General features: G+C 40.2%; 59 protein-coding genes and 1 riboswitch (1 of these 60 running past the window's edge). Of the genes, 48 read left to right on the top strand and 11 right to left on the bottom strand.

The window, feature by feature from the left end; genetic code table 11:
* The first annotated feature begins 102 nt into the window (after positions 1 to 102).
* The 3 genes from BW986_RS11210 (at position 103) to clpP (ending at position 2,038) form a co-directional block, all read left to right on the top strand.
* On the top strand, positions 103 to 402 hold the full coding sequence (locus tag BW986_RS11210; protein ID WP_076367871.1) for a hypothetical protein: 300 nt from the start codon (positions 103 to 105) through the stop codon (positions 400 to 402).
* Positions 403 to 716: 314 nt separating this feature from the next.
* The gene (locus BW986_RS11205) at positions 717 to 1,424 is read left to right on the top strand and encodes a sigma-70 family RNA polymerase sigma factor (protein WP_076367869.1); all 708 of its coding nucleotides are present in this window, start codon (positions 717 to 719) and stop codon (positions 1,422 to 1,424) included.
* Positions 1,425 to 1,453: 29 nt separating this feature from the next.
* The gene (clpP, locus tag BW986_RS11200) at positions 1,454 to 2,038 is read left to right on the top strand and encodes an ATP-dependent Clp endopeptidase proteolytic subunit ClpP (RefSeq protein ID WP_076367867.1); all 585 of its coding nucleotides are present in this window, start codon (positions 1,454 to 1,456) and stop codon (positions 2,036 to 2,038) included.
* A gap of 200 nt (positions 2,039 to 2,238) precedes the next feature.
* On the opposite strand, the gene BW986_RS11195 is transcribed toward clpP, so the two are convergent.
* The gene (locus BW986_RS11195) at positions 2,239 to 3,132 is read right to left on the bottom strand and encodes a TauD/TfdA dioxygenase family protein (RefSeq protein WP_076367865.1); all 894 of its coding nucleotides are present in this window, start codon (positions 3,130 to 3,132) and stop codon (positions 2,239 to 2,241) included.
* A gap of 30 nt (positions 3,133 to 3,162) precedes the next feature.
* Positions 3,163 to 4,152 (bottom strand): aliphatic sulfonate ABC transporter substrate-binding protein, encoded by a 990-nt coding sequence (locus BW986_RS11190; RefSeq protein ID WP_076367863.1) that lies wholly within the window; start codon positions 4,150 to 4,152, stop codon positions 3,163 to 3,165.
* Between the two features lie 382 nt (positions 4,153 to 4,534).
* Here BW986_RS11190 and BW986_RS11185 point away from each other — a divergent pair, with 382 nt between their 5' ends.
* Positions 4,535 to 5,302, top strand: a complete 768-nt coding sequence (locus tag BW986_RS11185; RefSeq protein WP_081395575.1) for an ABC transporter ATP-binding protein — start codon at positions 4,535 to 4,537, stop codon at positions 5,300 to 5,302.
* A gap of 30 nt (positions 5,303 to 5,332) precedes the next feature.
* Positions 5,333 to 6,157, top strand: coding sequence for an ABC transporter permease (locus BW986_RS11180; RefSeq protein WP_076367859.1), 825 nt, complete (start codon positions 5,333 to 5,335; stop codon positions 6,155 to 6,157).
* Between the two features lie 61 nt (positions 6,158 to 6,218).
* On the opposite strand, the gene BW986_RS11175 is transcribed toward BW986_RS11180, so the two are convergent.
* Positions 6,219 to 7,445 (bottom strand): MFS domain-containing histidine kinase, encoded by a 1,227-nt coding sequence (locus BW986_RS11175; RefSeq protein WP_076367857.1) that lies wholly within the window; start codon positions 7,443 to 7,445, stop codon positions 6,219 to 6,221.
* Between the two features lie 519 nt (positions 7,446 to 7,964).
* Between BW986_RS11175 and BW986_RS11170 the strand changes: the two genes are divergently transcribed.
* The 8 genes from BW986_RS11170 (at position 7,965) to BW986_RS11140 (ending at position 16,065) form a co-directional block, all read left to right on the top strand.
* Entirely contained in the window at positions 7,965 to 8,825 is an 861-nt protein-coding gene (locus BW986_RS11170) for a glycerophosphodiester phosphodiesterase (RefSeq protein WP_260320835.1), read from the top strand.
* A gap of 148 nt (positions 8,826 to 8,973) precedes the next feature.
* Entirely contained in the window at positions 8,974 to 10,113 is a 1,140-nt protein-coding gene (locus tag BW986_RS11165) for a zinc-dependent alcohol dehydrogenase (protein WP_076367853.1), read from the top strand.
* A 337-nt stretch (positions 10,114 to 10,450) separates the two neighbouring features.
* Entirely contained in the window at positions 10,451 to 10,903 is a 453-nt protein-coding gene (locus tag BW986_RS11160) for a hypothetical protein (protein ID WP_076367851.1), read from the top strand.
* Positions 10,904 to 11,135: 232 nt separating this feature from the next.
* The gene (locus BW986_RS11155) at positions 11,136 to 11,669 is read left to right on the top strand and encodes a histidine phosphatase family protein (protein WP_076367849.1); all 534 of its coding nucleotides are present in this window, start codon (positions 11,136 to 11,138) and stop codon (positions 11,667 to 11,669) included.
* A gap of 169 nt (positions 11,670 to 11,838) precedes the next feature.
* Positions 11,839 to 12,627: an HAD family hydrolase gene (locus tag BW986_RS11150; RefSeq protein ID WP_076367847.1), complete on the top strand. Its 789-nt coding sequence runs from the start codon at positions 11,839 to 11,841 to the stop codon at positions 12,625 to 12,627.
* A gap of 115 nt (positions 12,628 to 12,742) precedes the next feature.
* Positions 12,743 to 12,857: riboswitch (TPP riboswitch) on the top strand.
* 135 nt (positions 12,858 to 12,992) lie between these two features.
* Positions 12,993 to 14,774: a phosphomethylpyrimidine synthase ThiC gene (gene thiC / locus BW986_RS11145; RefSeq protein ID WP_076367845.1), complete on the top strand. Its 1,782-nt coding sequence runs from the start codon at positions 12,993 to 12,995 to the stop codon at positions 14,772 to 14,774.
* A gap of 22 nt (positions 14,775 to 14,796) precedes the next feature.
* Complete coding sequence (locus tag BW986_RS30185; protein WP_179086054.1) at positions 14,797 to 14,967, top strand: hypothetical protein; 171 nt, start codon at positions 14,797 to 14,799, stop codon at positions 14,965 to 14,967.
* Positions 14,968 to 15,432: 465 nt separating this feature from the next.
* Positions 15,433 to 16,065, top strand: coding sequence for a spore coat protein (locus BW986_RS11140; RefSeq protein ID WP_076367844.1), 633 nt, complete (start codon positions 15,433 to 15,435; stop codon positions 16,063 to 16,065).
* 58 nt (positions 16,066 to 16,123) lie between these two features.
* On the opposite strand, the gene BW986_RS11135 is transcribed toward BW986_RS11140, so the two are convergent.
* From BW986_RS11135 to BW986_RS11125, 3 genes are all read right to left on the bottom strand, one after another.
* Positions 16,124 to 16,489, bottom strand: coding sequence for a carboxymuconolactone decarboxylase family protein (locus BW986_RS11135; protein ID WP_076367842.1), 366 nt, complete (start codon positions 16,487 to 16,489; stop codon positions 16,124 to 16,126).
* 113 nt (positions 16,490 to 16,602) lie between these two features.
* Positions 16,603 to 17,385: a cytochrome c oxidase assembly protein gene (locus tag BW986_RS11130; RefSeq protein WP_076367840.1), complete on the bottom strand. Its 783-nt coding sequence runs from the start codon at positions 17,383 to 17,385 to the stop codon at positions 16,603 to 16,605.
* Positions 17,375 to 17,893 (bottom strand): DUF2243 domain-containing protein, encoded by a 519-nt coding sequence (locus tag BW986_RS11125; RefSeq protein WP_076367837.1) that lies wholly within the window; start codon positions 17,891 to 17,893, stop codon positions 17,375 to 17,377. Before BW986_RS11125 ends, BW986_RS11130 begins: the two co-directional genes overlap by 11 nt.
* Before the next feature lie 290 nt (positions 17,894 to 18,183).
* Between BW986_RS11125 and BW986_RS11120 the strand changes: the two genes are divergently transcribed.
* From BW986_RS11120 to BW986_RS30670, 7 genes are all read left to right on the top strand, one after another.
* A complete protein-coding gene (locus tag BW986_RS11120) occupies positions 18,184 to 19,029 on the top strand; it encodes a manganese catalase (protein ID WP_076367835.1) in 846 nt (281 codons plus the stop codon).
* A gap of 249 nt (positions 19,030 to 19,278) precedes the next feature.
* Entirely contained in the window at positions 19,279 to 19,416 is a 138-nt protein-coding gene (locus BW986_RS31105; protein WP_311316546.1) for a hypothetical protein, read from the top strand.
* 87 nt (positions 19,417 to 19,503) lie between these two features.
* Positions 19,504 to 20,271 (top strand): arylamine N-acetyltransferase family protein, encoded by a 768-nt coding sequence (locus BW986_RS11115; RefSeq protein WP_076367833.1) that lies wholly within the window; start codon positions 19,504 to 19,506, stop codon positions 20,269 to 20,271.
* 152 nt (positions 20,272 to 20,423) lie between these two features.
* Entirely contained in the window at positions 20,424 to 21,041 is a 618-nt protein-coding gene (locus BW986_RS11110) for a hypothetical protein (RefSeq protein WP_142244569.1), read from the top strand.
* A 370-nt stretch (positions 21,042 to 21,411) separates the two neighbouring features.
* Positions 21,412 to 21,555 (top strand): anti-repressor SinI family protein, encoded by a 144-nt coding sequence (locus tag BW986_RS29570; protein WP_142244568.1) that lies wholly within the window; start codon positions 21,412 to 21,414, stop codon positions 21,553 to 21,555.
* A gap of 217 nt (positions 21,556 to 21,772) precedes the next feature.
* A complete protein-coding gene (locus BW986_RS11105) occupies positions 21,773 to 22,336 on the top strand; it encodes a YdhK family protein (RefSeq protein ID WP_076367829.1) in 564 nt (187 codons plus the stop codon).
* 395 nt (positions 22,337 to 22,731) lie between these two features.
* Positions 22,732 to 22,983 carry a hypothetical protein gene (locus BW986_RS30670; protein WP_260320823.1) on the top strand — a complete coding sequence of 84 codons (252 nt, stop codon included), beginning with the start codon at positions 22,732 to 22,734 and terminating at the stop codon, positions 22,981 to 22,983.
* Between the two features lie 665 nt (positions 22,984 to 23,648).
* Here the strand turns inward: BW986_RS30670 and BW986_RS11095 are convergent.
* Entirely contained in the window at positions 23,649 to 24,485 is an 837-nt protein-coding gene (locus tag BW986_RS11095) for an RMD1 family protein (RefSeq protein WP_076367827.1), read from the bottom strand.
* 490 nt (positions 24,486 to 24,975) lie between these two features.
* On the opposite strand from BW986_RS11095, the gene BW986_RS11090 reads away from it, so the two are divergent.
* The 6 genes from BW986_RS11090 to BW986_RS11065 all read left to right on the top strand — a co-directional run bounded on the left by BW986_RS11090 (position 24,976) and on the right by BW986_RS11065 (position 30,221).
* Entirely contained in the window at positions 24,976 to 26,160 is a 1,185-nt protein-coding gene (locus tag BW986_RS11090) for a glycosyltransferase family 4 protein (RefSeq protein WP_076367825.1), read from the top strand.
* 20 nt (positions 26,161 to 26,180) lie between these two features.
* A complete protein-coding gene (locus BW986_RS11085) occupies positions 26,181 to 26,504 on the top strand; it encodes a hypothetical protein (protein WP_076367823.1) in 324 nt (107 codons plus the stop codon).
* Positions 26,505 to 26,541: 37 nt separating this feature from the next.
* Entirely contained in the window at positions 26,542 to 28,332 is a 1,791-nt protein-coding gene (locus tag BW986_RS11080; RefSeq protein WP_076367821.1) for a glycosyltransferase family protein, read from the top strand.
* A gap of 330 nt (positions 28,333 to 28,662) precedes the next feature.
* On the top strand, positions 28,663 to 29,148 hold the full coding sequence (locus tag BW986_RS11075) for a PaaI family thioesterase (protein ID WP_076367819.1): 486 nt from the start codon (positions 28,663 to 28,665) through the stop codon (positions 29,146 to 29,148).
* 201 nt (positions 29,149 to 29,349) lie between these two features.
* Positions 29,350 to 29,805, top strand: coding sequence for a LytTR family DNA-binding domain-containing protein (locus BW986_RS11070; RefSeq protein WP_076367817.1), 456 nt, complete (start codon positions 29,350 to 29,352; stop codon positions 29,803 to 29,805).
* Complete coding sequence (locus BW986_RS11065; RefSeq protein ID WP_260320822.1) at positions 29,802 to 30,221, top strand: DUF3021 domain-containing protein; 420 nt, start codon at positions 29,802 to 29,804, stop codon at positions 30,219 to 30,221. The genes BW986_RS11070 and BW986_RS11065 overlap by 4 nt, the downstream gene beginning before the upstream one ends.
* Positions 30,222 to 30,356: 135 nt before the next feature.
* On the opposite strand, the gene BW986_RS30180 is transcribed toward BW986_RS11065, so the two are convergent.
* Both BW986_RS30180 and BW986_RS11060 read right to left on the bottom strand, forming a co-directional pair.
* Positions 30,357 to 30,497 (bottom strand): hypothetical protein, encoded by a 141-nt coding sequence (locus BW986_RS30180; RefSeq protein ID WP_179086053.1) that lies wholly within the window; start codon positions 30,495 to 30,497, stop codon positions 30,357 to 30,359.
* 95 nt (positions 30,498 to 30,592) lie between these two features.
* Positions 30,593 to 32,662: a Na+/H+ antiporter gene (locus BW986_RS11060; protein WP_076367813.1), complete on the bottom strand. Its 2,070-nt coding sequence runs from the start codon at positions 32,660 to 32,662 to the stop codon at positions 30,593 to 30,595.
* A 351-nt stretch (positions 32,663 to 33,013) separates the two neighbouring features.
* Here BW986_RS11060 and BW986_RS11055 point away from each other — a divergent pair, with 351 nt between their 5' ends.
* The 9 genes from BW986_RS11055 (at position 33,014) to BW986_RS11015 (ending at position 41,336) form a co-directional block, all read left to right on the top strand.
* The gene (locus BW986_RS11055) at positions 33,014 to 34,606 is read left to right on the top strand and encodes a spore germination protein (RefSeq protein ID WP_076367811.1); all 1,593 of its coding nucleotides are present in this window, start codon (positions 33,014 to 33,016) and stop codon (positions 34,604 to 34,606) included.
* Positions 34,603 to 35,847, top strand: coding sequence for a Ger(x)C family spore germination protein (locus tag BW986_RS11050; RefSeq protein ID WP_260320821.1), 1,245 nt, complete (start codon positions 34,603 to 34,605; stop codon positions 35,845 to 35,847). Before BW986_RS11055 ends, BW986_RS11050 begins: the two co-directional genes overlap by 4 nt.
* On the top strand, positions 35,844 to 36,065 hold the full coding sequence (locus tag BW986_RS11045) for a hypothetical protein (RefSeq protein WP_076367809.1): 222 nt from the start codon (positions 35,844 to 35,846) through the stop codon (positions 36,063 to 36,065). The genes BW986_RS11050 and BW986_RS11045 overlap by 4 nt, the downstream gene beginning before the upstream one ends.
* Before the next feature lie 63 nt (positions 36,066 to 36,128).
* On the top strand, positions 36,129 to 37,238 hold the full coding sequence (locus tag BW986_RS11040; protein WP_076367807.1) for a GerAB/ArcD/ProY family transporter: 1,110 nt from the start codon (positions 36,129 to 36,131) through the stop codon (positions 37,236 to 37,238).
* 100 nt (positions 37,239 to 37,338) lie between these two features.
* Positions 37,339 to 38,445, top strand: a complete 1,107-nt coding sequence (locus BW986_RS11035; RefSeq protein ID WP_076367805.1) for a GerAB/ArcD/ProY family transporter — start codon at positions 37,339 to 37,341, stop codon at positions 38,443 to 38,445.
* Between the two features lie 270 nt (positions 38,446 to 38,715).
* Positions 38,716 to 39,489, top strand: coding sequence for an extracellular solute-binding protein (locus tag BW986_RS11030; RefSeq protein WP_076367803.1), 774 nt, complete (start codon positions 38,716 to 38,718; stop codon positions 39,487 to 39,489).
* A gap of 21 nt (positions 39,490 to 39,510) precedes the next feature.
* Entirely contained in the window at positions 39,511 to 39,981 is a 471-nt protein-coding gene (locus BW986_RS11025) for a COG4315 family predicted lipoprotein (RefSeq protein ID WP_076367801.1), read from the top strand.
* A gap of 77 nt (positions 39,982 to 40,058) precedes the next feature.
* Positions 40,059 to 40,613, top strand: a complete 555-nt coding sequence (locus BW986_RS11020) for an RNA polymerase sigma factor (protein WP_076368029.1) — start codon at positions 40,059 to 40,061, stop codon at positions 40,611 to 40,613.
* Positions 40,614 to 41,336 (top strand): anti-sigma factor, encoded by a 723-nt coding sequence (locus tag BW986_RS11015; protein WP_076367799.1) that lies wholly within the window; start codon positions 40,614 to 40,616, stop codon positions 41,334 to 41,336.
* 427 nt (positions 41,337 to 41,763) lie between these two features.
* On the opposite strand, the gene BW986_RS11010 is transcribed toward BW986_RS11015, so the two are convergent.
* The gene (locus BW986_RS11010) at positions 41,764 to 43,137 is read right to left on the bottom strand and encodes a sigma-54 interaction domain-containing protein (RefSeq protein WP_076367797.1); all 1,374 of its coding nucleotides are present in this window, start codon (positions 43,135 to 43,137) and stop codon (positions 41,764 to 41,766) included.
* 293 nt (positions 43,138 to 43,430) lie between these two features.
* Between BW986_RS11010 and BW986_RS11005 the strand changes: the two genes are divergently transcribed.
* From BW986_RS11005 to BW986_RS10965, 9 genes are all read left to right on the top strand, one after another.
* Positions 43,431 to 44,450, top strand: a complete 1,020-nt coding sequence (locus BW986_RS11005) for an NAD(P)/FAD-dependent oxidoreductase (protein WP_076367795.1) — start codon at positions 43,431 to 43,433, stop codon at positions 44,448 to 44,450.
* Between the two features lie 27 nt (positions 44,451 to 44,477).
* Positions 44,478 to 44,726 carry a ferredoxin gene (locus BW986_RS11000; protein WP_076367793.1) on the top strand — a complete coding sequence of 83 codons (249 nt, stop codon included), beginning with the start codon at positions 44,478 to 44,480 and terminating at the stop codon, positions 44,724 to 44,726.
* Positions 44,727 to 44,818: 92 nt separating this feature from the next.
* Entirely contained in the window at positions 44,819 to 45,901 is a 1,083-nt protein-coding gene (locus BW986_RS10995; RefSeq protein ID WP_063235396.1) for an aromatic ring-hydroxylating oxygenase subunit alpha, read from the top strand.
* On the top strand, positions 45,894 to 47,345 hold the full coding sequence (locus tag BW986_RS10990; protein WP_076367791.1) for an aldehyde dehydrogenase family protein: 1,452 nt from the start codon (positions 45,894 to 45,896) through the stop codon (positions 47,343 to 47,345). Before BW986_RS10995 ends, BW986_RS10990 begins: the two co-directional genes overlap by 8 nt.
* 18 nt (positions 47,346 to 47,363) lie before the next feature.
* Positions 47,364 to 48,446 carry a tartrate dehydrogenase gene (locus BW986_RS10985; protein ID WP_076367789.1) on the top strand — a complete coding sequence of 361 codons (1,083 nt, stop codon included), beginning with the start codon at positions 47,364 to 47,366 and terminating at the stop codon, positions 48,444 to 48,446.
* Between the two features lie 217 nt (positions 48,447 to 48,663).
* On the top strand, positions 48,664 to 50,424 hold the full coding sequence (locus BW986_RS10980; protein WP_260320820.1) for a CocE/NonD family hydrolase: 1,761 nt from the start codon (positions 48,664 to 48,666) through the stop codon (positions 50,422 to 50,424).
* Between the two features lie 554 nt (positions 50,425 to 50,978).
* Complete coding sequence (locus BW986_RS10975; protein WP_076367787.1) at positions 50,979 to 51,167, top strand: DUF3311 domain-containing protein; 189 nt, start codon at positions 50,979 to 50,981, stop codon at positions 51,165 to 51,167.
* Positions 51,164 to 52,648 carry a sodium:solute symporter family protein gene (locus tag BW986_RS10970; protein WP_076367785.1) on the top strand — a complete coding sequence of 495 codons (1,485 nt, stop codon included), beginning with the start codon at positions 51,164 to 51,166 and terminating at the stop codon, positions 52,646 to 52,648. Before BW986_RS10975 ends, BW986_RS10970 begins: the two co-directional genes overlap by 4 nt.
* 190 nt (positions 52,649 to 52,838) lie before the next feature.
* The gene (locus BW986_RS10965) at positions 52,839 to 53,534 is read left to right on the top strand and encodes a YjjG family noncanonical pyrimidine nucleotidase (protein ID WP_076367783.1); all 696 of its coding nucleotides are present in this window, start codon (positions 52,839 to 52,841) and stop codon (positions 53,532 to 53,534) included.
* An 83-nt stretch (positions 53,535 to 53,617) separates the two neighbouring features.
* Here the strand turns inward: BW986_RS10965 and BW986_RS10960 are convergent, their stop codons facing one another.
* Complete coding sequence (locus BW986_RS10960) at positions 53,618 to 54,916, bottom strand: MFS transporter (RefSeq protein WP_076367781.1); 1,299 nt, start codon at positions 54,914 to 54,916, stop codon at positions 53,618 to 53,620.
* A gap of 450 nt (positions 54,917 to 55,366) precedes the next feature.
* Here BW986_RS10960 and BW986_RS10955 point away from each other — a divergent pair, with 450 nt between their 5' ends.
* From BW986_RS10955 to BW986_RS10945, 4 genes are all read left to right on the top strand, one after another.
* A complete protein-coding gene (locus BW986_RS10955) occupies positions 55,367 to 55,546 on the top strand; it encodes an IDEAL domain-containing protein (RefSeq protein ID WP_034315231.1) in 180 nt (59 codons plus the stop codon).
* 283 nt (positions 55,547 to 55,829) lie between these two features.
* Positions 55,830 to 55,958, top strand: coding sequence for a hypothetical protein (locus BW986_RS30660; protein ID WP_260287369.1), 129 nt, complete (start codon positions 55,830 to 55,832; stop codon positions 55,956 to 55,958).
* Positions 55,959 to 56,131: 173 nt separating this feature from the next.
* Positions 56,132 to 56,452: an antibiotic biosynthesis monooxygenase gene (locus BW986_RS10950; protein ID WP_076367779.1), complete on the top strand. Its 321-nt coding sequence runs from the start codon at positions 56,132 to 56,134 to the stop codon at positions 56,450 to 56,452.
* A 973-nt stretch (positions 56,453 to 57,425) separates the two neighbouring features.
* Positions 57,426 to 57,671: the beginning of a CoA-acylating methylmalonate-semialdehyde dehydrogenase gene (locus tag BW986_RS10945; RefSeq protein WP_076367777.1), read on the top strand. The gene runs 1,224 nt beyond the window's last position; 246 of the gene's 1,470 nt are visible here — the first part of the coding sequence; the start codon lies at positions 57,426 to 57,428; its stop codon lies beyond the right edge, outside the window.

Here is a 57,671-nt window from a genome sequence, read left to right as displayed (position 1 = left end):
AACTGATGTTTTGATGGATATTTAATAGATGAATTAATTCATTCTGAATTTATTATGCTTTAACACGATTGGGGAAGCCACCATGAAGAGAGGTTTAGTTATATGAAAAGGTTACTGCCTTTAGTTTCAAGGTTGTTTACTATGGCAATTATGGTTGCGTTTTTTTACTGTATGTTCATGTTCGCAGACCTGGAGAATGAAAAGAGAGACAGCGGGAGTCATAACGAGCGATCAGTTAATATTGAAGAGATGAGCGATCAAGAAGAGAAGCCAGCAGGTTCTTTGGTGAACTATTGTAAAGATAGCGCTAATGAGAGTCTCTCCTCCAGTTGGTTTGGTATTGAAGAAAACGTTATGGAACCTAGCGAATACACGGTTGAATGCATTGAACACTTGGAATAGCAGCAGAGTTCCTATGAATCACCCGGAAAATTGAAGTTCAGGTTTCACAAAGATACATCCGGGAAGTAAGTGTTTATAAGGGCTTTGCTGAAATGATTGGTGAGAATCGGGTACACAGAGGGGGGCATATTTGTTGCATATAGAACGTTGACACTAGCCTGTTTGGATCTTAACCAAACAGGTTTTTAGTATGAAAGGAAATCCAAAGGAAAAAATGGAATAGAATATAATGAAGAACGAAAATTTTCCACCCCCATATCTTTTTCTCTTTCTGAAACGTTTATAGGATAGAGGGTGTTGAAGGAGTGAGAAAAATGATAAATAAGTTAAGGGAAGATATTTCTGAAGAAAAGGATAACGGTGCGATTTTGTGTGAAGTCTATCCTGAATTGCTTCGGTTTTGCCGATTCCTGACCCAAAATAATTGGGATGGGGATGATTTGGCACAGGAAACGATATTGAAGGCAATGCAGGGCTATGGGAAGAAAACGGAATTAACAACGGCTTTATTGAAGACGATAGCCCGACATTCCTGGATTGATACGATACGAAAAAGAAAAAATGAATCCTTAGACAATCTGTTGGATACCGAACAACAGGGATCAGTTGGGGAAAATGCCTTTGAAACGGTTGAATATATAATAAAGTCACTTACCCCGAAACAAGCTGTTGTGTTCCTATTAAAGGAAGGATTCCTCTATCGGTCAAAAGAAATCTCAGATTATTTGAACACCACGGAGACCGCAGTAAAGGCCATCCTGAATCGTGTGAAAAAGCGTTTTGACAATGACGTCGAAGAGCGTAAGTTGACTTGCGTGGAAGATTGGCAAGATGAGGAGGAACAGCGGCTCATGACCCTGATGACACAAGCTTTAAAAGCCCAGAATCCTGATATCCTCATTAGAAGCATCCCATCTTTCAAATCCCTGAACAGTGAATCAATGATTCCTAAACTGATGAATCGTTCGATTCTTTCCAAATCAAGCTTCACTCCTTCAAACACACTCTCAATGGCCGCATAGCCAAATTATGTTAGGAGGAAGAAGAAGATATGACAACAATTCCATATGTAATTGAGCAATCAGGCAAGGGTGAGCGCTCGTACGATATTTATTCCAGACTTCTAAAAGACCGTATCATCATGATTGGGGAAGAGATCACCGATCATTTAGCTAACAGTGTGGTTGCCCAATTGTTATTCTTGGCAGCAGATGCACCTGATAAGGAAATTACCATCTTCATAAACAGTCCGGGGGGATCGACCAGTGCCGGTTTCGCCATTTATGATACAATGCAATATATTAAGCCTGATATCCGGACTGTATGTACGGGGATGGCTGCATCATTCGGTGCCATGCTTTTATTGGCGGGTACGAAAGGGAAACGGTGCGCTTTGCCAAATAGTGAAATCATGCTTCATCAACCGCTTGGTGGGGCGAGGGGGCAAGCCACGGAAATTGAAATTTCTGCCCGAAGGATTTTGAAACTAAAGGATCATATCAATCAAATCATCTCGGAAAGGACTGGGCAGCCTATCGAAAAGGTGGCGAAAGACACAGATCGTGATTACTTCTTAAGCGCAATTGAGGCGAAGGATTACGGTATAATCGATGAAATAATCGTTCAGGATAATTAATCCTGATAAAAAAGCCTCGAGTAAGCTCAAAAATATGCTGGATGAAAACGAAAAGAAACTGTCGATATCTATATCGGCAGTTTCTTTTTTACCTTTGACATTTACTGCAAAAAGGCAAGGAGGTTTGAGTGTTACCATTCAACAGTCATTTGCTTATGGGGCAGTCAAGTAATGGATTTCTTACACTTGATACATGAGTTTTATTTTTTTATGATTAGTCTGCTTGACTCGTTCTCGTTGTTTACCGGAACGTCTTTTCCTACTGTGACCCTGCGAACGACGCGGTGCTGGTCCCCGTAATCGGCAATAGCGTAATGCTGCGTGGCTAGGTTATCCCAAATGACCACGTCCCCTTCACTCCATTGCCAACGCACGGTATTTTCTAAGCGCGTGATGTATGAATCGAAGATACTTAATAATCTTTCAGATTCACTTGTTGTATATCCTTCCACTCTTCCAGCAAAGCCACCTAATAACAAATGCCTTTTTCCGGTTTCTGTGTGCACGTGAACGACTGGGTGCCTTGTTTTATAAATGGTCGATTCGAATATATCACGATATTTCTTTTTAACCTCATCATCAATGTTTTCGGCTGGTTTGAATTGTGCATAATCATACTCATTTGTATGGATCGCCCATAGCCCATCCGCTAATATCTTCAATCCATCCGGCAGGTCCTCATATGCTTTATTCGTATTTGCCCAGACTGTATCGCCCCCCACATCAGGGATGGTTACACCTCTTAAAACAGAGTATTTGGGGACTTCTGGAACAAAAGTGACATCAGTATGCCAATGGTTTGCTTTAGCACCCCGTTCGGAATCAAGTTCGAAAATATAGTTAGTATTGTCTTTGACCGGTACTGTAGGATGCGCATAAGGTTCACCCAATAGTTTGGCAAATGCCTCTTGGCTGGCATCGTCCAAATGGTTTTGACCTTTGAAGAATACGACTTTATGATCGTTTAACGCTTGTTTGATTTCACTGAAAATAGATAAATCCAAGTCTCCGCTTAATTGGACTCCTTGAATTTCCGCTCCAATCCTTCCTGCTACGGGTACCACTTTTAATTGTTGTGTTTTAGTTTCCGTCATAATCAATCTCCTCCTGTAAGGTATGTTTTTTTATTTTTTAAAGGCTTCATCAATGTATTCATTGTGGATCTGGTTTTTAAAATTAAATGATTTCTTGATATAACCCACACTAGCTAATGTATCGATTGATTCTTGTTGTGCCTTGATGGCATCATCGGTAAAGTAGATATTTGGTTCTTCAGCCGTTATTATTTTCTTGACTGTGCTCACAGGCAATTTAGTTTCTTTAGAATAAATTTCAGAGGCTTCATCTGGATTTTCAATTTGCCAATCGGCAGCTTTTTTATAAACCTTTAAATAGGCCTCGACAATTTCAGGATGTGCTTTTGCAAATTCGTTACGTGCAATGATTGCACCAGGAGCTAATATTTTTTCCTTTACTTTAAGTGCGACTGCATTCCCTTTTTCAATATTATTAAGGTAATAAGGGTTCCATATCGCCCAGGCGTCCAATTGTTTGGTTTCAAAAGCGGATTGAGCATCATCCGGTTGTAAATTGATGAGTTTAATATCATCGATCGTTAAACCATGTGCTTTCAATGCTTTGATTAAATACACATGACCTGTTGTCCCGGAGGCAACACCGACCGTTTTTCCCTTTAAGTCTTCAATCTTCTTAATGTCTCCTTCTGGCTGAGCCAGGATCCGGACAGATGACTCACCTCGACCCGTTTGTGCAATCACTTCAAATGGCAGATTCTTATCAATTCCGGCAATCAGTGCACCATCCCCTAAAAAAGATAGGTCAACCCGATTGGAAGCGAGGGATTCCAAAAGCGGGGGACCACTCGGGAATTCACTCCACTCGATTTGGGCATCCAGTTTAGAAAACTCTTCGTCGAACAATCCCTTTTCCTTTGCTATGACCAATGGCCCCATCTTACCATTTAAGGCAATATGAACTTTAAGTGGATCACTTTTCCCGGAAGCCTTGCCGGCATCGGAATTGCAGCCTGCCAATACAGCAATGCTAAAGATGGCAAGCAATAATGCGGTTAACTTGTTACGGTATTCCTTCATGAATTCCCTCCTTTTTTTAATTACACTTACCACATCTGGATGGTCAGAATAATGACAAAAAGAGATTCAACGAAGAGTATGCCGGGGTTACTCTTCATTGAATCTCCGGTAGTCCAGTTGATTCACATGACCTTTATTTAATTGGTTTTTTGTGAAGCGGATTTGTGTATGAATGCATCTTAACAGGTGTTAGAATAATCTGTCAATTTCTTTTTTGATTAATCCGATAAAATAAATTGGTATTGAGTGTTGATTATAAATAATCGATAAGTTAATATAAAATGAAATATTGAATCGACTGGTTAACTAGAGATTCAGCAAAGGGACAATATGTGCCTTATTGCTGAATCTCTATTTTTTTATTTGAGAAAGGGTGAGGTTATTGGTAGCGACGTTAGAAATTAATCATGTAAGCAAAACATTTAAGAATGATAATGAAAGTGTCCATGTTTTGGATAATTTAAATCTGCACGTCAAAAATGGTGAGTTCGTCACCATCATTGGTCCGAGCGGCTGCGGGAAAAGCACATTATTAAAGCTGATCGCAGGACTTGATTCAGACTTTGACGGTACGATCATAGCAGGGGATCATCCGGTTAGCGCCCCTTCTAAAGACCGTGGTTTCATTTTTCAGGAGCACCGCTTATTTCCATGGCTGAATGTGGAGAAAAATATTGCAGGTAACCTTCCATTAAAAAAAACGGACATTAGAAAAAGGGTGGATGATTTAATTTCACTTGTTAAGCTAAAAGGATTTGAAAAGGCGTATCCACGCCAATTATCCGGTGGAATGTCGCAGCGTGTTGCCATTGCCAGGGCCTTATTACGTAATCCTGAAGTTTTATTGCTGGATGAGCCATTCGGTGCATTGGATGCTTTCACGCGAACGCATCTTCAAGAGGCTTTACTAGAAATATGGGAGAGGAATATGACAACGATGGTGCTTGTCACCCATGATATTGATGAATCCATCTTTTTATCGAGCAAAGTGGTAGTCATGGAGGCAAAGCCTGGACGGATTAAAGCTATCGTTCCAATTGATTTACCATATCCAAGAACTCGAACAAGCAAAGCGTTTCAAGAATTCAGGACCGTCATTTTAACCCAACTTGATCATCATCCGGAAGAAAGGGAAGATTGGAGCATTTAATTAATTTTTGAAAAAGGAAGGATGAAAAATATGTCTACACAGACCGTTGCTCAAAACAAGTCGCTTGTCATAAGGAAAACGAAAAAACAATCCAAACTTGCCAAATCAGCATTGCGGGGATCATTCCTTCCCGTTGTCGTGTTGATTGCATGGCAATCATTAGGTTCGGCTGGTATCCTGCCTGCCCAATTATTCTCATCTCCTTTATTGATCGTCACGACTTTCATTGATCTCGTTCGGTCAGGGGAAATGGGCATGCATTTACAAATCAGTTTAACGCGGGCTCTTCTTGGCTTTGCATTAGGTGGTTTTTTAGGCTTATTGCTAGGAATCATCGTTGGCATGCAAAAAAAATCCGAAGAATATCTTAATCCGAGCATTCAAATGTTACGGACAGTTCCTTTACTTGCGATTACCCCTTTATTCATTATGTGGTTCGGGTTTGGTGAACTATCCAAAGTGTTGCTTATTGCTTTAGGCGCTTTCTTTCCTCTATATTTACAAACTTTTTTGGGCCTTCGGAATGTGGATAAAAAACTATACGATGTTGCCCGAATCTTGGAGTTTAGCCGTCTGGAACAAATAACGAAGCTCATGATTCCGGCAGCTTTGCCAAACATATTGCTTGGTATCCGTTTAGCCTTAAGTGCGGCCTGGATGTGCCTGGTCGTAGCTGAATTGTTGGGTGCGGATAGAGGGGTGGGATTCATGATCCAGGATGCCCGTTCATTCATGCAAACGGACGTCGTATTCGTAGGCATCATCATTTTTGCCCTCGCTGGCAAAATCTCCGATTCGTTTGTCCGCTTTTTAGAGAATCATTTTCTGAAATGGCAAGATAGTTTTAAAGCTTAATTGAAAAGGATGACCTTCCAAAACTGGGCGGTCATCCTTTTTCTTGTTTGGTAATGTATGTTTAATCTATTTCTCTATGTAAGGGCAAATAAATGGTGAAGGATGTTCCTTTGTTCAATTCGCTCTGGACCACGATTTTCCCTTTGTATTTTTGAACGATGGAATAACAAACGGTCAGGCCGATACCTGTTCCCCTGTCTTTAAGCGAATAAAATGGGGTGCCGAGTATTTCAAGTTGTTTTTTGGAGAGGCCTATTCCTGTATCCGTTATTCTTATTTTTGCCATAGTGCGTTCCTGCTCTGTTTCCACTTTGATGAATCCGGGATTGTTCATTGACTCAATTCCATTTTTCATGATATTGACCAGTATCTGTTTAAGTTCGATGGGATTCATGTTAATGTGCAGGTCGTCACGGAAATCCAAGAGAAAGCCTATGTTGCGATTATTGGCGAAACTCGTTAATAGATCGGAAATCTTTTGGATTTCGAAATTTAAAGGAATGACCTGTGCATTATCCGTTTGCGGCTTTGCCAAAGACAAATAATCATTGATTATCACTTGTGTATATTCAAGTTCTGTGAGCATCGTCTGTACATAAAATTTTTCCGTTTCATTCAGTTCCTTCTCTTGATCTAATAACTGGGCAAACCCTTTTACGACTGTAATCGGATTACGTATCTCATGTGCAATGGTGGCAGCGAGCTGTCCGACTGAGTTCAGTTGCTTGGCCTGCTGTATTTCCTTATGAAATGCATTCGTGGATTCCACCCTATTATTGGTTCCTATGAATACGAATACCAATATGATTTGTATAGCGATGAAGTTAAGCGTGTTGCCGAAACTATCCAGAGCGACATATTCATAAGTGTATTGAAGATCCGTTTTTGAAATGATCAAGATGGAAGCCGGACCTAATATGATATTTAAAGTGGCGACAATATAGAATCCGATTTTATCAAAGAGAAAAATGGGAATCAATGGTGCTATAGCAAATAATGACAGCATGATTGCAGTATCTGGGAATATCCAGAATTTGCTATATAAATAAACAGTAATTAAGAAAATGAATAGGGTTTTATAGAAATTGACTTCTGTTTTTAAGAAAAATAACAGAGAAATTATCATCCCCGATATTAAAATGACCTGTAATGTCATCTCGTAGGGATTATCTTTCCAACTTATAGGTGATACAGAAATCCCAACAAGCAGTAAAAAGGATATCATTGCCATGAATGCCTTCAGTATAAATCGGTGTTTGTTTTGATAATATTGATAATTTTTTAACATAATTCCCCTTAATATTAATATTCTGTTTGTTTGTTTAATAGTAATATGATACTAGTTTTTTGTAAATCGGAAAAGATAGATTTTTGCATCGATAGTCTCTCTATACAGTACCGGAATGGGAGATCAAGGAGTTAAGTAATGAGGGGAATTTTGAAATATTTAGTTGTTGGTATTTGGGTGACTGTTTTTTTCTACTATTTCAATATTTGCATGCCAAGAAACTTTTTATATTTTCTTATTGGCTTACCAGTATCCATGTTTAGCACATTTTTCATTTATGATTTTTTTAGAAAAAGAGGCTTTTAGTGGGTTTATGAATGCACCGTGGGTAGTCGTTTGATAGGTTATTTTACTCATTTTTACTAATATATTATTTCTTTACATTATATTAGCTGTAGATTCACATTCCCCTTTTAAAATGATGGTAATAATAGGAGGGGGAGAGGGAAAGTGAAAACGAATATAAAGAAATTCGGTTTTTGTATGATGAGTGCGGCCTTTATATTGCAAGCTGCTTCCATGGGGGCCTCAGCTGCAAATGGAAATCATTCCAATTCATCTATTTATGAGAAGAAAATCGTGAATATTGCACATCGGGGAGCTTCTGGACATGCACCTGAACATACCATTCCCGCTTATCAATTGGGAGAACAAATGAAAGGTGACTACATAGAAATCGATCTTCAGATGACCAAGGATGGAAGATTGATAGCAATGCATGATGAAAAGGTGGATCGTACAACGAATGGTACAGGTCTGGTGAAGGATTTAACGTTGGCAGAGATCAAGAAACTGGATGCCGGTTCATGGTTCAATGAACAATATCCGCAATTGGCAAAAGAGGTATATGAAGGGTTGAAGGTTCCCACTCTTGAAGAAGTCTTTAAGAAGTTCGGAAAGCAGGCCAATTACTATATCGAAACAAAGTCCCCTGAAGTATATCCAGGAATGGAGGAAGAACTTCTACAGGTTCTGGAAGAATATAAAATGGTGGATTCAAAAGGCCGTACCAAGAATGTATTAATACAATCGTTCAGTAAAGAAAGCCTTATGAAGGTTCATGACATGAATCCAAAGTTACCGCTTGTGCAGCTTTTTTCTTATAAGAACCCAGCAACCATTTCCGATGAAGAATTGGAATCCATTAAGGAATATGCAATTGGCGTTGGCCCGAACTTCAATAGGGTTGACGGACAATATGTGAAGATGGTTCGCAGCCATGACCTTCAATTCCATCCATATACAGTAAATGATAGAGCGGATATGAAAAAGGCTCTTGAATGGGGTGCAACGGGGCTGTTCACTAATTATCCTGATGTATTCAGCGAGGTGTTAAGAGAGTACAAGCATGATAATCACAATGAAAATGGGAATTTATAAGGTTACTAAATTATGTGAGTCCCGGTTTTCCGGGGCTTTTTTTGTTATGAAGGGCATTTAATTATTGGGGAAATTAGGTGGACTTAGGCTTAGCAGGCTTTTTTGACGGGTATATCAAATGTAATAAAAATATTTTAGGAGGTTGATTATGAAGGCTGTCACTTTTCAAGGAGCAAAAGAGATACAGGTAAAACAAGTTGAAGATCCAAAACTTCAGCAAATGGATGATATCATCGTCAGAGTGACTTCAACGGCCATTTGCGGGTCCGATCTCCATATATATCAGGGTGCTTTGCCCACGCATAAGGATTATGTCATTGGCCATGAACCGATGGGCATCGTTGAAGAAGTGGGCCCGGAAGTTACGAAGGTGAAAAAAGGGGACAGGGTTGTCCTGCCCTTCAACATTTCTTGTGGGCACTGTTATTATTGTGAACATGATATGGAGAGTCAATGTGATAATTCCAACCCAAATGAAGCGGTGGATACAGGCGGATACTTTGGTTTTACGGAACGATATGGGAACTATCCAGGCGGGCAGGCAGAATATTTAAGGGTCCCATATGGAAACTTCATGCCGTTTGTCATTCCAGAGTCCTGTGAACTTGAAGATGAGGCACTATTGTTCATGTCCGATGTGCTACCAACCGCGTATTGGAGTGTAGAGAACGCTGGCGTCAAGAAAGATGATACGGTAGCGGTACTTGGTTGTGGGCCGATTGGCTTGATGGCTCAGAAGTTCGCTTGGATGAAAGGCGCAAAAAGGGTCATTGTAATAGACAATCTTCCTTATAGGCTCAATAGGGCAAAACAGATGAATAAGGTTGAGGCGTATAACTTCGATGAGTATAACGATATGGGCAGCTACATTAAGGAAATCACTTCAGGCGGGGCTGATGTGGTCATAGATTGTGTGGGGATGGACGGCAAGAAATCAACGATCGAGGCGATTGAGCAAAAGCTGAAACTCCAGGGAGGAACGTTAAGTGCGATCGAGATTGCACTTAAAGCCGTACGTAAATTCGGTACGATCCAACTGACTGGCGTATATGGATCCAAATATAATATGTTCCCATTAGGCAATTTATTTGAAAGGAACATTAACCTGAAAATGGGGCAAGCACCAGTCATTCACTACATGCCAAAGCTTTTTGATGAAATCATGGCCGGAGAGTTCGACCCCACGGAAATCATATCCCATAAAGTCCCTCTCGAAAAAGCGAGTGAAGCTTATCAAATCTTTAACGATCATGAGGATGAATGCATTAAAGTGGTGTTAAAGCCATAATCTGAAGCTTATAAAAAGTCCAATGCATGGAGCTGCATTGGACTTTTTGGTTAGGTTTACAAATAGTTAAGGGTGTATTATGGATAAACGTATAAAAGAGGTGTGAAATATGAATGATAATTATGCCTTTGAGCTGAAGAAATCAGGATTACACTGATTTTTTTCTATAATGGGTGGCTTTCGTTTTTCAGGGGAATCCGGAAATGAGGCGACTGACCCTTCAGATATGAATGAGCAAAAAGAAGAGGCAGTGCAAAGTGAACCTGAATAAGGGTTTTTGGTAATGAAAACGAGTATTTATATTATATAATGATAGTGTCAAAAGGAGGATGCATAGATGGTATATAATTCGGCAGCAGAACTTTGCGAAGGGTTTGGGTATCCGCCCGTTCACGTTAAATTGACGATAGAGATCGTCGATAAGAGATTGGGACCTGTAACGGCGGAAGCGGAGATTGCCGTCAAGCCTGTAAAGTCAAAGGAATATCTAGAAGTATTGGTTGAAGAATTGGAATCGGAGCATATTTTTGCTGATGAAAATGGCAGTATCTATGGCAGTTTCGGTATCGATCAAAGCATCCAGATATATGATGAAGTCCTGACTACAATTCCGTTCGAAGAGTTAATAGGAAAGGAAAATTGGATAGAGACAATTGAGGAATCAGTCACTATGGATAAGCTAAAGGAACAACTGGAGAAATCCCTCAATGATTATCAATTCAGTGATTTGAGCGGAAAATATAAATTCAGGAAAAGATGTACGATAACGGAACTTCAATTCATAGAATAAACCAAAACTGGAGAAGGCGAAATGCTTTCTCTTTTTTCGATGCCATCATAATTAAATGCTTATAGTGACACAATCCATAAGGTTTTTTTAAAAACATACATCAAGGAGAAATCCATAAGGTTTTTTATGGTTTCAACATACATTTTTTTATGGTTTTACATAGGGTAATATATTGATAAGGGCTTTTACAAGAAAACGAAATGTATCTTTTAAAAGATAAAAAGGAGAATATATGAAAATTGGTTTGGTACGGCATTTTAAGGTGGCACATGAATTTCCCACTGGGAGACCTGTGACGGCGGATGATATGAAGCAATGGTTTGAGGACTATGATGCCGCGGATATCATTTATGGAACGACTTTATTTGGTGTGGAGGAATGGAAGGAATGTTATTGCAGTGATATGTCGAGAGCTGTCAAGACAGCGGAACATATCTATCCAGGTACGGTTCATCGGATGGAGGAGCTGCGGGAAATACCTTCCCCCCCACTTAAAGGAAAAGTTAAGCTGCCGTTCATCCTTTGGGCCATCTGGATTCGCTGCTGCTCGGTAATCAACAGGCAGACAAGGGCGGAGATTAAGATCGCAGAGCGAAGGATCAATAAAGTATTGGATGAAGTCTTGGCAAAGGGGAAAAGGGATGTTCTGATCGTGAGTCATGCCGCCCTCATGGTATATATGAGGAAAGAGCTGATACGACGGGGTTTCACCGGTCCAAAATTCAAGATTGCCAGTAATGGAAAGCTTTATGTATTTGAAAGATGATAAAGGGAAAATATTGGGTTTACCACCAGGAAGGGTAAGTCATTTTTGCTGATTTTAAGAAAGAGGAAGGCATTTTCCGAATAGTTATTCTTTTTTTATTGGTTGTGGTTTATTATTGTAATAGTGTAATTTTTACGAATTCAATAATAGGGAAAGAGGGGTGGACATTTTGCTGAAGGCAGTTTTTTTTGATTTAGATGATACATTACTTTGGGATCAGAAAAGTGTAAAAGAGGCTTTTGTGGCCACATGCGAAGTGGCTAAGGAGAAATATGACCTGAATGTCGACGAGTTTGAAGAAGCGGTGCGAAAGGAAGCACGTGAGCTTTATTCTTCTTACGATACATACGCATTCACTCAAATGATCGGAATCAACCCATTTGAGGGATTATGGGGGAATTTTCAGGATGATCATGATGAATTCCGGAAGATGGCCGGGATTGCACCGGCTTATCGGAAAGAAGCATGGACGAGAGGTTTGAAGGCATTAGGGATCGATGATCCGGAATTTGGGATTGAACTGGCAGAACGTTTCCCGGCCGAGAGACGCAAGAAGCCATTTATCTATGAAGAATCATTCCGTGTACTGGATGAATTAAAAGGGAAGTACAAATTGCTATTGCTTACGAATGGATCTCCTGAACTGCAAAATACCAAACTTGAAATTACGCCTGAACTGGTTCCTTATTTCGACCAAATCGTGATTTCTGGCGCATTTGGACGAGGTAAACCGGATGCCTCCATTTTTGAGCATGCTTTGGAAATCATGGAGCTTGATAAGGATGAAGTGTTGATGGTCGGCGATAATTTAATGACCGATATCCTTGGAGCATCACGGGTAGGTATAAAGTCGGTCTGGATAAATCGCCATGATAAGGAACGGAATGAAGTGATTCCGACCTATGAAATCAAGCATTTAGAGGAGCTTTACCCAATCCTTGAGAGTCTGAGGAAATAATTAACAGTCCTCTCTAAATAACAAATTTTGGATGGGTGCAATAAAAATATTAGGTCTTTCAAATTATTTACAGAATGAAAAGGGTGATATATAGTTACCCTGTAATCAATTATATTATTCAGACTAGGGGTGTCCAATAAAAGTTGGGCTGAGAGAGAAGCGCTTAAGCTTCTTAACCCTCAGGACCTGATCTGGTTCATACCAGCGTGGGGAAGTTAGAATCTACTGGACAATGACTTTTCAATTGGTCATTTCTGTAGTCATACTAACGTTAGCCAGGTCTTAAATATGAGATCTGGCTTTTTCGTGCGAAATGGATTGGATTTTGTCCTTTTTAAATGAACTTAAAAAGGAGAAATGAAATCATGATGAGTAATTCTGTAAATGACATGAACGTTTCAATTATGTCCAGTTTTGCCGGGAGTAAAAAAGTGTATGTTGAGGGATCTAGACCTGATATTAAAGTACCTATGCGTGAAATTAAGCTAAGTCCGACTACAGGGACATTCGGCGAAGAAGAGAATCCGCCTTTACGAGTTTATGACACAAGCGGTTTTTATACGGATTCAGATTATCCCATTGATATTCGTAAAGGTCTTGCCCCGATTAGACGAAGCTGGGTTCTGGAACGGGAAGATGTTGAAGAGTATGATGGCCGTGAAATAAAGCCCGAAGATAACGGGTATAAAAAAGTTGAGTCACAATCCAACGCCGAAGTTTTTCCGGGATTGAAAAGAAAACCATTGCGTGCAGTGAAAGGGCAAAACGTAACCCAGCTCCATTATGCCCGTAAAGGTATCATTACTCCAGAAATGGAGTTCATTTCGATCAGGGAAAATGTAGCCCCTGAGTTTGTAAGGGAAGAGGTAGCTAGCGGGCGGGCTATCATTCCGGCAAATATTAACCATCCTGAAAGTGAGCCAATGATCATCGGACGTAATTTTCATGTGAAAATAAATGCAAATATTGGAAATTCCGCTGTTAGCTCATCGATCGAAGCTGAAGTGGAGAAAATGACCTGGGCTACACGATGGGGTGCAGACAATATAATGGATCTTTCCACCGGAAAGAATATTCACACGACCCGGGAATGGATTATCAGAAATTCACCTGTGCCAGTTGGGACGGTTCCGATATATCAAGCATTGGAAAAAGTGAATGGAGTAGCGGAGGATTTAAATTGGGAAGTTTTCCGGGATACATTAATCGAGCAGGCTGAACAAGGTGTCGATTACTTCACCATTCACGCTGGTGTGCTCTTGCGATACATCCCCATGACAGCAAAGCGAGTTACGGGAATCGTTTCCCGAGGAGGCTCCATCATGGCGCAATGGTGCTTGGCCCACCACCAAGAAAGTTTTCTCTATACTCACTTTGAAGAGATTTGTGAAATCATGAAGGCGTATGATGTCTCTTTCTCATTAGGTGACGGCCTCCGTCCGGGATCCATTGCAGATGCAAACGATGAGGCACAATTTGCTGAATTGGAAACACTTGGGGAACTGACGAAGATTGCTTGGAAGCACGATGTTCAAGTCATGGTGGAGGGACCCGGTCACGTACCGATGCATTTGATTAAAGAAAATATGGATAAGCAGCTGGAAGTCTGTCAAGAAGCACCATTCTATACCCTGGGACCATTGACAACGGATATAGCTCCTGGATACGACCATATCACTTCTGCCATTGGTGCTGCCATGATTGGATGGTTTGGCACTGCCATGCTTTGTTATGTAACACCGAAAGAGCATTTGGGACTTCCGAATAAAGAGGATGTTCGGGTAGGGGTCATAACCTATAAAATTGCGGCCCACGCAGCTGACCTAGCTAAAGGTCATCCGCATGCAAGAAAACGGGATGATGCCCTCTCGAAGGCCAGATTCGAATTTCGTTGGAGAGATCAATTCAATCTTTCCCTGGATCCTGAAAGGGCGGTCGAATATCACGATGAAACTCTTCCGGCTGAAGGTGCCAAAACAGCTCATTTCTGTTCAATGTGCGGACCAAAATTCTGCAGTATGAGAATCTCTCAGGACATTCGTGATTTGGCGAAGGAAAAGGGTCTGGGTTTTGAATCGGTAATCGATGAAGGGCTTAAAGAAAAAGCGAATGAATTTAGGAAAACGGACGGGGAAATCTATCAATGATTCCGACGAGAGGGAGAATTCGATGAATCGGGTAATCCAGATAAAAGTTGAAATGAAACAGTTGGAAACTCAATTGGAACAGCTGAAAAGAGAGCTGAACATTTTTCGGGAAAATTGCAAACATGAATTTGTAATGAATGATTATAGTCAACAATGTACAAAGTGCTACTTAATCGAAAGTCTGCAATGGTAGTGTTGCCTTAATTGTCCTTTCATTATCGGAATTAATCCCTTAATCATGTTGGGCATTCAAACAAAGTCAACATGATTAAGGGGATATTTTTTATGCTCATTCATTAAAGCAAAGTTGGAAAATATAAATGCCGTTTGATACTTAACATTTTATTCCTTGTAGCCATTCTTGATAACATTCATCACAGAGCATTTCATTTCTATCCGTGTCAGTAACTTGAAACGTTACGACATGGATTTTTTTTTTTCTTCCGTTTCATCAGTACAATAGAAGCATTTATGTGTCAATAGAAATCCTCCCGTTCAAATAAAAGTGTTTATAGTTTTAAACGTCACGTTTTTTTTATACAGAAAACTTGTCTGCAGCTTAATTGGTCCTCTTGGAAGAGTTTAGATTGAATAATCCAGTTGGGGTTTAACATACTAAACTTGTTCGCATCATTGATAAAACGAGGAGGGAAATACAATGCAAAACCAATATCAACAAGGTCAAGTACACCAGAACATGCAAACGGGTGCCATTCCCCCACAAATGAATCACGGTGGTCACGAAGTATTTGATGTACATGAAGTGTTGTCGGGAACGATTGGTACTTTAAACACGTATACTCTTTTACGTCAGCATATCAAGGATCAGGAATTACTTGACATTCTGGATCGTCAATATCAGTTCATCCAAGATGAATATAATATTTCATTGGAGTGCTTCCAAACGGGCCAGGATCCTTCTAAACGGACTCAGAGTTACAAAATGAATCAAGGTAACGATTTTATATATGGATTGACACCAACTCAGCCAAAGAAACCTTTGCAATCCGTATCGGAAATTACGGATGAATGCATATCAGGCTTGATGCTTGGAGCTGTTAAGTCTGCAGCATCCATGAAAGCGATGGCAGCGCTTGAAATAACGAATCCGGTGGTTCGCCGCGTATTTGCAGATTCCGTTCCGAACTGCATTGAAATGGCATATGAGATTTCGATATATCAAAACAAACATCATTACTACCAAGTTCCACAGCTTGCACAGCAAGATATGCAGCAAATGATGAAGTCGTATGCACCCGCACAAGGAAATAACAATAACATGAGTCATTAAAATCGTTTGTTAAGAACATAAAGAAGGGATAGGACTAATTCTCCTATCCCTTTTTTTATCATTGTTTCATCTGATTTATTTCCTGGATGCATTCCTGGACGAGGGTTACAGCCTGACTCATCGTGGCTCCTCCGCCAAATGCTGCGGTCACACCAATGGCTTCAAGAATTTCTTGTTCGGAACAGCCTTGATCAAGACATCCTTTTGTATGATAGATAATACAATATTCATCTTGTGAATATAAGCTTATTCCTAGTGCGATAAGCTGTTTTTCTTTCTGGGATAATTGACCTTCTTTAAAGCACTCTTCCGTAAACGAATTGAATTTCTCTGCGAAATCAGGCATTTTATGCGTAAAGACACCGATTCCAGCTTTATAATCACGAAGAGCATTTTCAGTAGAATTGTTAGCTTCAAATTCCATTTTCCATTCAGCTCCATCCTAAATTTTTTTCATCAAAAATTAGTATGAGCTAAATGTTGGACGATTAAACAGAAACATAGGAGTTTACCAAAGTAACCATGGAACCGTCCTTCCTACATGGCAAGTGAACCCTTAGGCCGGGTGGCTTTGAACCATTTATAACAAAGGATGCAAATAAGTGCAACGTCAATGGCATCACCGGCATAGTACATTAACATTCCTCCATTTTCCGCTTGTTCCTTGGTGACTCCGCTTGGAGGATGGGCAAAAATATATTTAGAAAGGATATCATGGCCGGCCAGTGAAATTGTAAATACGATTGCTCGAAACATATAGCTGAACCTGTGGGGTGCAGGGTCCATATAAATCATGGACGCAGTGAATAGATAGCCTGCTATGAACACGTGAAAATGCACCAATGCATGTAGAAGGGCGTTTTGATGCATTAACCCATATAACCCAGTCGTATAAAGTATCCAGAGTCCCCCGATATTAAGCGCGGAAGCAGTGATTGGATGACTTAAAATGCGCAGCGGCCAACTTTTCAAAAACTTTGAAAGTCTTCTTGCTGATTGTACATCAAGTGTCCGCAGTGCAAGAGTAATAGGTGCAGCAAGCACGAGTAGGATGGGTGCGATCATTCCAAGCAGTAAATGACCAACCATATGCGCTGTGAAGTCCATATGTGCGCGATTGGCCAGGGGGCCTATAATTGCAGAAGCTGCACAGATGGTGCCAAGAATCCAAAAGAAAGTACGGTATAAGGGCCATTTTTTATAGCGGCGGTTCGAAATTACCACAGCTGCGATATAAATAACGATAACGAGCGAGAAAAGAATCAATAAAATCGGTTCAAAACCAGTTCCATTATCATGAATATGCCCATTACTGTGCATTGCGGCCGTCTTCTTTCATATTAAGTAAGCTGCGCCTTGTTTGAATGACGATGGTAATGCCGATCAGTATCATGATTGTGGCTGCAATGTTCCAAATCAAGTCGTATGGGAGAATATCGACATTGTAACGGATTTGATGAAGACGCATGAGCTTGTGCTGGATAATCCCATCATATAACTGAAAAGAACCTGCCCCGAGCAAAACTCCCCCTATCCACCTTTTCAGCCATAATCCCTTTCGGCGGCGAAGGTCAGCGAACATGAAAAGAGACGCGACCGTTGCGAACCAGCTTAGGGCATGAAATAAACCATCCGAGACAAGTCCGATACCGGATGTGGACTTGTCATAGAAATGGTGCCAATGTAATAGTTGATGAAAGATGGCCTCATCGATGAATGCCACCAATCCGATCCCGAATAGAAAACCGGACCATAGATTACGAGCGGAATACGTATATCGCAATTCTGAAATGGATTGATTTTTTTGATTTCGGGGCCTGAAATCCATTTTCCATCCTCCTTATAAGTTTCTTTATATATGGTTGATTTCCCTATATATGGTTCTTTTTACTTTACCCTGTAGTGCAAAGTTATAGACAGGTAAATGGATCTTTTATAAATCTTATTAGTGATCCATTCATAGTCCTAAGATATCCTTGGATTTTTCAGTGGTCATTGTTAATTGCATGTAAATTTTTCCTGAATATTGGTTCATTATAACTGGATTCATGTTTCAAGCATGGACAGGCGGGTAATAAAAATTTAGAAAGTCAACTATTAATAAAAGGAGGAGTTAATATGTTTCGTCATCAAAAAGAGTTGCAATTTGAAGTTAAGGTAGAGCGGCCAGATCCGATGCTTGCACGTCAAATCCAGGAAGTGTTAGGCGGACAGTTTGGGGAAATGACTGTCATGATGCAATATCTTTTTCAGGGTTTTAACTGCCGTGGAGAAGAAAAATACAAAGATATGCTGATGGATATTGGTACAGAGGAAATTGGACATGTAGAGATGCTTTGTTCGCTCATTAGTCAATTGCTTGATGGCGCTTCTCCGGAGGATCAGGCAGAAGCCGCAAAAGATCCTGCTACAGCAGCGATCATGGGTGGAATTAATCCCCAGCATTTGCTCGTAAGCGGACTTGGCGGACTGCCAACCAACTCGAATGGGGTGCCTTGGAACGGATCTTATATTGTAGCGAGCGGAAATCTATTAGCGGACATGCGATCGAATTTGCATGCTGAAAGCCAAGGACGCCTTCAAGTGGCCCGTTTATATCATATGACCAAAGATGAAGGGGTCCGTGCTACATTCCGTAAAATGTTAGCCCGTGATCGATACCACCAATATCAATGGATGGCGGCCATTGCAGAACTTGAAGAAAAAAATGGCGTTGTCGTTCCCGCGTCATTCCCACCGGAAGTGGAAATGGAATCTCAACCGGAAGCGTACGAATTCTGGAACTTGTCAGAAGGTAATGAATCAGGAGACGGCCTTTGGGCAACAGGAAGCGCCCCAGATGGTACAGGAGATTTTGTTTATGTAGCTGAACCAGTTGCAAAAGGGCAGATTCCTAACCCTAAGGTTCCGGCAGCACAATTGCATCATGACCTGGATAGAAGTCAATCGCTTAATAAAAGGTAATAGAAACTTTTCAACAAAAAGCTCGATGGCCCCTAAAGGGACATCGGTTTTTTTATGTTTACAAAATCTGATTATTTGCGTGTGGAAATGTTTTGGAGTAGCATAGTTTCCATCTTCAAGACTCCATTTTAAAGAATGGTCACTATTTTAATAGTAAGAAGTGGGACAAATGAAAACAGTAAGTGCAGAACAATTGCTATGTAAAGATTTTTCCAAGCCCATGCCGGAAAAGGGCAATTATTAATTAAGGTGAAAGTTTTTACGATAAATAGAACGGATATTATTTCACGAGAAGGGAAATCCGGTTATATGGCCAATCCAATATTGGGGGTTGAAGTTTCTGGGGAAGTGGTGGAAAGGGAAAAGGTGGAGCTAATGGCAGAATGATTGAAGAATGAAATATGGACAAAGTATAATGAATATATACAGAGTCAAGATACTCTTCGTCGGTATCTGTCTAAAGGGGGAATCTTAATGAATGAACTGAATTCATTATTCAGGAAAAGAATAGGGCTCCAGGAAGATGTGAAACTGACATTTGAGAAATTAGATGAAATTCTGGATAAGACAGCGAAAACCATTCCTTTTGAAAACTTATCGATCATGGCATCCCATCTGAATGATATCAATAAAACAAATATCATGAACAAAGTCCTGGTGAGGAATGAGGGTGGATTATGCTATGAATTGAATGCAGCCCTTTATTTCTTCCTGAAGGAAAATGACTTTGATGTATTCTTGGTACGGGGTGTCATCTATAATCAGGGGTGGATGACCATAGGAAGGACCCATGTCACCATTCTATTGAACCAAGAGGGCCGAACCTATTTGATCGATACGGGTTTTGGCGGGAATCTGCCTTTAAAACCAGTTCCGTTGAACGGAGAAACGGTCGTTTCCCAAAATGGTGAATTCAGGATAAAAAAAGAAAGTACCGACCATGGAGATCATATCCTTGAATTAAAACTGAAACATAAAGATCGTGATTGGAGAATGGGGTATGCTTTCGATTCTTCAAAACCGGTAGGAAATGTAGCGGAACTTAATGAGGTCCAAACGATCATCAGGGAAAATCCCCAATCGCCATTTAATAAGCACCCATTAATCACCCGTTTGACAGACAGCGGGAACATCACTTTAACTGATACATCCTTTACACAGTGGGAAGATGGGAAAGTGACGAAAGAAGAAATAGATGGAACACGATTTAAAGAGCTAATGAAACAGCACTTCGATAGATAGTGGAAAAAAGGCCTGAATATCAAAGGGGTCCATACCGAAAGACTGTCCATTCCCGACAGTCTTTTTATGAATAGTCGGCGAGGATGCTGGCGGACAGGAAGCGAATTTCTAAAAACTTTCAATAGATTCGAATTCAGTGGGGTGAGAAGGATATGGAGAGGAAGAATCGATTGGTTTTTACTAGATCGAATGCAGCTGCTAAACGAAAATTCGATGATGCGATCACCATTTTGGAATATAGCGTAATGCTCGTTGAACTCTTTGGATTAGAAGAGTTCAACAATATAATTGCCGGACAGTTAAGGCTGATTCTATGTGAAACGAAAAATACGCGCATAAAGCGGGAAAAGGTCACGATTGACCACTCATTAATTAAGAAAATCAATCCTAACCCGAAATTGTATCCCATCAAAGACTCCATTCAAATGAGTAATGTTCATATTACGGAAGACCTCTTCGATTATACAAAACAGAGGATTGAGCTTAAGCTTTGGAGAAATCAAATTATCTATAAAACCAATATCGAAGGGAAAATCCAGGAAATAAAAATCATTGATTTTATTAAGGAAACAGCAAATAAGATTGGCGGTGCGCAAGCTGAATCAAGTTTCCCTAATAAGTCCATTATTTCGGATGGACATACCAAAATCATGTTAATAGGCATAGCGAAAGGGTTATTCAAATCCATAGGCAGGGATTATAAAAAACATGCCTCCATGAACCTTTCACATATCATGCAAAAAATCGAACAATCAACTTTGGGAGACTAGACATAAGAAGGACTTTTGACCAAGTCCTTCTTGCTTGATTTCCAGGCAATATCCTGCAGGATTAATCACCTCAAATAACCTCTTTCAATAAACCATCTCTTTTTACCTCGGTTAAACCACGCTCGAAAGCATGCTGTTCACTTTTATTATTAAAAAATTAAGGTTATTAATTTAGAAGAATGGGGGGTTCCCGGATTACAAACAAACATGGGGGCCTTATATGTAAATGTAAAGACTTATTAAATTTACACTAAAATGCAGCTATGGATGATTGAGATAATTTATAATGATATTCCGAATATAGTGTTACACATTATTGGAAAAACAGACTGGAAATTTTAACTGAAAATAAAAAGGAAGAGATGATGATATGAAGGATTTTGAAGGAAACCTTCCTGCGGAATGGCTGGACTTAGTTACATTGGCAATGAAATCGGATGTTACAAAAGAGCAATTCAAAAAGTTTCTGCAAGAAAAGTCGAATAGCAAGAAAAGTAGCGATTGTGGTGGCTAAATGGAATCCTGTTCAGCCAAAGAAAGGTGATTTTTCCATCTGCGGAAAGGTTCTTCTTTTTTCAGTCCGTTAATATTAACGCTATCAGGTTAAATTCAGGAAGGGCTGTTGCATAAAAAAAGTATGAGGCATCATTATTTTTTCCAAGAGTCACTCCATATTTTCTGCATATTTAATTGATAAGATGGATGAAATCATTAAGGAGGTTTTATTCAATATGAAAAAAAGAAAAAAATCGCCTATCATCCTATCATTATTAGCAGCGCTGTTTTTAGGCCTTGGCGCATGTTCCAATAGCGGTGATAAAAACAAAGAAGGTAAAGAAGAAATGGAACATAGTGAAATGGACCATTCTAGCTCGGGCGATGTTCCTGAAGGATTAAAAGCTGCAGAAAATCCAACATATGAAGTTGGAAGTCAAGCGATTATCGAATCAGGTCATATGGAAGGCATGAAGGGGGCGGAAGCAGCAATAGTGGGTGCATTTGATACGACTGCTTATGCAATTTCGTATACGCCTGCAGCTGGCGGAGAAAAAGTGGAAAATCATAAATGGATCATTCACGAAGAGATCGAAGATGCAGGTGAGAAGACGTATGAACCAGGAGCGGAAGTCACAGTGAATGCTTCTCATATGGAAGGGATGAACGGGACAGTCGCTGAAGTTGAATCTGCTGAAAAAACGACTGTTTATATGGTCGATTTCACACCGACTACGGGGGGAGAAAAAGTGAAGAACCATAAATGGGTAACGGAAAGTGAATTATCAGCGTCTGAATGATTTAAAATCATGATTTGCAAAACAGAAGAAGAAAATAAGTCTTGGTTATCCTTCCTGGTTGTTTTTTTAGATGAAACTCTAACTAGTTTGAAGAAATTTGCGACACTCCTGCCGAATAACTGGCTAGCCAAGGCACCAAAGGAGCTTGCCTTGAGTAGGCTTGGCAGACAGTAGGCGGAAAGGGAGAGGATTTCTGAAAGCGACAGGAACATTTTTTTGAAAAAATTTAAACAACTCGCTTTTCTTTGAGTTTGTCTACAGTCTGAAGGAATGGTAACAAAGCCATTCCTTTTTTTGTGAATAAACTTTCTTGAAGATTATTGTTTGTAGTGGATTGTAAAACTTTAGTATCTGTTAATATGGATTTATCAAAATGCAAAAAATGGGGTGCAAGTATGGTGACTGGATTAACTATTAGACCTTTTATCGAAAATGACTATGAGGCGCTAAGCAACTATTGTTTACCGATAGAACAAGCAATCTATACTTCTTTACCTTTGAAAGTTATCGAAGACTTCAGGAAGGATAAATATAACCTCCCCATGGTCATTTATTTAGATGAGGATTTGATTGGTTGTTTTGCCTTATATTCGGATAAAGCGGGAAATCAATATACAAGTAATGAGAATGCGATTCTTCTTAAATAATTCTCCTTGGATTTGCGCCATCAAAAAAAGGGGCTGGCTTTTAAGACTTTAAAAGTGTTGCCTAAGATGATCAAACTAAGTCATCCAGATAAAAATGAGATTATACTAACAGTGCATCATTCAAACGTTCCAGCGATAAACTTATATAAAAAAGCTGGATTCGTTGACAAAGGATACAGATTTAACGGGGAAGAAGGGGAGGAATTTATTTTCCATTTACCTCTGGATTAAGGGAGCCTTAGATCACTTCCGGAATGCTTTGACCCGATAGGAAAAGAATTTAATTAATCGTCAGTATACAGTCAGCTTAAATATGAATGAAAGAGTGGTTAAACGCAAAATAAGCATCTAAACGATGCTTAAGACTAAGACAAACTCGATGAAAATCAAGTTTGTCTACAGTTTTTATGAGGGTTTGTAAAACCTCGAACGTCGATTTCCACTCCAGGCACTCGCTTTCCGCGGGCGGTCCGGGAGCCTCCTCGGCGCCTGCGGGGTCTCGCACCTTCCGTTACAATCAACTTTGTTTTGATATTTAGATAAAACCTCTTTTGTCTTCAAACTCAAGCATCTAAAAGATGCTTATTTTTTGGAAGGCATTCCATCCAACCTACCATTCAGGAATTTTCACCATAATTCTAATTTGGATACGATATGTTCAGAATTCATGGTATCCATCCTACAATTTCTAAAATCGTGAGAACGATCTCAAAGACAATGAGAATCACAATGATCCATTCGACGAACAGCCCCCTGATCGAATGGCTGATGTTAGAAAACCCATCCATAATGTTATATAAAATTTCGGTTTTACTTTTCAAGATTTTATACCGATCATTCAATTCAAAAAAATCAAGCATTCTGTCATAAAATTCGCCGGCAATACTGCTTGTCCATGTAATATCAGGTTTATCCAGAATCATGATATACGCTAGGGTATTGTACTCGTGACGTACGATTTTTGCCGTCGTCCTCGCTAGTTCCTTATTGCCGATTCTCAGCTTGCCTTTTTCCAGTCGGTCTATCATGGCTTCGAGCTTGTCGTGGATTTTTCCCAGTTGTTCCTCGGTTTTTTCGAGTGCCACCGATTTTGCGAGAATAGTGGAAATTAATTCAGGGTAGAAAAATTCAAATTTAGGCACAACTACATATTCGTCTGTCAAATTGATGTTTTCAGTTTCACTTAAGTGAAGGCTGTAATCGTCTGTATATCTATCTACATTAACGAGATCAATGTCCGGCTCGAAAGAATGGATAAAGGATGAAAATTCCTTAATCTCATCCGCGTGTGAGTAGTTAATGAAGACAATGCTGCCAAAGGAAAAAACCAGCACCTGTTGCGATTCATCCACATTTTTATTAAGGATGGAACTTAGAATATCGCCTTTAAGGATTAAAGGCTCTTCCCAGGTGAATTTTTTAGGGATGCCGCAATGAATGGCTATTTTGTTCAAATCAATTTCATTAGTGATTGCACATGCTTTAAAGGTAATCGGTCCCATCTATATCACTCTCTTCGGCAAATTGGTCTTTTTTCGATTCTATTCTATTCTTACAAAAACATGCTTGAATAATTCTTGAAGGTAGAAAAAGTTAACTGCGGTCGCTGAACTAATAAATTCCATTAAGGATAAAAAATAATCAAGTCTATGCTTTGGGTTTATGCTCTACACTCTCAAGTTCTATTAACGGATAAAAAATACAATAGTTTATATGTAAGAGGGTGATTCCGGTAAATGGATCGCCCTTCTTTATTTTGCTGATCCTCCCGGTTATGTCATTACTGAAACTTAACAAAAACATATAAAAGTTCATGAAAACTTTACTTTTATTTACAGAATTCTCATATTGATGTCAATATTCAGTAATACATGTTTGTTATAATCGATTGACGGTTTTAAATGTGATTGGAAAAGGGTCTTCTAAAAATCCTTCATTTACAGAAAAGAAGCAGGCTGATTGAAGATGACTGAATAGTAGGGGTGAACAAAAATGGAGGAATCTATAAATCTATATGAGCTTACATTTAGTGAAAAAGATAGATATGTAATCATTACGAATGCTTATCCACATGAAGATCAGTTATATCGGAATGGGTTTATCCATCGAAGAGTCAAGGCTTATCTGGATGAGGGTTTGAAGGTTGATGTCTTTGTTTTGCATCCTGCCTATAAAAAAGCAGAAAAGTATACGTATGAAGATGTGCCTGTTTATCGAGGAACTGAACAGCATCTGCGCATTTTCTTAAATCATAAAGTACATAAAAAAGCACTCATTCATTTTGTTAATCCCAAAATGGTACAAGCGATAAAAGAAACGAACACAGATTTACCGATTATCACCTGGATACATGGATTTGAAACGGAGGCATGGCATAGGAGATGGTTTAATTTTCTTGAAAGTCCTGAAAGCTTGAGGAAGATACTTGAAATGTCGGACGACTATTATGTAGAACAGCTTTCTTTTATGAATTGGTTTTATCAAACGAATGAATTGGATACAACCTTTGTTCATATTTCCAAATGGTTCAAAGAACATATTGCGGAATGTGACGCAAGAGCGGAATCGAAAAATTCAGTAATCATTCCTAATGTAATAGATGACAATCTGTTTACCTTTATGGAAAAGCCCGTTGAAAAGCGGACCAAAGTCCTTTCAATCAGGCCATACGCTTCACGAAAATACGCCAATGATTTATCGGTGAAAGCAGTGCTGGAACTATCGAAGAGACCATACTTCGATAAGTTGGAATTTGCATTCTATGGTGATGGAAAATTGTTCGATCAAACCGTTGAGCCAATCCGGGATTTTGAGAATGTAACGATTCATAAAGGTTTCCTATCACAGGAGCAAATCGCTGCATTACATAAGGAGTATGGAATTTTCCTTTGCCCGACCCGTTTGGATTCTCAAGGGGTTTCTATGTGTGAGGCAATGTCGAGTGGGCTAGTGCCGGTTTCAACAGATATCACGGCAATCCCGGAATTCGTAAAACACGACGTTTCTGGCCTTCTAACAAAACCTGAGTCCCCTACCGAAATTGCAGATGCAATAGAGCGCTTATATTACAACTCGGACGTATTTTTAAGAGTGTCAAAACAAGCTTCTCAGTCGATTCGAGAAAAATGCGCGGTAGATGTTGTTATTAAAAGAGAATTGGAGATTATCCAAGGTTAAATGAGGGGAGTTTTTTCAATATGGACGAACGAAATGAATATTGGAAAACTATGTATGAGGAACTTGAATTACAAATGAAAGACATGATGTCCATGACATTGGAGCTCATAGAGGGAAGTGGCACGGAAAAACAAAAAATAATTGAGAATATTACAAAAGAAAATAGTAGGCTGCGGGAAGAATTAGAAAAAAATAAGATGGCCCAAAAAGAAAATATTCAGCTTAACAAAGAAATACGAAGACTTAAGTTATTAGAACACAAATTCAATGTTACATATGCAGGGAAATTCACGTTAAAATATCTTGCGCTTAAATCATCTATTAAAGAACAAATAAAAAAATAAACATTCATATCAGATTTCAGTCATTGGAGTGAAAACTTTGAATTCACATGAACTAGTTGAAAACAGAAAAATGAAGGTGCTTCTATTTGGCTTTATTGACATGAATTCAATGGATGGATCTGCAGTATTTTTATCTTCCTTAGCATCGACCATTGCGTTAGATTCCAACATCGAAGTTGACTTACTTTTAGCTAGCCCGGTCAAACGTGATATCTTAATTCAGCCTCTTGAGAAATTTGATAATATAACCATTCTCAATCCTTTTGTTGATCCTTTTTTTAGAGCCACAGATGATGAGTGGGTAAAAAAAGGTGTCATTGATTTTGATATAGCTGAAATGCTCATTTCACATTATTGGAGTCAAAAGGAATATGATTGGCTATTTGTAAGAAGCATTGAGACTGTTGAAAAAATAGCAAAGCATAGGCATATCATAAAGAATACATTAGTTTATGCTACAGGCTTGACTCACATAGGTCAGGATGTTAATGAAGAAAAATTTGAGAGCATTAAAAATATATATGATCAGTGTGCGTATTTCTTATGTCAAACAGAAGAGATGTGCGAATTTGTCATTGAGATTCTTAATTTGAATAAAGAAAAAAACAAAGTTTCCCTGCTTACCCCGATGATACCGAACGTTGAATCAGCAGAAGGGCAGACCCGGTTAAAAAACAAACTTGTATATACAGGGAAATTCGACCCTGATTGGAAGACCATTCCCATCATTACTGCCTTTAAAGAATTAAAGCGCGAGATTCCGAATCTATCACTTGATGTAGCGGGGGATAAATTCAAATGGGTTAAAGATGATTCTCAGTTTAAGGAAGAAGCGGCATACCTCCTTAAAAATACAGATGGGCTTACATGGTACGGAGCATTGACAAGGGAGAATGCCCAACAATTAATCGTGAACAGTGATATTGGGATAACCTGGAGAAGTGAGGAAATGGACAGCAGTCTGGAACTGTCTACAAAGCTATTGGAGTATGGGATCTTAAGGAAGGCTGTAATAATGAATCCAACCGAAATGCATATAAAGCTTTTTGGCGAAGATTACCCGTTATATGCTGTTACAGAGAAGGATTTCCGTGACGCTGTCAAGTTAGCGCTATGTAATAAGGATATATATGAGTTTGCTGCAAAACGAATGTATCAAGTTAGCAGGCAGTTTTTATTTTCGGAAGCAATAAAAAAACTGCAAGGTCTATTATGGAGCAAACGTATTACAGATTATGTAAATGAAAGTGCGGATATGTTTTATATTGATGAAGATGATTTTGATGAACTGAATAAGCATGCACCATCAAAAAAAGTGAAAAAAATGCCTGTAGAGTTTAATGTTGACGAAGTTTTCACCTATATTGTCAAAAACATACCTGAAGAAATAAAACGAATTGAAAAACTGTTTAAACTGTCTGGGTATGGTCAAATCACTTCAGCAGAAAAATCTGGATGTTATACATTTCTCCACATCCATAAAAGTAATGGAAACTTTGAACAAAATTTTCAAAATAACATGTCATATTTAAAAACCATAGGATTTGAAACCTATGGCAACCCTAAATTAAAACCAAAAGATGTGGAAGTTTCAATGAAAGAACAGGCAATTGTCGATAATAAAAACAATGAAATTAAAGTGAAAAATAAAAAATTGGTTAAAGAAGTAAAGCAATTAAAAAAACTGAACACAGTTCAACTTAAACAAATTACTAAGCTGGAGAAACAAAACCTAGCACTTGGACGTAAATATGATTCACTTTCGAAGTCGAAAATGGGTAAAATGACATTCAAGTATTGGGATTTAAGAAAAAGGCTTAACTTTTAATAAGAAGGTAAGCCTGAAATTAGTCAATGCAATGGCAGACACTTCTTAACTATATATTAGTCAAAGGAAAGCTCCTGAATGCTGCACGCTAACAGGGGACTTTGTCATTTATATCGAGTAAAGGGGCAGGGTGATTCTTGCAAACTTTTTATTTTATGTTGTCGATTTCCGCAGTATGTATAAAGCTGCGTCAGTTTACTTTATTAAAACTTGGACGTAGCCTTAATAAAGAATCACGGAATTACAAAAAAACTAATCTTTCACCAATTACCCAAATAGACCGAATACCCTTTAATGGTGTTATAATATTCTGAAAAAGGGGGAGAGATGATGGAGGAGAATGTTCTAAAAGCGATTCAAGATGATTATCCAGATGAATTTGCATGGTGTTATGGATGTGGTCGCTTAAACAATGATGGTCATCATTTTCGAACGGGTTGGCAAGGCGAGCAAACAAGGACAATTTATACACCACGACCAGAGCATATCGCAATTCCAGGATTTGTTTATGGCGGCTTGATTGCATCTTTAATTGATTGTCATGGAACAGGTTCCGCTGCTATTGCATTGCATCGTAAAAATGGTCATGAAGTTGGAGAGGGAGTGGAGCCTCCAAGGTTCGTGACAGCTTCACTGAAAGTGGATTTCGTAAAGCCAACCCCAAATGATGTGCCATTAATAGCCGTTGGGACGGTTCATGAAATACATCCTAAGAAGTGGAGAATCGAAACAGAGGTTTTTGCCATCGATAAACTTTGCGCCCGTGGAGAGGTAATCGCTGTTGTGATGCCAAGTACTTTTACAAGCAAAGAGTGATCTTAATCAAAATAAACGCATTTAAAATCAGAATTAGATTTTATATTAAAGGGCCGTCCAATTATTTGGACGGTTCTTTAATGTATCTGAGTATCCATTTCAAGCATGTTATTGCTATAAAGTGGCATGTAGCTGGAAATCACAAGCGAATTGTCAAAAATATCAATATACTTACATTATAAGCAAAGGGAGGTCGCAGAGATGAAAATAAACATAGAGATAGATGAGGAGGTCCAAGCGATAGAGGTGCTTATCCGCAATCATGAATGGAATGAGGAAGTGCAGGAACTGATGGAGCGCTTGAAGGAGAGGAAAAGACCGTATTTTGTCGGCAGGAAGGGAGAAATGCAGCATGTCTTCCGGGCGGAAGAAATTATCTATTTGTTCACAGAGCAAGATTCCATAATGGTGCGGACAAAACAGGGTACTTTCGAAATGAAAGAAAGGTTATATGAACTGGAAATGGACCTTCCCGGTAATCAATTCGTGCGATTGTCCAAGTCAGTGATTGCCAATTTGGATGAGTTAAGCAGATTCGAGGCGTTTTTCAACGGGACCTTATGTGTGTACTTCCGATCAGGGGAAAAAGAATATGTTTCCCGCCACTATGTTCAAGGGATCAAGAAAGCATTTCAATGGAAAAGGAAGGGATTATGATGAAAACACTATTATTCCGCAGCTTTGTTGGGATTTGCTTTGGGGCACTCGTAATGGTGCTGACATGTTTTGGGGTGATCGCTTTTGGGGAAGCTGCTTCATTGGACAGTGGAATATTTGTAAAAAACGCCATTGGCTGCATATTATGCGGCTGGTTCTTCAGCACGGCAACACTCTTCTTTGAAAATGAAAACTGGAGTTTGTTATCTCAAACCATTCTGCACTTCCTGACCGTCAGCATTCTTTACTTTCTATTATCCTTCTTTGTTGGTTGGATTCCTTTCAGCTTAAAAGGATTTGCTATAGGAATTGGGATTTTCATACCATTCTATATGATCATTTGGACCATATTCTATCTCTACTTTCGCTTCCAAATGAAAATATTGAATGATGGACTTGATAAGAGAAGGAATTGAGTGTGGATTGATCAGTTAGAGCGGTGTAAAGCTGAACCGCAAGAAAATAATAAACCGTCAGGAAAGGCATTTTCATATAACACACCGGCTTCATGATGCATGCATTAACTGCGGTATGTTCAATTGAAACAACAGTTAAAGCTGCAAAACGATTAACTTTGCATTTGACTGAACAAGAATTCCAAAAAGGATAATGGGTTCAAGTGCCAGGAAGATACCGTACCAACTTAAACTAAAATCCCTTATACCTGCTCGACCTATAGCAGGTCTTTTCATTTCATTTTTCCTGTGGTATTACTCCTGTTGTTTGACCCCCTTTGGATTTAAATAAAGAGACACCGCTCGCTGTTGTATCGGTGTCCCTTTGTATTTTATCGGCTTTCTATCATTAACATTTCATCATAGATTAAGTGTTGTCTAAGCTCAGTGGCTGTTTGCATGGATATTTGCTCATCTTCAACCATTTGCTGAATGATATCACGTTCGATTTGCATCGCATTCAACTGAAAATGACTCACCATCTCTTTAAAGCGATTTGCTTCTTTTTCACTTAATGTTCCGAATGGATTCAAATAACGATTATATCTTTGAATGACAAGCATGACTTCATGACGGTTTTCAGGTGCAGTTTGTTGTTTGATCAATGAAATAGCTTCCTTTGAAGCTTCTTTTTGTGCTTTACGGAACTCCCGGATCAGGTCAGCATTTTTAACGATGGAGTCCTCTAATTTCGCTTCCCATTTCTTATCCCATTTGACATTGATCTTTTTCTTGAAAAGAATCGCCTGCAAATTGACCCAAGCCCTTTTCAGCGAAGGTTTTTGCATATAATTTAAGGTTCTTGAAATATATACTTTATAAAGTTCAAAGGCTGTTTCCGATATAGTCCCTTTTTCGACTAATCCAGAAACGACCTCCAATTCCTTGTTGGCACCTAGCTCCACTAAATCACGTATTGTCCGATTATCCGGTCTATTCGTTATTCCCCGCTCCAAATCTATCAGTTGTTCATTTAAATCTTCCATCACTTGATGGACTGCTTTCTGATTATCGATGGTTGCTTCTTTGCTCAGCTGATCGATCGTTTTATTTAAAACAATTTTATAAGCCTCATCAGGGGTTAGGCGTTCATCTTTGAATTCAATCGGTGTCTTTACCAGTAATGGCAAGAGTACCGTAGCCAATATGACGCTTAACAATATGACGCAAGCTGCGATAAACAAGACTGTATTACGCATCGGGAATAAAGAGTCATCCGGCATGAAATATGGTATGGATAAAGCTGTAGCCAATGTAATGGTGCCATGAATGCCGCTAACGGATGTCAAAAATGCAAATCGTGATCTTGAAACATTCCCATCATCGTTGTCTTCGCCATCTTCTGGATGAACCCTTGACATGATGAATTGCTCTAATGGATTCACTCTGTTTTTCGTAAAAGTATCATGCAAAATGTATACCCAAATAAAACGGATCACCAATAATAAAAGAACGATCAAAACACTTATCCCAAAAAGATTACCCCTATTTAAGTCGGACTCAATCTCCTGATAAACACTCGGTAACATGAATCCTAATAAAGCAAATACAAGTCCATTCAAAACATAACCTAATACAGACCATGTATTAGTTGATACAATTTGCAATTTAGTTGTGGAACTCTGAAGGCGGTCCCGCTCGATGCCATGAATTACACCTGCAGCAACCACTGCCAAGATTCCGGATACATGGAATTCTTCAGCTACCATATATATGGCAAAAGGCGTAATCAGTTCAATGACAGTTGACATGGAGATTTCTTCAAGTCCATGAACCCGTAAAAATAATCGTAATTTAACGATTAAATAGCCCAATAGGATCCCTATAAAAATACCGCCCAAAGCTACAAATATAAAATTAAGCGAAGCATCTTTTATAGAAAACACTCCAGTTAAGGCAGCTGCCAGGGCCACTTTAAAAGCAACGATTCCAGCAGCATCATTGAAAAGTGATTCACCTTCAAGGATGGGCATCATATTTCCGGGCAATTTCAACCCTCTTGTAATCGATTGTACTGCTACGGCATCCGTAGGGGTAATCGTGGCTGCTAAAGCAAAAGCGACAGCCATCGGCATATCGGGTATTAACCAGTGGATGAAAAACCCTCCTGCAAAAACGGTCACGAATACTAACCCAAAGGCCAATAACAGAATAGGCTTACGCAATTCAAGCATTTCTTTACGGGACGTATTTTTTCCTTCTGTAAAGAGCAGCGGAGCAATGACACAGATCATGAATAATTCTGAATGAAAATCCAACGATAATTGAAATGGCAATAATGAAAGCACTGCCCCCATGGATATCTGATATATCGGTAGTGGAATACGAGTCCATTTGGCATTTAATATTGTCGCGATTATTGTGGAAACTAATAATCCGAGCAATGTAATTAAGAATGACATAGAAATCTCCCTTATCTTCTAATGTTTTAGTCTGATTGCCCATGAAAAAGATAAAAAAGCAGAGGTATTTTAAAGCGAATATCCATCCTTTAAAAAGTATCCCCTACTTTATGGCCTTGCATATCTTGGTCAAAATCCATACTTCAACTGAGAAGATATTTTCGACTAATCTATAGCCTCGGTTTTTGATATACCCCATAGCCATTAAATACAAACAGGATATCACAAATGTTTACGGTTTAATCAAATGCTTAAATGAAAATTAAGTTCAGGCCGGGCTCAGGATTTTCTGTATAAAATACCCTTAATGAAGAAACATAGAAAAATGGAGTTAGAGCGACCTGCAAAAAAATGGGGGTAACCAGCTTGATTCGTAATGTTGGCAAATTGTTAAGAAAAAAGAAAGAAAAAAAATCCCTGGTACAAAATGATTACCTAGATTCCAAGCCTGCAGATTCACTTGATGCGAATTTCAGTCAAAATGTAGAAACACTTCGTTCTGTATATGATAATTGCTCGGATGTCATGTTCCGCTCGTTCTTACTTTTCGGAAAGACGCGGGCGATGCTCATTTACATTGCGGGACTCTCAGACATCGAAGCGATAGAGCAATACGTGCTATCTCCACTCATGCAAGAGTCGTCAAAAGAACCACAACCATTAAATGAGTTTATTGAACATAAAATGCCCGTTCCTAAAGTGGTAAAAGTGAATATGTTGGCGGATTGCATTGAATCGATTTCCTCTGGAAACCCGATCCTCCTATATGAAGGGGAAAGCTATGGATTTTCTCTAGGATTGTCCAAGTGGGAAAAGCGAGCGATTGAAGAACCTGTGGCAGAGGGGGGAGTTAGGGGATCACGAGAGGGATTTATTGAATCTCTAGAAGTAAATACGTCACAATTACGACGTATTATCAAAAGCCCTGCCCTTAAAATACAATCGATGAAGATTGGAACTCTTACCAGGACGAATGTTTCAATTGCTTATATTGATGGACTTGCGGATAAAACACTGATTGAAGAGATTACAGCTCGGTTGGAACGAATTAAAATAGACGGCATTTTAGAAAGCGAGTACATCGAGGAAATGATCGAGGACAATCCGTTTTCACCGTTCCCTCAGATCATGTCGACAGAACGGCCGGATGTAGCCTGTGCCAGCTTGCTGGAGGGACGGGCTGTCATTCTTGTAGAAGGAACCCCTTTTACTTTAATTGCACCAATATCCTTCTTTTCTTTGATTCAATCACAAGAGGATTATGCTCAACGTTTTATGGCAGGCACTTTTATCCGTTGGTTACGATATTTTTTTATGGGATTATCTCTTTTGCTTCCTTCACTTTATGTTGCTATTTTAACGTTCCATCATGAGGCGGTCCCAACCGCACTCCTGCTAAGCGTAGCAGCATCCCGGGAATCGGTCCCTTTTCCTGCAATAGTAGAGGCATTGGCTATGGAAATTACGTTTGAAGCACTAAGAGAGGCAGGGGTTCGCTTGCCGAAGCAGGTAGGTTCTGCCGTCAGCATTGTTGGAGCGCTAGTGATTGGTCAAGCTTCCGTACAAGCGGGCTTGGTTTCAGCGCCAATGGTCATTGTGGTTGCGATTACGGGAATCGCTTCTTTTATGATGCCTCGTTATATTGCCGGAATTGCTTTCCGGATGCTGCGTTTTCCAATGATGCTGCTTGCCGGTACATTAGGACTGCTAGGCATCATGATGGGGATCATTGCCATTGTCATTCACTTATGCAGCTTGCGTTCCTTTGGCGTTCCATACTTAACGCCACTGGCACCGTTAAAAGGTCAAGAGCTGAAAGATGTGCTGTGGAGGGCTCCTTGGTGGAAGATGGATTCACGTCCGCGTCTCACAGGGGATTCTAATGTATACCGTCAAGCCCCGGAACAGAGACCAAATCCAAAAAGGGGGAGTGAAACGGAGTGAATAATAGCTGGAGGCGAAAAAGGATATTGGAGAAAGGAAAGAGGCGTCATTTCATGAAAAGCGTCCTTCTTTTACTCGTTATTTGTGGAACGACCCCTTTTCTAAGCGGTTGTTGGGATCGAATAGAAATCACTGACTTGGCGATTGTCACAGCAGCCGCCATCGATAAGAGTGGTAATAATCAAATCGAACTATCCGTCCAAGTCTTTATTCCAAGTTCAATAAGCAGTGGAGGCGGTCAAGGAGGGAGCAGTCAAGGGGGGAGTGGGGTTACGACAATGGTGAGATCCGAAAAAGGCTCCAATATTTCAGATGCATTGTCTAAGCTTCAAAGCAAGCTTCCGCGAAAAGTATTTTGGGGACATTGTAAAGTATTTGTATTCGGTGAAAAGTTAGCGAAGGAAGGAATTCAAGAGCAGCTGGATTTTTTGCTGCGCCATCCGCAGCCAAGAGAGAAAGCAAATGTGTATGTCAGCATAGGGGGAGCAAAGCCTATCCTTGAATCTTTGCCACCCCTGGAAAACTATTCAGGGGAAGTGCTTAGAGAACTATCTGATTTACATATTGGGATGCTGGTCACAATGCAGGATTTAGATGAAATGTTAACCGGTAGGCCTCAAGCTGCCGCACTTCCAGTCGTTAAAATATTGCCGCCAGCGAAAGGGCAAACGAAATTACAGGGAATTCCTTACATTGTCGGAACAGCCGTGTTCAAAAAAGATAAAATGACTGGAACGTTGACTGAAAAGGAAACAAGAGGGCTATTGTGGTTAAGGGATGAAGTGGAATCATATACCGTGACCATAGAACCCAAAGGGGTGAAAGGGAAGATATCTTTAAGTCCAGTGTCAGCCAAAGTCAAGATCGTTCCGCAAATTATCAATGGCAAATGGAAATTATTGGTTAAGATAAATACAGATGGATCTGTTATTCAAAATGGAACGAATTTAAACCTTTCAAATCCTAAGTCTCTAAAAGCTGCAGAACGAGCATATCAAAAAGATATAGAAAAACGCATCGAGATGACTTTTCTGCATACTCAGCATAAGAAAGCGGACATTTTAGGGTTGGGTAAAGATTTCTATAGGAAATATCCTAAACAGTTTAATAAGGTAGATAACCACTGGGATGAGATATTCGCGGAAATGGAAGTGGAAGTTGATGTTGCGGCCCATATTCGAAGACAGGGCTATATAAACAAACCGGCGGGTTTGTCTGAGAAAGAGGTGAAGGACAAGTGAGATGGGGGGCTTTTATTTGTACAACCGTTATCGTAGCTTTAATCATTTTGTTTGAATGGCCGAAAATGAAACAAAATCCTAAAAAAGATAAAGTGGCATTTCTTACACTGCTCCTCACTGGCTTGGTTCTGTCCATGTTCAATCTCCCACAGATGTCAGGACCCACTCAATGGGTGGAAACTCTTTTCAGGCCATTTGGAGAGTTTATGGAAAAGTAAGTCTATTAGTGGGTGTTGCGGGATTAGGATTAAATTCATTCTATTAAAGAAAGGAGGAAGCAGATGGAGAAAGGGAAAATTTCATCATTACAGATGGCATTCATGATGTATCCGACGATTGTGGCAACGGCTATTATCGGAGTTCCAAGTATCACCGCCAAATATGCCAAAACTGATTTATGGCTGTCCCCCATTTTTGCTGCGCTAATAGGGTATTTGACGGTGTATATCGCTTATAAACTGCACCAACTTTTTCCAAAACAAACGGTCATCCAATTCACTGAAAAGATCATTGGTCGGATTCCGGGGAAAATTTTCGGTTTTTTACTCTTGTTTTTTTATATCCAGAACACGGGGCTAATCGTTAGAGGTTACGCAGAATTTGTTGTCGGCTCTTTTCTGGTACGCACCCCGATCAGTGTGATCATGACATCGATGGTGCTTCTGTGTGCGTTCATCGTACGCGGGGGAATAGAAGTGTTGGGGCGAGCTGCTGAATTGTTTGTACCTGTTTTCATTTTTCCACTCTGTATCTTAATCCTTTTGCTGATTCCTGATCTTGAATTCAAGAATATATTCCCGGTATTGGCGAATGGCATCATGCCTCCAATCAAGGGTTCGATTGTACCGGGTGGATGGTTCAGCGAGTTTTTCCTGATCATTTTTCTTCTTCCTTTTTTGGCGGATATGAAAAACGGGATGAAATCCGGTATGAAGTCTGTGTTTGCCGTGATGATGACGTTAATTGTGGTGAATCTTACAGTTCTTTTTGTACTCGGGGCAACAACATCCTCAAAGCTTTACCCCTTGATGAATGTATCTCGATACATCAGTGTTGCCGACTTTTTTGAACATGTAGAATCCGCCGCCATGGCGGTATGGATAGTGGGGGCGTTTGTGAAAATTTCCGTTTTTTATTATGCATCTGCTTTAGGTACAGCGCAGTGGCTGAATCTCTCCGACTATCGTCCTGTTGTATGGCCGATAGGGATTTTGATTGTCATATTCAGTCTTTGGTCGTTGCCTAACTCTGTGGATGTCAGTCGTAATGATATCAACGTCTTCCCTTTACAAAGTATTTTGATGCAAACGATCATTCCCCTGTTATTGTTGGTGATTGCTGTTGTAAGGAAAAGAAATCGTAAAGGAGCCGAAACCAGCCGAATGGATTGAAACTCGTTTTTTAGCCGATTGAAGAGTTTATGAAAAAGTAAGTCTATCAGTGGGCGGCGTGATTTCAAATTTACATACAATCACAGAAAGGAGGAAGATGATGGAGAAAGGTAAAATTTCATCTCTACAGATGGCATTCATGATGTATCCGACGATTGTGGCAACGGCTGTTCTCGGGGTTCCAAGCATTACAGCGAAATATGCCAAAACTGATTTATGGCTGTCCCCCATTTTGGCGTCTCTCATCGGATATGCAACGGTGTATATCGCTTATAAACTGCACAAACTTTATCCGAAACAAACGGTTATCCAATTCAGTGAACAGATCATCGGTCGGATTCCGGGAAAAATTCTCGGTTTTTTATTCTTGTTTTTTTATATCCCGATCACAGGGCAAATCCTAAGAAGTTATGGGGAATTTATTGTCGACTCTTTTCTGGTCAAAACCCCGATTAGCGTGATCATGGCATCGATGGTACTCCTCTGTGCCTTTATTGTACGCGGAGGGATAGAGGTGTTGGGGAGAGCTGCCCAATTATTTGTTCCTGTTTTTATCCTTCCACTCCTTCTTTTAATCATCTTACTGGGCCCTGATCTTGAATTTAAGAATATATTCCCGATATTGGGGAATGGAATGATGCCTCCAATCAAGGGTTCAATTGTACCGGGTGGATGGTTCAGTGAGTTTTTTCTGATCATTTTTCTCCTCCCTTTTTTAGCGGATATGAAAAAAGGAATGAAATATGGGATGATGACTGTGTTTGTCGTGATGATGACGTTAGTTGTGGTGAATCTTATCGTTCTTTTTGTACTCGGATCAACAACAGCCACAAAGAATTATCCCATGATGAATGTATCTCGGTACATCAGTTTAGCCGATTTTTTTGAACATTTGGAGTCCGCCATCATGGCGGTATGGATAGTAGGAGCGTTTGTCAAAATTTCTGTGTTTTATTATGCAGCTGCTTTGGGTACTGCGCAGTGGCTGAATCTCTCCGATTATCGTCCTGTTGTTTGGCCGATAGGGATTTTGATTGTAGAATTCAGCTTTTGGTCTTATCCTAACTCTATGGATGTCAGCCGATATGATATCATCGCCTTCCCTTTTCATGGAGTTTTGATGCAAACGATCATTCCTCTGATATTGTTGGGAATTGCTATGGTTAGTAAAAGAAATAGACAAAGAAAGGGAAGGAAATCAAGCTAACCTTTTCTGCGAACTTTTTGATCTTTTGTTTAAGAGGCTTGAAAAAGTATGGGCATGAAAGTAGGCAAAAGGAGCTCTATCTTAATGTTATAGTCTGCAACCATTCCATATTCGAATGGTTTTTTTGTTGTGAGTAAAAGTGAAAAACTGGAGATTGTCAGATGTACTTTGCAGCAATTTAAAATAATTAACAAATTTTTTCAAACCGTTTGGAAGTTTGGCCCGTTATCTATAGTACAAAGGTTTTTTTAGAAAGGAGAGAAGGAAGACTTGAAAAAGGTTATTTTTGTCGGGTGGATATCATTGATGGCAGTCTTGTTAGGATTTTCACCAGAAATGGGTTCGAAACAGGGGCAAGCTGTCAACGATGTCGTAAAAGTATATGGACCAGGTGGCCCTCTTGGACCTATCAAGGAAGTGGCGGAACAATTCACCAAAGAAACGGGGATAAAAGTTGAAGTAACAGCGGGACCCGAAGAAAAATGGATTAATCAAGCCAAACAGGATGCGGATATCATTTACGGAGGGTCCGAGTATATGCTAACTGAATTTATGCATGATCATCCGGATGTCCTTGATGAAAAAAACCGTACAGAACTGTATGCACGATCAGCTGGAATTCTGGTTAGAAAAGGAAATCCAAAGAATATACAGTCATTGGAGGATTTAACGAAGAAGGGCGTAAAGATTGTGGATGTTAATGGAGCCGGGCAACTGGGACTATGGGAAGATTTGGCTGGAAGAAAAGGATTGATTCCTGGAATTAGCAGTAATATTGTCATTTCAGTGAAGTCCAGTGCAGAAGCTATCGATCTATGGAAGGCAAATTCTAAATTGGACGCCTGGATTACATATGAATCCTGGCATTACCGTCTGTCGGATGTGACGGACCTGGTTCAACTCCCTGAGGAAGACAAACTTTATAGAGGAACCCCGGTAAGCATAACAAATAAGAGTGAAAACAAGAAAAAGGCAAAACAATTCATTGATTATCTTAAAACGGAAGAATCCCATCAAGTATTTCAAAAATGGGGATGGAAGTAAATTGACGAGGAGTGGGAGTATATGAAAAAGTGGATGGTATTTTCAGTTTTTATGATGGTCCTAGTTTTGGCGGCATGTGGAAAGGAAGCTAATGATTCAGCCCAAAAGGATAAAGCGGTTAGTGGTACTGCCGATGAAAAAACAGTAAGCCTAAAATTATTGGAAAGTGAAACAACAGGCGAATACCTGGCTGATTCCAAGGGAATGACACTTTACTTTTTCAAAAATGATAAATCAGGAAAAAGCAATTGCATGGGTGATTGCCTGAAAAAATGGCCGCCGTTCATGGAAAGGGATTTTGCTGTCCCTAAAGGATTTGACGAAAAAGACTTTGGAACCATTAAAAGGGAAGATACAAGGGAAGAACAGGTAACCTACAAAGGATTTCCACTCTACTATTTTGTGAAGGATAAGGCAGCGGGAGATGTCAATGGCGAAGGTGTTAAAAATGTTTGGTATATTGTAAATAACAAGACGGCTTTTCCAAAATAAGAAAAAGGGGACGATCACTGATGGTCGTTCCTGTTATTGTTTTTTCCAAATTTACTTGTGAGGAGTTGCAGGTGCGATTGAAAGAAAAACTTGATAAGGAATTGATGGCATTAGTAATGAAAAAGCATCGTCCTGCTCTGGAAGAACTTTATGACCGGCATATTAAATTAATCTATGGTTTTATTTTTAAGTTCACAAATGGAAATGCTGAAAAAACTAAAGAGATCGTGCAGTTGGTCTTTCTAAAGCTCTGGACCACAAAAAGCAGTTACAATCCAGAAAAGGGGCACTTTGTAAGCTGGCTTTTGACCGTTACACGAAATGTGTGTGTGGATTATGTCCGTAAAGACAGCGTTCATATCCGGAATAACAAACACATGGACATGAGCCATCCAATTGACATAGAAGATCCTAATAATGATATAGAAAATGGACTATTACACAGTGAAATTGCCAATGCAAAAAGTAAGTTAAGCAAGCCGCAAAAAAGGCTGATTGATTTATTGTATTGGAAAGGGTACTCGTTAACGGAAATTGCCAAAATTGAAAATGAGCCGATTGGTACCATCAAGAGCAGACTTCACCAGTCGCTTAAATTATTGAAAAAGTATTTGGAAGTAGGTGGTTTGTAAATGGATAAAGAGTGCACTAACCTGCTTTCATTTTTATCGGGTGAACTGGGAGAAAAAGAAAAAAAAGCATTCGCGGAACACTTACTTCAATGCACTGAATGCACTAGGGAGTATGAACAAATGACGGAAGCCTGGAATTCATTGAAATGGGATTTCGAAGAAATAGAACCTTCTTCTTCCCTGAAATCAGAGGTTATGAATTTTGTCTTTGAGACTGATGATGAAGTTCCGGTGAGAAGGGAAAAGAGTTGGAGTAGTTTTTTCTTTAAGCAGTTTACACCAGTAACTTCAGGTCTCTTGCTGTCCACCCTGGTTTTGGCGTTTGTGCTGTTATATTCCAATATCCAACTGAAAAAAGAACTTGCAGCTGTCGATCTGCCAATGGAGGTTAAAACGTCGCTATCTTTGCAGCCTGCCGATAAGACCGCTATAAATATGAATACGGACGGTGCTGCATACATTTTGCAGCAAGGTGAAGAAAGAAGGCTAATCGTTCAGATTCAGAATTTGCCTAGCCTTCAAAAGTCCGAGGTGTATCAGGTGTGGTTGCTGAAAGATGGAAAACGGACAAATGCAGGAACTTTCAAGCCTGATGAAGCCGGCACAGGATCATTGACATACAAACTGTCCATTAATGATAAATTCAATCAAATTGGCATCACAAGGGAACCAGATTCAAATAGTACAAAGCCGAGAGGTGAAAAAATAGTTGGATCTTCTTAAAAATAGGCTCTTTTCGTAAAGATTGTTGATTTAAAACGAAACGATTTAAGGTTGATTGGAGCGCAAGTGCGAGACTCCTGCGGGAGCAGCGGGACAGGTGAGCCCCCACAGGCGTTTACGCCGAGGGGGCTCACCGCCCGCCCCGCGGAAAGCGAGCATCTGGAGAGGAAATCAACCACACCGCTTTACTTGGAAAATAGCAACAAAGTAAGCGAAAACAGCCTAAAAATAAGAGACTTGCCCGCAAAGGGGAAGTCTCTTATTTACTGTTCGTACCTGAATTTAATAGTTAAGTGATTGATTTAAAATGGAAGCCCATATGAATTGGAATTTAAGTGTTTACCATTACACTAGCAACGAATAACAAGCATGTCGCTTGGGGGAAAATGGACTTGTTGATGGACAAACGTTGTCATTTTCATGGTGCCTATTTATTCATTAAGTCCCCACAGTACTCCCGGATCAACGCTGAGGCTTTCGTTTGGCTGATGGAGAGGTCCTTCGCGACTTTCCTTGATGATTTATAAGTTTGGTAAGATTTCCTGATCAATATCCGTTTCGTTTCATCAAGTGCCTTATCGAGAGAAGTGGGGAGATCAATCTGTGTGACCTGTTCAACGTTCTCGGTTATCATTTCAGGCAAGTCGGACATTAGGATAACGGAGTCACTTATTAAGACCAGCCTTTCAATCAAGTTTTCGAGCTGGCGTACATTGCCGGGCCATGAATAATGAATTAATAGGTTCAAGCATTCTTCCGAAATGACTTTGTTTTCGTGATATCTTTCATTGAACTTATTTAAAAAATTGTACGTAAGGGGAATGATATCTTCTTTACGTTCTCGCAATGGAGGAAGTTGAATATCAATCACATTCAAACGGTAAAATAAATCTTCCCGGAATTTTTTATCATTGACCATTTCTATTAAGTTCTGGTTTGTTGCTGCGATGATGCGGATGTCGACTTTTTTCATTTCACTGCCGCCGACGGGAATGAATTGTTTGTCCTGGATCACTTGGAGAAGCTTTGCCTGCAGAGCGAGCGGTATTTCCCCAATTTCATCAAGAAAGACAGTACCACCGTCTGCGGATTCAATCAAACCGCGTTTTCCAGTTTTGTTTGCACCGGTAAATGCACCTTTTGAATAGCCGAATAGTTCAGATTCGAGCAGTTCTTCAGGGATGGCTGCACAGTTGATTGTCAGGAATGGTTTGCTTTTCCTCTTACTGATCCGGTGGATGAAATGGGCAAGCACTCCTTTTCCCGTTCCGGATTCCCCCTGGATTAAAATCGTGGAATCAGTCGGCGCCACCTTTTCACAAAAAGTGAGGATCCGATTGATTTTACCGCTATTAGTAATGAATCTCCCCGTTTCATCTTCGTCATGAGTGATTTTTGACTCACCACTTGCTTCATTTGCTTTTAACATTTTATATGTTTGGGTTTCTGTGGATGTAGTGACGACCAGTTCAATTTCCCCTGCATCATTTAAAATTGGAATCGCTGATGTCATCAATTCAGTCCCTATATACGTTTGTAGTTTCATGTAGCAAGGCTTTTTCCTTTTAAATACTTCAGGCACGATGGAGGGCTTCCAGTACCCTTTTTCTAATAAGTCCACATTATATTTGCCGATGACATCAGTAGGTTTTAGCCCGTAATGGCGCTCACATGCCTTGTTGACGTAAAGAATCCGCTGTTCGCCGTCAAGGACGAAAATCTCATCTGAGGAATGATCAAGAATTTTTAATAGAGTTTGGAGCGTCATCTCCACACTTTCAGTTGAATCCGTACTTTTCATAATGTAATCCTCTCTTTTCAAAAGGGAATGAGTGAATTCTGAATAAAATTTCATCAATTTCGAGTTAATTATAACTCGGTATGATAGCGTTTTCAAAGTGAATTCTAAATATTTTGTTTATTGAGAGTGTTTCTCGAGGTTGGCACGCATATTGCATTATATAAAATTATCAATTGGTGAAATTGACGAAGTGCTACGTTTCAAATTATTGCAGGAATTGACATCTGAGCATAGCAGAATTCCAGTAAGCGGAATTATCTTTTTTCAAGGAAGACATCTAGGGGGGAATGAATTTGGAAGAAAAGAATGAAGTATCTGACATCACTATTATCGGGGGAGGGCCGGTTGGTTTGTTCACCGCTTTTTATGCGGGAATGCGCCAGGCTTCAGTGAAAATCATTGAAAGTCTCCCTCAATTGGGAGGGCAGCTATCTGCTTTGTACCCTGAAAAATACATTTATGATATTGCAGGTTTCCCGAAAATCCAGGCCCAAGAGCTCATCGATCGATTACTGGAACAAATGGGCCAATTCAAAGCGGATATTTGTCTTAATCAATCTGTAGAGACCATCGTTCGTACTTCGGATGGGATGTTTGCCATTACGACATCCGAAGAAACACATTACACGAAAGCGATAATCATAACTGCTGGAAACGGGGCATTCCAGCCTCGGAAACTAAAAATTGAAGGTGAAGAAAGATTTGAAAATGCCAACCTTCATTATTTCGTCCAGAATATGAGCCAATTCGCCGATAAGAAAGTGGTTGTGTTCGGTGGCGGTGATTCGGCGGTCGACTGGGCGCTAATGCTTGAACCGATAGCCGAAAAAGTGACACTCATTCACCGCAGGGATAAATTTCGTGCCCATGAACATAGTGTAGAGCGTTTGAAACAATCCAAGGTTGAGATCTTGACTCCTTATCTCCCAGCCAGATTGATCGGAGAAGAATATATAGAAAAAGTGATTGTGACGGATGCGAAGAGTGGAAAACCGCTTGAATTGGAAGTCGATGACGTCCTTGTCAATTATGGATTCGTATCATCAATAGGGCCAATAAAGGATTGGGGTCTTGAAATCGAAAACAATTCCATCGTTGTCAATTCCAAAATGGAAACGAATATCAAAGGCATATACGCAGCAGGAGATATTTGTACGTACGAAGGAAAGGTGAAGCTGATTGCTAGCGGGTTCGGTGAAGCTCCAACAGCAGTGAGTAATGCAAAAGTTCATATCGACCCAAGTGCAAAAGTTCAGCCGCTGCACAGCACGAGCACAATGGGAGGAAAAGAGAAAAGCACAGCGTCCGTTTAATTATGTAAAAGGGAGGAGGGAAACCACATGGCTACATATACAATGGTTGACCAGGAGACATGTATCGCTTGCGGGGCATGTGGAGCGACTGCACCGGAGATTTTCGATTATAACGATGAAGGAATCGCCTTTTCAATCTTGGATGCCAACACAGGAATAACTGAAGTATCCGAAGACCTGGAGGAAGACTTGGAAGATGCTTTTGATGGTTGTCCGACAGATTCGATTAAGGTGGCGACGGAACCTTTCGCCAATATACCGGTGTCAGCCGGTTGAATCGGAAGGTAGGATCAAATAAAAACATATCAAATTTTAATAGCTAGTATGGCAGGGATGCTAGTAATAAATTTTTTAGGGGGAAATTAATGATGGCTTATAACAAGGTGGAAAATGTAACAAATCGTACATTTGAAAGAACATTGACATATGACAAATACACGGATCCGAAAGTTCTCGAAAAGGAAATCGATCTAGTATTCTCTAAATCTTGGCAGCTTGTGGGTCATGTCAGCCAATTGGAAAAAGTGGGATCATTCTTTACGACAGAGGTAGCCAATGAGCCGATCATAGTGAACCGCGGCCAGGATGAGGTGATCCGCGCTTTTTATAACGTATGTCCGCATCGTGCCACTAAGCTTGAAAAAAGTGAATCAGGCAAGAAGAAAATCTTACAATGCAGTTATCATGGTTGGACATTCAAATTGGATGGGAAATTGAACAAAGCGCCGAATTTTAAAGGAGAAGATGAAGCCTGTGTACAAGATGCCTGTTTACGCTCCGTTCGCATGGAAATCTTGGAATCTCTAATTTTTGTAAACTTGGATGATAATGCGAAACCGCTTAGTGAATCTTACGGCGATTTCTTTGACCGTTTAAGTAAATATCCGTTTTTAAGTGAGTTAAAAAGAACAAGCCAAAAAACGAGGGTGATCAAGGCAAACTGGAAAGCGTTCATAGATAACTATTTAGAATGTGACCATTGCCATGTAGCACATCCAAGCTTTGTTGCAGCACTTGATATGGATGATTACCAAATCATTACTTGCGATAACTATTCACTGCAAGGTTCGATCGTTAAACCGGATAAAAATTACGGAACGGTCGATTTAAATCAGGCGGAAATGCAAGGTGGATCCTTTTTCTGGCTGTGGCCTAACTTGATGTTGACCATTTATCCAGGCCCTGGCAATATGGCAACCATTCAAATGGTTCCGATTGATCACGAAACGACTTTGGCTGTTTACACATATTATTTCCGCGATGAGAATTTGACTCAGGAAGAGAAAGATCTTGTTACGTTTGCCGAACAAGTCCGCCAAGAAGATGTGGAACTTGTAGAGCTGGAACAAATCGGTTTCCGCTCCCGTGCCTTTAACAAAGGTAGGTATTCTTCTTCGGAAAAAGCAATTGTTCAATTTCATGAAATGGTATTGGAGGCCCTAAATGAGTAAATTAGCGAATCAATTTAAATCGATGAAACAATATCTGATGATCAATGGCGAAAAAGTCGAAACGGAAAGCTATTCCCCGCTATATTCCCCTTTTTCCGGGGAAGAAATCGCCCAAATTGCCATGGCGGATAAAGAGCTGACCGAAAAGGCGATTGCAGCCGCCTACAATGCGCGCGAAGTCATGGCAAAAATGCCAGCTTATCAAAGGGCGGATATATTGGAGAAGGCTGTCGCGTTATTGATGGAGAATGCGGAAGAAGCGGCAGAAATCATTTCCCGTGAATCAGCCAAACCAATCATGTTCGCAAAAGCGGAAGTTGGAAGGACCATCGAAACGTATAAGTTCTCGGCTGAAGAGGCTAAAAGGATTCACGGTGAAACAATTCCTTTTGATGCAGCCATAGGCGGTGTTGGCCGAATTGGTTACACGTTAAGAGAGCCGATCGGGGTCATTGGTGCCATCACCCCATTTAACTTCCCGATGAATTTAGTGGCGCATAAAGTCGGACCGGCAATAGCTGCAGGGAACACCATTGTTTTGAAGCCTGCTTCGCAAACTCCGCTGTCCGCACTTTTCATCGCAGAAATTTTTGAAAAAGCGGGTTTGCCGGCTGGCGTATTAAATGTAGTGACAGGTCCGGGCAGCACGGTCGGGGAAGCGATTGTAGAAGACGACAGGGTAAGCATGATCACATTCACAGGCAGCCCAAGTGTTGGAATCGGAATCCGTAACAAAGCGGGTCTGAAAAAGACCACACTTGAACTTGGCTCGAACTCGGCTTTAATCATTGATAAAGATATAGATATCGATAAAATTATCGATCGTTGCATCATGGGTGCTTTCTCCAATCAGGGTCAAGTCTGTATATCTTTGCAACGTGTATATGCACATGAAGAAGTGTATGAAGAGTTTGTCGAAAAATTCACTGCTGCGGCCAAAAACCTTAGAATTGGCGATCCATTGGACCCGGATACGTATATTTCCGCCTTAATCTCCAAAGGGGAAGCGGCCCGTGTATTGGGCTGGATAGAGGAAACTAAAGTCAGTAAGGCAACGATCGCAGCAGGGGGGAAATTGCAAGGTGACATTCTTGAACCGACAATCATTACAGAAGCGGATCATACGCTAAAAGTTTCATGCCAGGAAGCATTTGCTCCGGTTGTCATTGTCAATAAAGTGGGTTCAGTGAAGGAAGCGATTGATGAAGTGAATAATTCCCGCTTTGGTTTGCAGGCCGGGATATACACAAACAATGTGAAAAACGCATTGTACGCTTCACGGGAATTGCATGTAGGCGGTGTGATCATCAATGATGTGCCGACATATCGTGTCGATCAAATGCCATACGGCGGAGTAAAAGAAAGCGGGACTGGTCGTGAAGGCATTAAATACGCTGTGGAAGAAATGACCGAAATGAAATTGGTTGTTTGGAACCAAGACTGAAAATCGAGGAGATCAATCATGAAAAAATTCAAAATTGCGGTCATCGCAGGAGATGGCATTGGCCCTGAAGTGATTAATGAAGGCATAAAGGTATTAAAAAAGGTGGCTGAACTGGATTCAGGTTTTCAATTGGATTTCACATACTTCCCATGGGGCTGCGAATTTTATGCCGAAAATGGTAGAATGATGGATGATGATGGGATTGAAAAGCTGAAAGCGTTTGACGCGATTTATTTGGGAGCGGTCGGGTTTCCGGGCGTTCCAGACCATATTTCACTATGGGAGCTATTATTGAAAATCCGTAAAAGTTTTGATCAGTATGTCAATATCCGGCCCGTGACATTATTAAAAGGGGCTCACTTGCCTCTCGTTGATGTGAAACGTGAAGATATTGATATGCTGTTCATCCGCGAAAACAGTGAAGGTGAATATTCAGGCGCAGGAGATTGGCTGTTTAAAGGGCAGGAACATGAAGTTGTTCTGCAAAACGGTGTATTTTCCCGCAAAGGGACGGAAAGGATCATCCGTTATGCTTTTGAAACCGCGAAAAAAGAAGGCAGATCGCTCACGAGCATTTCTAAAGCCAATGCCCTGAATTATTCGATGGTTTTCTGGGATCAGGTATTCGAAGAGGTCAGCAGGGAATATCCCGAAGTCGAAACGGCTTCATATCTTGTCGACGCAGCGGCAATGCTGATGATTAAAGACCCGAAGCGCTTTGAGGTCGTTGTCACTTCGAACCTGTTCGGTGATATTTTGACAGACTTAGGAGCTGCGCTTGCTGGAGGAATCGGCCTTGCTGCCGGTGCCAACATTAATCCTGAAAGGGAATTTCCCTCGATGTTCGAACCAATACACGGTTCAGCTCCTGACATTGCCGGCAGGGGTATCGGAAATCCACTTGCCTCCATTTGGTCAGCAAGCCAAATGCTCGACTTTTTTGGCTATGAATCACATGGTAAGGTTGTTCTCGATGCGATTGAGCAACTGCTGCTGGAAGCCCGGGTGCTCACGCCCGATATGAATGGCAAGGCATCCACTTCCGAAGTGGGGGACCGGTTAACGGATATCATCGAGACAATCATTTTATCCAAGGTCTGACGTGAATTGATAAAGGATCGTTCAATATGATTGAATGGTCATCGGAATATAATGATGCATCCAAGTGTTAAGCCAATCGTTTATAAAAAAGGAAGAGGCCAAGGCTTGGAAAGAAAAGCACTTGGTCTCTTTGTTTTTACGAAAGGAACATGGAATGGGGATCATTAATCACAGTCAAAAGTAACTCAAATCAATGGTAGAGCTAAGAGGAGCGGTCATGATGAAAAAAGTTGAAATAGTTGTCGAAAAAAATGTGCCATGCACGATGAGGGACGGCACCGTACTTTATGCTGATATATACAGACCTAATTTGACTGGAAATTTTCCAGTGTTATTGACCAGGCTTCCGTACAGTAAAGACTTACCGCTTTATTCCCATCGTTATTTGGACACCCATCGTCTTGTTGAAAATGGGTTCATTGTCATCATTCAGGATGTGAGAGGACGATTTCGGTCAGAAGGAGAATTCCGGCCATTCAGCCAGGAAGCAGATGATGGATACGACACAGTGGAATGGGCGGCTTCACTCTCGTATTCCACCGGGAAAGTGGGCATGTTTGGCCTATCCTATTATGGATACACGCAGCTGCTTGCAGCAGAAAAAAAACCTCCACACTTAATTGCCATTTTTCCAGCAATGACGCTGAATGACCAAAGAAATGGAACGGTTTATCGAAATGGGGCCTTTGCTCTCGGCCTTTTTGAAACGTGGACATTGGAATCGATTGTGCCTGATTTGCTGAAGCGGAAGTATGAAAAAAATAAGGAAATGACTTCAGCAATTCGAATGCTTGCTGACTTCCTCAACAATATTGAAGAATGGTATGCATATGCACCTATTAATGATTGGCCGCCATTAAAGGTTCTGGACGAAGATAACTTTTTCCTTGAACATTTGAATCACCCAATCGAAGACGAAACTTATTGGCAGAATTCAGGTATTACTGGGAAATTTGATAGGTTACAGCTGCCTGCTTTTCATTTGGGCGGTTGGTATGATTGTTTTATCGGCCCTACTCTGGAAAATTACGTGGAAATGAACAAAGTGAATGGACAACTAAGCAATACTCAAAAACTAATTGTTGGTCCATGGAGCCATGGCCTTTTTTCCTCGGTCCAGGGTGAACGCTCTTTTGGAGTGCACGCATCCGGGGATTGGATTAACCTTGAAGAAGATATTACCACCCTTCATATTCGTTGGTTTAATCACTGGCTTAAAGGCATCGATAATGGTATTGAAAAGGAACCGCCCGTGAAAATATTTGTAATGGGGATAAATGTATGGCGTGATGAAATGGAATGGCCGCTTGAAAGGACTGAATATACGAGTTATTATTTGCACAGTAATGGAAAAGCGAATACGAAAACAGGTGATGGGCGCTTAAGCAGAAATGAGCAGGAGGGCGAAAAGACGGATTCATATATATATGATCCCCAAAACCCTGTACCGACAAAGGGTGGAGCTACACTTTTTTCCGGCCCACTTACAATGGGGCCATATGATCAGAGCGAAATCGAAAAGCGGAACGACGTGTTGGTTTATACTTCTGAGCCATTGAAAGAAGCACTTGAAGTAACAGGTCCGGTAAAAGTGAAGTTGTTTGCATCAACTGACGCATCGGACACTGATTTTACTGCAAAGCTTGTGGATGAATCACCGGATGGCACAGCGATTAATTTAACCGAAGGAATCGTCAACGCAAAATATCGGAACGGCCATCGACCTGAAAAAGAACTGAATGGGGAAATCGTTGAATACGAAATTAACTTGTGGGCTACAAGCAATGTCTTTCTTCCAGGTCATCGAATCTTGCTTGAACTTTCATCAAGCAGTTTCCCACAATATGCCCCCAACCCGAATACAGGGAAATCAATGATTGAAAGCAGTGAAACAAAAGCGGCCAGACAAACGATTTATCATAGCAGGGAATTTCCTTCTCACATTCTATTGCCAATCATTCCCATGAGTGAAAAATGATTATAAATTCAGGGAGGAGACTTCCTTATGTTTGGTTTTCAACATTTCACCTGTTTAATGAGTTAAAAACAGTTCAGGTGAGGTGATTAAAACTCAGGAAACAAATGATCAATATTAAAAAAACAAAATTATAAGGATAATAAAAGACAATGGGATTCTTAGATCACTAGTATTAATAGGGTTATAGGGTTAATGGTTATGAATAAAAGTTATTGGCATAACTCTTGCAAATAAATTAAAAGGAAGGGGGAAGTTCATCCATTATAATAGATTCCAGGCATAAGGAAATGACATAACAGATGATGCATAATTTTGTCTCTTATGCTATATGTAAGTCAAGGAAAAGGTGATTAAACTGGAGTCCGACCTGCTACCTTAAATAGAGAGAAAATGATGATAGTAGTTTGAAAATTTGTAATATTAATTCTTTTTTTAGGGTTAGTAGTGAAGCTAATGCCATTGTGAAGGCGGTTAAGGGACAAGGTGCATGACCCATTTTTTAAGCGCTTTCACGGTCGTTTCATTAACAGTTTTATTAAGAGGGGGACTTCAATTTGAAGAAAATCATTGTGCTGCTCAGCGTCATACCCGCGATTGGCTCATTATCTGTGTTTAACCGTGTGGAGCCATATATATTCGGTTTGCCTTTCATTATCTTTTGGTCCACAGCATGGCTTATTTTGACATCCATCTGCCTTTATATTAGCAGTGTGATCTGTGATAGACAGGAGGAGAATAAATGAACAGTTCCATATTAATCATCACCATGACTCTTGTTTTGGCTTTTTACTTAGGTATCCGCGCAAAAAAGGGGCGCGAAATGAAGCTTGACCAGTGGGCAGTCGGGGGGAGGAACTTCGGTTCTTTAATCATGTTCGTTCTGATGGCAGGAGAGATGTTTTCGACTTTTGTGTTTCTTGGCGCCAGCGGAGCGGCATACCGTATGGGCGGTCCCACTATCTATATATTTTGCGCTCTTACTTACATCGTTCCTTTCTGGATTTTACCCCCTATTTGGCGCTATGCGAAAAAACATAATGTGCTGACGCAATCTGACTTTTTCACAAAAAAGTATAATAGTAAGCCATTGGGACTTCTGGTTGCTGTTATTGGGGTCCTGTCAATGATTCCCTATATCGTATTACAATTAAAAGGTTTTCAAATCATCGTTTCCGAAGCATCATATGGATTGATTCACCCAACAGTTGCTGTTTGGATCGGAATGCTCTGCGTAACTGTTTTTGTATATGTGTCAGGTATTCACGGTTCGGCTTGGACGGCAGTATTGAAAGATATCCTCATTCTTGTCGTAATTGTGTTTTTGGGCATTTATTTGCCAATACATTACTTCGGCGGAATACAACCAATGTTCGAAACTCTTGAAGCAACAAAACCGGGATTCTTATTGCTTCCGGATGAAGGGTTTAGCATCTCTTGGTATATTTCCCTTTGCCTGACCATCGCATTGGGCCAATATATGTGGCCGCATTGTTTTGGAGCGAGTTTATCTTCCCAAAATGAATCAGCTCTCAGGAAAAACTCTGCCATTTTGCCTCTGTATCAAATCATTTTGGTTTTCATTCTTTTCATCGGTTTTACGGCGGTTTTGCAGATACCGAATCTACAAGGCGGAGATACGGACCTTGCCTTATTTAAAATCGCGAAAGATGCTTTCCCGCCCTGGATTGTTGGCGTTGTCGGAGGAGCAGGCATGCTTGCAGCCCTTGTACCATGCTCGATGTTAATTTTGACGGCAGCCACGATTTTATCAAAGAATATTTTTAAAGCCGTTAAGCCAGACACATCGAATGAACAGCTTGCCAAACTAACCCGTATATTTGTTCCAATCGTATCATTGGTTTCCGTAATCTTTACATTCTATGGAGGTAATACGATGATTGCATTACTGACCATGGCTTACAGTTTTGTCCTGCAGCTTTTCCCTCCTTTAGTATTCAGCTTGCTTAAGAGAAATCCGGTAAGTAAAGCGGGGGCCTCTGCAGGTATGGTTTTAGGGGTGGTGTTGGTCGCTTACTTTACTTTGGCAGAGGCAACAATGGCCACTATATTACCGAAGGCACCACATTTCATCCAGGATCTTGATATAGGAATCGTCGCCATTACCTTTAACCTTATCGTCATGCTGGCTGTCAGTGCTTTTACAAGAAAAGACCAACAAGTGATTCAGGAAGAAGAGCCGGTTAAACGAATCATCACTTCTTGATCAAAGGAAGAGCGGTCTATTAGAAACAGTCCTATCCGCCTTATCTTCTATGACTATCGATAAAGAACCATTCAAAAAAGGATAGCCTTTAAAGCTATCCTTTTTGTAGTTTTCAACCATGAATTTGCATAATTGATACGTAACTAAAAGAAATGTGTTAAGTTGAACTAAAATGATTTTGGAGGCAGTGATGAAATACGAGATTATCTTATTTGATGTTGATGATACATTGCTAGACTTTGGAATATCGGAAAAAAAAGCACTGCATGAAGTCTTCTTGGAATTCGGTTTGCCCACAGGGGCGGAGGATTATGCGGAATGCTACCAAGAAATCAGTCAGGTATTATGGAGGGATTTGGAACAGGGACTTATTGATTTAACAAATTTGGGAGTGGAAAGGTTCAAGCGATTGTTCCTGAAGCATGGGCTTGATATCGATGCGGAATCATTCAGCCGTGCGTACCTTGGACATTTGGGAAAGGAAATACATCTTCTGCCCGGGGCTTTAGAGGTTTGCGAGAAGCTTGGAGGATGCCGGCTGGCTATTATAACAAATGGCTTCACGACAGTGCAGACAGCAAGAATCGGGGGATCACCACTTTGCAATACCTTTGAGACTTTGATAATTTCCCAAGAGGCTGGGTTTCAGAAGCCTGATAAAGGGATTTTTGATTATGCATGTTCCCAGTTAAAGATCACGGATAAATCGATAGCATTAATGGTGGGTGACTCCTTGACATCAGATATACAGGGTGGTTTGAATTATGGAATGGATACATGCTGGTACAATCCCCATCAAAAGGATAATAATCTGGGAATCAAGCCCACCTATGAAATCCGGGCGCTCACTGATCTTTTGGAGATTGTAGGAAGCAAGGAAGTATAGTGAGGTATATAAAAAAACAGAAGCAGCTCGTCCGAGTGATAGGACGTGCAGCCTCTGTTATTACTCATGCCAGAGATTTTAATTTAGTTCAAATCCAGCTCATGTGGCTTGATTGTTTGATCCTTTTCAATCTTTCTGCTGAAATGCGGTGATAATATACAAAGCGCCAGGGAAATTGCAAGACCTGCCATCATGAATCCGCCAAATACCAAAGGGGATGGACCATATGATTCCGCCATGCCAGTCCAGATGAGCGGACCGAAACCTGCTATGGCTGCCGCGACCTGATAACCGACAGATAATCCAGTATAACGGACCTTGGCTGGAAAGAGCTCCGAGAATAATGTCCCTTGTGTAGAAAAAATGGCACCCCAGATGACGCCGAGTACAACTGCCTGCATAATGTAGAACCAGCCGACCCCACGCCCAATCATTGTGAAATATGGGATGGCTAAGATGAAAAGGAGAATCAGGCCCCCAAAATAAATGATTTTTCGATCGATGAAATCTGAAATGTAACCAATGACAGGAATGGTAATTAGCATTGTAGCGCAGCCAATCGTTAAACCGGTAAGGGCTGAATCTTGGGAATAACCAAAATACAGTGTAGTGAAGACGAGAACATAGGACATGATGAATACATTGAAGAACCCGTCCCCAATTTTTAGTCCGATCACTTGCAGCACACTTCTCCAATCGTGTTTTAACGTTTCGATAATGGGAACTTTCGCAAGATCACCGCTATCTTTCTGCTGCTTGAATTCCGGCGTTTCTTCAATGCCACTCCTTACCCAGATTGCCAATGCGATCAGTACACCGCTTAAAAGGAATGGTATCCGCCAACCCCAAGCTAAAAATTGGGCATCGGTTGTCAAGGAACTGATAAGGGTTAGGCTGAACGAACCGGCAACCAAACCAATGGGTACCCCTAGTTGGGGAATGGATCCATATAAACCACGGACACCCTTTGGAGCAGACTCCGTTGCCAATAGGATGGCTCCACCCCATTCACCTCCCAAGGAAATTCCTTGAATCAACCTCAGCACCACCAAGATGGCGGGGGCGGCCAATCCAACCTGGGCATATGTGGGCAGAACACCGATAAGCATTGAACTCCCTCCCATCCCAATAAGGGTGAACATGAGTGCTGCCTTCCGTCCGATGCGATCACCCATATGGCCGAATAGGATACTTCCGATTGGACGGGCAGCGTAACCAGCCCCGAAAGTGACAAAGGCGAGAAGAAGTGAAATCGCAGGATCATGATTGGGAAAGAATAGAGTTGTAAAAACTAGGCCTGTTGCTGTCCCGTATAAATAGAAATCATACCACTCAATAACGGAACCAGCTAAACTAGCGAAAAGAACTCGACTTTTTTTCATGGAAATGCTCCTTTAATGCGTAGTATTTCATCAAAATTGTTTACAGCAATAAATAAAGCTGAAATGAACAAAAATGATGCTTTAGGAATATAAGTAAAAAACTGGATTATTTAGATTATTTTAGAGGGCTTATCCATACCGGTCAATATATTTCTGATTTTTCTGAAAAAATGAAGCGAATAACTTAGCTCTCATCACCTGTATTGGCATATAATTCATTCTAAAGTAATGGGAATAAGGATTTGAACTTACCGGGTAAAATGAAAAAGTTTTAACTAAGGAGGAGAAGTAAACTCGAAACATTTAGAATTTTTTGTGTATAGAAGAGTGGCAAAGTGGAAATCATGTGGATAAGGAAATGAAAAAGAAGAAAGGATAAGATTTCAAGAAATAATAATAATCTCCAAGTTATTTAGTATAATAGAAAAAAGGTTAAGGAGTTGGTTTCGTATGGAGAAGCAATTGCCAGGAACATCGCTTGAACCTGAAGAGATGGCTGAAATGGTTTTAAAAAAGGCCCTTAGTGATTATCGGAAAGCACAAATCGAAAAAGAAATCGATGACTCATTAAGAAATCGAGATAAGGAAGAGTTCCTTCGTTTAACTGAAATATTGAAGGGCATTTCATGAAACTTCATACACTGTGAAAAAGACAAGTAGTAATGATATTGAAAGTGCACCTAAAAGCCAGCATGGTTTGATAATTTAAATAAGATGAAGCTTTATATAACTGGAACATCCTAATTAAATAGCAATCTATAGTATTATAATATTTTACTTTGTAAGCGCTTTCTTATATAATCAAATAAAGAAAACGATGGAGAGTAGATGTAAGTGGTCTAATGCGGGATACACAGGTATTAGTGACTGAAATGTTCATGCACCGGGATAATACTAAAAGGGGGAAAAGAATATGAAAAAGGATGGAGTGTCGTTAATTGAATTTGTTCAGGAGGATCGATTTGAACTGAGCTCCTACATTACTTCTTTATTTAACAAACTGAATGACTATGTTCCCAAAAGTCTTAAAGATAAAAGGTGAATGACAATAAAAAATGGGTCAGGAAGATCTGCATGACTTCCTGATTCATTTTTTATTTTGTTTTTGGGATTTAGAGTTCTGAGGTACTCAAGTTAAGGGTGTAATAATTGACAATGAGAATCGTTATCGACTAAAATGATTCATTATTAGTATATCGATTGGAGTTGTTCATATTGTTCGTTCAGATGAGAAAAATGGTTTTAAAAGAAGGAAATGCAGAACAAGTAGTAAAACGGTTCAGCGGGGAAGGGATCATTGAAAAGCAGGAGGGGTTCATCGATTTAAGTGTGATGGTGAAAAAAGTGCGACGCGGCGATGAAGAGGTCATCATTATGATCAATTGGGAGTCGGAGGAGCATTGGAAGCAGTGGGAAAAGAGTGAAGCCCATATCGCAGGACATAAAGCAAACCTTGGGAAACCAAAGCCTGATTATATCGTCAGTTCGGAAGGATCATTATATGAAGTGAAGGCTATTAAAAAGGCAGTGAGATAACGGACTGGCCTTTTTTTAGATTCCGTACATTAGAAAAGTTAAGTTACTGGGTGGAATATCCCATTTCTCAATATCGCGTTGCATAGGGATGCGGAATGGTGGCCGTTCACATACAATAGCTTACCTTCACTAAAATTCAGGCTCCCATTATGGGTGCCTCTTTTTGTTGATGGGATCATCTCAAAATAGGTTTATGATATTCCTATTCTGTTGATATAGTAAAATATTTTTTTAGAATGGTGTCTGGTGTCTTTGATAGAAAAGTGAAGAGTGGGAGAGAGGAGGTCATTTAGTATGTTAATATTTATGAACTAATAAGGGGTTTAGTTCTTAGGGTGGCTAGGATTCCTAAGATAAAATCAATTAAGTTTAGAAATATTAATATTTAAAAATACCATTAAGATGTCTTTAAAGTAGTGGTTAGTTTATCTGAAACCAAGACCGGTCCCAGAGGGGATTTCGATTACGACGAAGAAGCAAACTCCCTGGAAATGCTTTTAATTAAATTTTCAAGCACATTTCCATATCCATCAATGTTTTGAAATGTGGAGAAGATAGAATATTAAAAAAAATCCAAAAAAAGTGTTTACAGGGAAAAAATTTCATTGTAGTATTTCCTTATAAAGTAAATGAAATCGATTTCATCCATGGTCGCGATTATGGACAAGCTTTAATCAGAACTGGAAGTGGGATAGGCATGAACTATTTCAAGTTTAAGGATGATTAGATATTATTGCGCCGGGATAGGTGTTCAAATTTTTCTTCAGGGGGAACTTTTTAAAGAAATGAAATCGATTTCATTACCAGATTAACAGGCTTTGATATTTGGATTGAGCTAGAAATCCAATTGATTGATCCTAGAAAGAAACATGGATGGATTTTTTCTATAGTCAAATGAAATCGATTTCATTTGACGACGATACTTATACTGGCTTGAGATCAACAAAACACTTTATTTTAGGGAGGAAAAAACATGTCTTCAGTAACACATGAGGTGAAAAAATTAAAAAACTATATAAATGGTAAGTGGATTGAGTCCGCTTCAAAGGAAACGGAAATTGTGTTCAACCCTGCAACTGGTGAGGCGATTGCCGAGGTGCCACTTTCAACTAGGGAAGATGTGGATCGTGCGGTTCAAGTGGCGGATGAGGCTTTTAAAAAGTGGTCGCAGGTTGCTGTCCCGAAACGGGCTCGAATATTGTTCAAATATCAGCAGCTC

This window comes from Peribacillus simplex (assembly GCF_900156045.1).
In the GTDB taxonomy this organism is placed as follows: Bacteria; Bacillota; Bacilli; order Bacillales; family DSM-1321; genus Peribacillus; species Peribacillus simplex_D.
Note: the sequence above shows the minus strand (reverse complement) of the source record. Positions and strands in the feature narration are given on the sequence as shown.

Coding starts and splice junctions, on each gene's coding strand:
- BW986_RS11130 (WP_076367840.1), bottom strand. CDS start 17,385: ATGCACAGTAATGGGCATATTCATGATAATGGAACTGGTTTTGAACCG.
- BW986_RS11205 (WP_076367869.1), top strand. CDS start 717: ATGATAAATAAGTTAAGGGAAGATATTTCTGAAGAAAAGGATAACGGT.
- BW986_RS11075 (WP_076367819.1), top strand. CDS start 28,663: ATGGAGGAGAATGTTCTAAAAGCGATTCAAGATGATTATCCAGATGAA.
- BW986_RS11040 (WP_076367807.1), top strand. CDS start 36,129: ATGGAGAAAGGGAAAATTTCATCATTACAGATGGCATTCATGATGTAT.
- BW986_RS10985 (WP_076367789.1), top strand. CDS start 47,364: ATGAAAAAATTCAAAATTGCGGTCATCGCAGGAGATGGCATTGGCCCT.
- BW986_RS11115 (WP_076367833.1), top strand. CDS start 19,504: ATGAATGAACTGAATTCATTATTCAGGAAAAGAATAGGGCTCCAGGAA.
- BW986_RS11110 (WP_142244569.1), top strand. CDS start 20,424: ATGGAGAGGAAGAATCGATTGGTTTTTACTAGATCGAATGCAGCTGCT.
- BW986_RS30185 (WP_179086054.1), top strand. CDS start 14,797: ATGAATCGGGTAATCCAGATAAAAGTTGAAATGAAACAGTTGGAAACT.
- BW986_RS11155 (WP_076367849.1), top strand. CDS start 11,136: ATGAAAATTGGTTTGGTACGGCATTTTAAGGTGGCACATGAATTTCCC.
- BW986_RS11210 (WP_076367871.1), top strand. CDS start 103: ATGAAAAGGTTACTGCCTTTAGTTTCAAGGTTGTTTACTATGGCAATT.
- BW986_RS10960 (WP_076367781.1), bottom strand. CDS start 54,916: ATGAAAAAAAGTCGAGTTCTTTTCGCTAGTTTAGCTGGTTCCGTTATT.
- BW986_RS11120 (WP_076367835.1), top strand. CDS start 18,184: ATGTTTCGTCATCAAAAAGAGTTGCAATTTGAAGTTAAGGTAGAGCGG.
- BW986_RS10980 (WP_260320820.1), top strand. CDS start 48,664: ATGATGAAAAAAGTTGAAATAGTTGTCGAAAAAAATGTGCCATGCACG.
- thiC (WP_076367845.1), top strand. CDS start 12,993: ATGATGAGTAATTCTGTAAATGACATGAACGTTTCAATTATGTCCAGT.
- BW986_RS11055 (WP_076367811.1), top strand. CDS start 33,014: ATGGGGGTAACCAGCTTGATTCGTAATGTTGGCAAATTGTTAAGAAAA.
- BW986_RS11035 (WP_076367805.1), top strand. CDS start 37,339: ATGGAGAAAGGTAAAATTTCATCTCTACAGATGGCATTCATGATGTAT.
- BW986_RS11105 (WP_076367829.1), top strand. CDS start 21,773: ATGAAAAAAAGAAAAAAATCGCCTATCATCCTATCATTATTAGCAGCG.
- BW986_RS11190 (WP_076367863.1), bottom strand. CDS start 4,152: ATGAAGGAATACCGTAACAAGTTAACCGCATTATTGCTTGCCATCTTT.
- BW986_RS11010 (WP_076367797.1), bottom strand. CDS start 43,137: ATGAAAAGTACGGATTCAACTGAAAGTGTGGAGATGACGCTCCAAACT.
- BW986_RS11095 (WP_076367827.1), bottom strand. CDS start 24,485: ATGGGACCGATTACCTTTAAAGCATGTGCAATCACTAATGAAATTGAT.
- BW986_RS11000 (WP_076367793.1), top strand. CDS start 44,478: ATGGCTACATATACAATGGTTGACCAGGAGACATGTATCGCTTGCGGG.
- BW986_RS11170 (WP_260320835.1), top strand. CDS start 7,965: ATGGGGGCCTCAGCTGCAAATGGAAATCATTCCAATTCATCTATTTAT.
- BW986_RS11165 (WP_076367853.1), top strand. CDS start 8,974: ATGAAGGCTGTCACTTTTCAAGGAGCAAAAGAGATACAGGTAAAACAA.
- BW986_RS11070 (WP_076367817.1), top strand. CDS start 29,350: ATGAAAATAAACATAGAGATAGATGAGGAGGTCCAAGCGATAGAGGTG.
- clpP (WP_076367867.1), top strand. CDS start 1,454: ATGACAACAATTCCATATGTAATTGAGCAATCAGGCAAGGGTGAGCGC.
- BW986_RS30180 (WP_179086053.1), bottom strand. CDS start 30,497: ATGAAAAGACCTGCTATAGGTCGAGCAGGTATAAGGGATTTTAGTTTA.
- BW986_RS30670 (WP_260320823.1), top strand. CDS start 22,732: ATGGTGACTGGATTAACTATTAGACCTTTTATCGAAAATGACTATGAG.
- BW986_RS11060 (WP_076367813.1), bottom strand. CDS start 32,662: ATGTCATTCTTAATTACATTGCTCGGATTATTAGTTTCCACAATAATC.
- BW986_RS10965 (WP_076367783.1), top strand. CDS start 52,839: ATGAAATACGAGATTATCTTATTTGATGTTGATGATACATTGCTAGAC.
- BW986_RS11160 (WP_076367851.1), top strand. CDS start 10,451: ATGGTATATAATTCGGCAGCAGAACTTTGCGAAGGGTTTGGGTATCCG.
- BW986_RS10955 (WP_034315231.1), top strand. CDS start 55,367: ATGGAGAAGCAATTGCCAGGAACATCGCTTGAACCTGAAGAGATGGCT.
- BW986_RS29570 (WP_142244568.1), top strand. CDS start 21,412: ATGAAGGATTTTGAAGGAAACCTTCCTGCGGAATGGCTGGACTTAGTT.
- BW986_RS11085 (WP_076367823.1), top strand. CDS start 26,181: ATGGACGAACGAAATGAATATTGGAAAACTATGTATGAGGAACTTGAA.
- BW986_RS11175 (WP_076367857.1), bottom strand. CDS start 7,445: ATGTTAAAAAATTATCAATATTATCAAAACAAACACCGATTTATACTG.
- BW986_RS11135 (WP_076367842.1), bottom strand. CDS start 16,489: ATGGAATTTGAAGCTAACAATTCTACTGAAAATGCTCTTCGTGATTAT.
- BW986_RS11025 (WP_076367801.1), top strand. CDS start 39,511: ATGAAAAAGTGGATGGTATTTTCAGTTTTTATGATGGTCCTAGTTTTG.
- BW986_RS11140 (WP_076367844.1), top strand. CDS start 15,433: ATGCAAAACCAATATCAACAAGGTCAAGTACACCAGAACATGCAAACG.
- BW986_RS10995 (WP_063235396.1), top strand. CDS start 44,819: ATGGCTTATAACAAGGTGGAAAATGTAACAAATCGTACATTTGAAAGA.
- BW986_RS11180 (WP_076367859.1), top strand. CDS start 5,333: ATGTCTACACAGACCGTTGCTCAAAACAAGTCGCTTGTCATAAGGAAA.
- BW986_RS11125 (WP_076367837.1), bottom strand. CDS start 17,893: ATGGATTTCAGGCCCCGAAATCAAAAAAATCAATCCATTTCAGAATTG.
- BW986_RS10990 (WP_076367791.1), top strand. CDS start 45,894: ATGAGTAAATTAGCGAATCAATTTAAATCGATGAAACAATATCTGATG.
- BW986_RS30660 (WP_260287369.1), top strand. CDS start 55,830: ATGAAAAAGGATGGAGTGTCGTTAATTGAATTTGTTCAGGAGGATCGA.
- BW986_RS11090 (WP_076367825.1), top strand. CDS start 24,976: ATGGAGGAATCTATAAATCTATATGAGCTTACATTTAGTGAAAAAGAT.
- BW986_RS11015 (WP_076367799.1), top strand. CDS start 40,614: ATGGATAAAGAGTGCACTAACCTGCTTTCATTTTTATCGGGTGAACTG.
- BW986_RS11195 (WP_076367865.1), bottom strand. CDS start 3,132: ATGACGGAAACTAAAACACAACAATTAAAAGTGGTACCCGTAGCAGGA.
- BW986_RS11065 (WP_260320822.1), top strand. CDS start 29,802: ATGATGAAAACACTATTATTCCGCAGCTTTGTTGGGATTTGCTTTGGG.
- BW986_RS10970 (WP_076367785.1), top strand. CDS start 51,164: ATGAACAGTTCCATATTAATCATCACCATGACTCTTGTTTTGGCTTTT.